The following is a 57,671-nucleotide window of genomic DNA, read 5'->3' on the forward strand; positions in this document are numbered from 1 at the left end:
CGGGCCGGGGGGCCGGCCCCCCCGCCCCCCCGGCGGGGCGGCGGGGCCTCAAGCCCCCCCGCCCCGCGACTGTGGCACAGGCCACACCAGTTGCGTCGCCCATCACCCCGGCGGCGCCGCCGGTACGGCGTGTCTCAGTGTTCGCCCTCCTGGCGCGGCTCGATGCCGAGGGCCGCGCAGGCCTCGTTGTAGAGGCGGACGACCTCGACGCGCACCTCGCGCCGCTCGGTCAGCTCGCGCTCCCAGGGGATCCGGACGTCGGTCTCGGCACCGTCGACCACCGCGACGAAGTCGGCGCCGAGGCCGTCGAGCCCGCTCATGCGCGCCGAGGTGGCGGTGTCCTTGCCGCCCAGGCCGCGCACGATCAGCAGGTTGTCGGCGGGGTGGTCGTCGTTCATGTGCTTGCTGATCGCGGCGACGACGTCCGGACCGAACGGGTTCGCGGTGCCCTGCGGGGAGGGGGTGGTGGTCATGGTCGCCTCCGAAGGCGGTCGGGCGGGTGGTCGGGTGCGGAACGGCGTACGGGCGAGGCGGCGCCGGGTGGTTCGGGGCCGTGCGAAGCGGTTCCCGGCCGTGCGAAGCGGGGCCGGCGACGCCGAGCTGTGCCGGGCGGGCGGGCCCCGGTCAGTGCGCCGCGCGGCGGCGTACGAAGACGAAGGTCCCGGCGCCGACGACGATGACGACGGCCGCCACGACGCCGACGACGATCCACACCGAGGAGTCGGAGTCGTCGTCCTTCTTGTCGGCGCCGGGAGCGGTCGAGGCGTCCGGTGCCGTCGAGGTCTGCGGCACGTTCGGCATGGCGCCGTCGATTCCGGTCGGCGCGGGGCCGGAGCTCGGCGCGCCCGCCGCGTCCGTGCCGGGTGCCGCGGGGCTCTCGGTGGCTCCGGGCGGGCCCGCGTTCTCCTGCGGACGGTTCGGCAGCGACGGGGCGACGCCGCCGGTGAAGCCGATCGCCGCGACGCCCTCCTGGCTGCGGTCCTTGCCGTTGCCGACCCAACTGGTCTGCAGCGCACACGGTGTCGCGAGGCAGTCGGTGACGCCGAACTTCGCGGCCGGCTTGTAGTCGGCCACGAATCCGCCGCTCGCGTCGGTGTCGACCAGCTTGAAGTTGACCACGTCACACGCGCGTCCGGCAGGCTGGGCCGGGTCGCATACGGTGAGGAAAAGCTTGATGCCCGGCTTGAAACCCTTGCCGGTGACCGTGATCACCTCGCCGGCCGGGTCCAGACCCGTGGTCTTGGTCGCCGACAGGCTGACGTTCTCCGCATGTGCGGTGCCGGCGCCGGCGAACAGCGCGAGCGGCAGGCCGAGGAGCATGCCGAGCAGCAATACGGGCAGGGACGCCGCACGGCGGCGGCGGGTTCGATGTGTGCTCACGCTGCTTAACTCCCAGGTCAACGGCCTGTACTCCGGCGTACGTTCGTTGTGGAGGTTAGGCTACCCTCATTGCCGTGGTGCACATCGCCGGGGCCGCCCCCGGAACCCCTTGGAGCCCAAGGATGCACCCTCCGACATCGTTCCGACAAGATGTCGGTAAGTTCTTGACGCCGGCATACGGGGCCGCACACACTGCGGTTCGGCAGCTTGTCGTACCGACGCCGCCAAGGGCCGTTCCAAGGGGACTCAACGATGACCACGACCGACACCGCCGAGACCGCCGAAGAGACGTTCTCCGCGACCATCCGCAAGCGATCCTGGGGAAGCCACCAAAGTGCCGAGGGCGAGGGCTTCCTCGACGTTCTGATGCGCGGCGGCCTCACCCGGGACGCCTACACCGCGATGGTCGCCCAGCACTACTGGGCGTACGAGGTCCTGGAGCAGGCTTCGGTCGTGATGCGCGGCGACGAGGTCGCGGCGCCGTTCTGCCCCGAGAGCCTGGACCGCATGGCGGCCCTCGAAGCCGACATGCTTTTCCTGGCCGACGAGGGCTGGCGCGAGAAGTACCCGGCCAACGCGGGCACCGAGCGGTACATCCAGCGCATACGGGAGAAGTGCTTCGACTGGCCCGGCGGCTATGTCGCGCACCACTACACCCGGTACCTCGGCGACATGTCCGGCGGCCAGCACATCGCCAAACTGATGCGCCGTCACTTCAGCCTCGAAGGCCACGAGGGCACCGAGTTCTACAACTTCGACGCGGTCGGCGACCTCGACGCGTTCAAGACCGGCTACCGCCGCGCGCTCGACGTCGCCCCGTGGGACGACGAGGAGAAGGAGCGCATCATCGAGGAGGTGCTGTACGCGTACGAGGTCAACAGCGCCGTACTGCGCGACCTCGGCGCCGAAATGGACCGGTGGCGCAAGGACGGCTGACCCGGCTGCGCCCGCGCATGCGCCGTGGGGTGGGATAGCGGAGCAGGCGGAGTAGTCCGGATGTCCCACCCCACAGCAGTTCGCCCGCAAGGAAGCACGGAAGCAAACAAGGAAGCACGGCACGGCGGCACAGCACCGCACGGCGGCAAGGCACAGCACCGCACAGCCGCACGGCACAGCGGGGCTGCACGGCATGGCACGGCAACTCAACAGGAGCAGACGATGGCCACCTACATCCTGCGGCGCGCGGTAGGCGTGCTCGTGGTGATGTTCGCCGTCGTCACCGGCATGTTCATGCTGCTGCACGCCTCACCCGTCTCGCCGGTCAACCAGCTCGCCCCGCAGGTCGCCGCCGACCCCGTGGCCCGCGCCGCCGTCGAACACCGCATGGGCCTGGACCGCCCCCTGGTCGTGCAGTACTTCGACTATCTCGGCGGCCTGGTGACCGGAGACTTCGGCACCTCGCTGTACGACGGCTCCTCCGTCGCCGACCAGATCGGCCGCGCGCTGCCCGTCTCGCTCGAACTCGGCCTCCTCGCCGCCCTGCTGGCCGTCGTCCCGGCCATCCTGCTCGGCACCTGGTCCGCGCTGCGCCAAGGCCGCGCGGTGGACCAGGCCACCCGCGTCGTCACCGTCGTCGCCATGTCCCTGCCGGGCTACTGGATCGCCGTCGTGATGCTCGTCATGGTCGACAACCCCGACTTCCTGCCCGGCGCGGGCGGCTTCGTCACCTTCTCCGAGGACCCCGCCCGCAACCTCCAGGTGCTGCTGCTGCCCGCGGTCGTGCTCGGCCTCGGCGCGTTCGCGATGATCACGCGCTCGCTGCGCGGCGGGCTGGTGGAGGCGTACACCTCCGACCACGTCGCCTTCGCCCGCGCGATGGGCTCGTCGCGCACCCAGGTGCTGCGCCGCGTGGCGCTGCGCGGGGCGGTGGTGCCGACGCTGACCGTCGCGGGCGTGCTGATCGGCGGCCTGCTGTCCGGGACCGTGCTGGTGGAGAGCGTCTTCCAGATCCCCGGCCTCGGGCAGATGATGGTCACCGCGTTCCAGCGCCAGGACTACCAGCTCGCGCTCGGCGGCTGCGTCGCCACCGCCGCGATCTTCCTGGTGCTCAACCTGGTCGTCGACCTCCTGTACCTCGTCGTGGACCCCCGCACGCGACAGGGGCTGGCCCGTGCCTGAGAGCAAGCCGGTGGAGCCTGTACGTCCGATACCGCCCGAGTCCGCGGTCCCGGCGGGTTCCGCGGGCGGCTCGGACGCCGTCGGTGCTACACCCCCGGCGCCGCCCGAGCCCGCGCCGTCCGGCCGGGCCCGTGCGCACGGACTGCGCAAGCACCTCGGGAACCTCGGCATCGCGGGCTGGACCGGGCTCGTCATGGTCGCCCTGTACCTGCTGGTCGCCACCGTGGGACGCCTGCACGGCAGCCCGACCGAGCTGGTCGCCCTCGGCCCCGAAGCGCCGTCCCCCGACCACCCCTTCGGCACCGACCACCTCGGCCGCGACCTCCTCGCGCGCACCGCCGAGGGTGCGTGGACGTCGCTGTGGATCTGCCTCACCTCGATCGGCTTCGCGCTCGCCGCCGGCACCGCGATCGGCGTGCTCGCCGGATACCGCTACGGCGGGCGCCTGGACGGGCTCCTCATGCGCACCGTCGAGACCGTGCAGGCCCTCCCGCAGTTCATCTTCGTGATGTTCGTCATCGGCCTCATGGGCACCGACGACATGCACTTCGGCCCGATCACGGTGACCAACGGCGTACGCGTCGCCCTCGCGATCGGCGTCGGCTTCATCCCGTACTTCGCCCGCGTCGCCCGCGCCGCGACGGTGGTGGAGCTGAGCGAAGACTACGTGGTGAACCTGCGTGGCCTCGGCGTGCCCCCGCGCGAGATCCTGTTCCGCGAGGTGCTGGTCAACGTCATGCCCCCGGTGCTCGGACAGGCGTTCCTCGCGATGGCCATCGCGGTCTTCGCCGAGGGCGGTCTGAGCTTCCTGGGGCTCGGCGTCCCACCCCCGCACGCGACACTGGGCAACCTGGTCGCGGACGCCGGCGGCCAGATCCTGGGCGACGCGTGGTGGTACGCCACGCTCCCCGGCGCGGTCCTGGTCCTCGGCATCCTCGGCTTCAACCTGCTCGGCGAGGCGTACGGGGAGCGGAACCGGAGCCCCCGTCTCGCACGTTCGAAGCGCGCAGGCACGAGCACGAGCGGCATCCCCGCCGCGTACGCGACAGAGGAGACGAAGTGACCCCCGGAGCGTGGAGGGCCCGTACGGCAACCGGCGGCACGGGCCGGACCGGCCAGACCGGCCCGAGCCGGCGCGGGTTCCTCGGCATGACCGCGGGTCTTGCCCTCGGCGGCACCGGCCTGCTGACCGCGTGCAGCTCCGCCGACTCCGGATCGCGTGTCGCCGACCGGCACAAGGACGGCATTCTGCGCATCGGCGTCGCGGCCGCGCCCAGCAGCCTCAACCCGCTCGACTCCGGCGCCGAGGTGACGCGCTGGATCGCCGAGCCGGTGATGGAGAGCCTGTACGCGTACGACGATCAGCTCAATTCCGTGCCGCTGCTCGCCGACGGCGAGCCGGAGGTCTCGCCGGACCAGCTCACCTGGACCGTGCGCCTCAAGAGCGGGATCGTGTGGCACAACGGCGAGCCGTTCACCGCCGACGACGTGGTGGCCACGCTCACGCACATGCTCGACATGTCGGCGGGCAGCGAGTGGATCACGTACATGCTCGGCTACGTCGCGTCGTTCGAGAAGGCCGACGAGCGGACCGTGCGCATCAGGCTCGCCAAGCCGTACGGCCTGCTCCGCTCGCACCTGACCAACCTGCCGGTCACGCACAAGGACTTCGTGTCGCGCAAGGACACGATGATGGGCACCGGCCCCTTCCGCCTGGACCGCTACGTCCCGGGGCAGAGCTTCACGATGTCCAGGTTCGACCGCTACCACGGCGGCCAGTACCGGGCGCCGTTCGCCGACATGCCGGCGGGCGCGGCCTTCACCGGCATCGAGTACACGGTCTTCACCGACGGCAACACGCGCGCGGTCAGCCTCAAGCAGGGCAAGGTCGACCTGATCACCGCACCCGCGCAGACCACCGTGCCGATCCTGGAGAAGGAGAAGGGCGTCGCGGTGGTCACCGCCGTCGCGCCCCTCGACGTGCTGACGTACGTCATGATCGAGCGCGAGCCTTTCGACGACCCGGAGTTCCGCAAGGCCATCGCCTACTCGATGGACCGCGACGGCGTGCTCCAGCGCGTGTACGGCGGCAAAGGCAAGCCCGGCCAGGGCCCCATCGGCCCCGGCGAGCTGGGCCACGACGCCGGGCTCGCGGTCTTCCCCGCGACCCCCGACCTGGCCAAGGCGCGCGAGCACCTGGACCGCGCCAAGACCACCAAGCGCTCCTTCACCATCACGATCGGCGCCAGCCAGACCATCCGCGACATCGCGCAGGTCCTGGTCGCCGGATGGGACAAGATCGGCGTCAAGGTCACCATCGAGCAGCTCGCGGGCGGCCCGTGGTCCAACAAATGGCTCTCGCGCGACTACGACATGCTCATGAACACCTTCATGTCGGGCTTCACCTCGGGGCCCGCGAACTACCTGACGCTCGCGCCCGCGTCCTCGACCAACGTGCTCGCGTGCGGGTACAAGAACCCGGTCGTGGACCAGGCGATCGACACCGTGTGGCAGACCACCGACCCCGCCGCCCGCACGGCCGCGCTCAAGGCGGTCGACCGCGCGCTCGCCGAGGACGCGGTGATCTTCCCGCCCGTCCATCCCGAGCTGATCGTGGCCCAGCGCCGCGAGCTGAGCCCGCTCAACACCGCGCAGCTGAAGGTCTGCCGCCTGTCGCCGCAGACCCTCCGCTTCACCGGCTGACCGACCGCCGGACCGGTACCCGGGATCCGGCCCGCACACTGGGAAGGAAAACCTCCGCCCACCCGCAAACGGACGGACACTCCATGGCCACGACTCTCGGATCGGGCACCAAGCCCGGCACGGCCGCCGCAGCCGCCCCGGACCCCGCCGCGGGCGGGGCGGACCCGGCGGCGCTGCTGCGCGTGCGCGGGCTGTCCGTGACGTACCCCTCCGCACGCGGACCGGTCACCGCGGTACGCGGGGCGTCGTTCGAGGTGCGGCCGGGGGAGGTCTTCGGCCTGGTGGGGGAGTCCGGCAGCGGCAAGAGCAGCGTGTGCACCGCGGTCATGGGCCTGCTGCCGGACGGCACGCGCCTGGAGGCCGACGGCATCGACTTCGAGGGCCTCGACCTCGCCCGGCTGCGCGAGCGGGACCTGCGGCGCGTACGCGGCCACCGCATAGCGCTGGTCCCGCAGCAGCCGATGACCTCCCTCTCGCCGACCACGCCCGTCGGCCGCCAGCTCCGCTGGTACCTCGGCGACCGGATGGACGACCCCGAACTGCGCGGCACGCTGGCGGCGATCGGCCTCGGCGCGGTCCTCGACCGCCCGCGCGACCTGCCCGGCGCGTTCTCCGGCGGGCAACTCCAGCGCCTCGTCATCGCCATCGCGGCGTTGTCGCACGAGCCGGCCCTGCTGCTCGCCGACGAGCCGACCACGACGCTCGACGCCACGGTCCAGGCGCAGGTCCTCAAGCTCCTGCTGACCCTGCGTGAGAACCTGGGCCTGGCCGTGTTGTACGTCTCGCACGACCTCGCCGTCGTCGCCCAGATCTGCGACCGCGTCGGTGTCATGTACGGCGGCCGCCTCGTCGAGACGGCGCCGGTCCACGAGATCTTCGCCAACCCCCGGCACCCCTATACCCGGGCGCTGGTCGCGGCGATGCCGTCCACCACGCAGGCCGACGAGCCGCTGCGCCCGATCCCCGGTACCGCGGAGGGGGCGAACCTGCTGCCCGGGTGCCCGTTCGCGCCCCGCTGCCCCAAGGCCACCGACATCTGCCGCACCGAGATGCCGGAGCCGGTCCGGTACGGCGACGCCTCGGCCTCCTGCCACTGGCCCTCCGACGGTGGTGCCAAGTGACCGACCGCGAACCACTCCTGACGGCTCGTCACCTCCGTCGCCACTTCACTCTGCCGCGCACGCTCGGCAAGCGCGGCCCCGGTGACCGGGTGCACGCCGTCGAGGACGTCTCGTTCGACGTCGCGGCGGGGGAGATCCTCGCGATCGTCGGGGAGTCCGGCTGCGGCAAGTCGACCGTGGCGCGCATGCTCGCGGGGCTCAGCGAACCGACGGCCGGGACGGTCGAGTTGGACGGCCGCGAACTGCCCGTGCACCGGGACGGCAAGGACCAGCGGCTCGTGCAACTCGTGACGCAGAATCCGCGCGCCGCGTTCAACCGGCGCCGGGGCATCCGGCACGCGCTGCACCAGCCGCTGCGGGTGCACGGGCTGGCCGTGGACAAGACGGAACGCGAGCGCCTGGCGCTGGAGACGGTGCGCCGGGTGGGCCTGTCCGACGAGCACCTGGACCGCATGCCGCGCGACCTGAGCGGCGGCGAGCTCGCGCGCATGGTGCTGGCCCGCGCGCTGCTGGTCGGGCCGCGCGTCCTGGTGCTGGACGAGCCGACCGCGAGCCTCGACGCGAGCGTCAAGGCGACGGTGGTGAACCTGCTGCTGCGGCTGCGCGACGAACTGGGCCTGGCGATCGTCGTCATCACACACGAGATCGACATCGCCCGGCGCCTCGCGGACCGGGCCGCGGTGATGTACCTGGGGCGGATCGCCGAGATCGGCACGGCGTCGCATGTGCTGCACACGCCGGCGCACCCGTACGCGCGCATGCTGCTGGCCAGTGTGCCGGAGCCGGACCGGGGTCGGACCGGGCCGGCGCGGTCGGACGACGCGGTGTCCGGGGCGGTGGGGGAGGTGCCGTCGGCGGTGGCGCCGCCGCCGGGATGCGCGTACCACCCGCGCTGCCCGCTGGCGACGCAGGAGTGCCGGACGGAGGTGCCGGTGCCGCGGCTGCTGGCCGGTGCCGAGGTGGCGTGCCACCACGCCGAGGAGGCCGAGGTCGCCCGCTGACGCGGTCGGCGGCCGACGGCCGAGCGGGTCGGCGGCTGATCCGGGCGAAGGCCGAGTAGGTCGACGGCCGGACGGGTCGACGGCCGAGCCGGTCAGCGGTTGAGGCGGCGTCCCGTCACGAGCTCCGGCTCGATGCGGAAGACGATGCCCTGCTCCGCCCACGGGATGGGCAGCCGGCGCGAGAGCCGGTCGATCTCGGCGGCGTCGTCGACGCGTACCGCGTTCCCGGTCGCGGTGACCGACCAGCCGCTCCGCCGCTCCATGTCGCACTCGTCGGCCTGGAAGGCGACGACGGACCTGTGCAGCGCCGAGGCGAGGTTGCGGTCCCCGATGACGCGGAAGACGATCGCCGTGGCTGCGGGGTTTGCCGAGGTCGCGGGGTCTGCCTGGTCCGCCTGGTCCGCTGCGTCCGCGGGGGCCTCGGGGCCGGCGGCCGGACCGGCGTCGCGGCCGCCTTCGACGAAGAAGTGCACCGGGCGGATCGCGGGCAGCGCGCCCTCGGTGAAGACGACACGGCCCACCGGCACGCCGGCCATCAGACGGAGCGCCTCGGCGGCCGTCAGCTCTTCGAGCCCGGGTGCGGGTGTCGTGGTCATGTGTACCAGGATGGCCGCGCCCCGCAGCGGTGTTCAGGGGCTAAGGTCCCGCTTTGCCCGGTGGATCGGTCCAGAGTCGGTGGGACCCGGTCGGTGCGGTTGTCGGCGTGCCGTCGGCACGGCTGCCCGACTTGCTCCGAGTAGTCGCCGACTTTGTGTCGAGAACCACACTCGCCCGTTACGTCAACAAAACGATTCCTATTTCGCCAATTGATCGCCCGGCGGAATTAGCGGAATCGCAACCTCCGGTTGGTCCGAACGCCGGACAAGCCTCGGAAAATCGGGGCTCCCGATGAAACCGCGCCCCTTGATCCGGCGTCCTGACAGCCAAGGGGGTGACAGGCGCCCGCGCCCGAGGATAGCGGGTTCCGTGGCCATGGATAACGGCGGGGTTTCGTCGCGGGAAAGTCGCGGATGCGGGCTGACACGCGTCATCCCGGTGCTTGATCGGCACATCGGTGATCAGGCAAGCTGAACCGTCAGACCGACCGGGACAAGCCGAGTTCCTGGCCAACTGTCGTGTTGGAATCGAAGCCGGGGCGCGATCCGCTGCTCCCGGGACAACGGTTCCCAGCAGTCCAGGGAGAGAGATGGAGCGCAATTCCGGCGGTCAGGCAGGTCCCGATGACACCGGAGGCGACGCTGCGGGAGTCGGCACCGGGGAACTACCGGACCGCGCGGTCGTCGACCCCGCGGTGGTCATGGCCCAGGCCAAGGACGAGAACTTCCCGGTCGCCTCGCGCGTGCTGCGTCCCGAGCACCGGCGCCACCTGCTCGCGGTGTACGGCTTCGCCCGGCTCGTCGACGACATCGGCGACGAGGCGACCGGCGACCGGCTCGCCCAACTCGACGAGGTCGAGAAGGACGTGCGCCGGATCTACGACGGCGCCGCGCCGCGCCTCGAAGTGCTGCGCCCGCTGCGTGCCACGGTCGCCCAGACGCGCATGCCGGCGGACCCGCTCGTCGCGCTGATCGACGCGAACCGGCAGGACCAGCGGGTGCGCCGCTACGAGACGTACGCCGACCTGGTCGACTACTGCAAGCTGTCCGCCGACCCCGTCGGGCGCATAGTCCTGTACGTGTTCGGCCGGGCCAACGAGCAGCGGTTCGTCTGGTCCGACCAGATCTGCACCGCATTGCAGATCGTCGAGCACCTCCAGGACGTCGCCGAGGACCTCGGCAAGGACCGCATCTACCTGCCGACGGAGGACATGGCCCGGTTCGGGGTCGCCGAAGCCGACCTGACGGCCGGGTCCGCGGGCCCCCACCTGCGAAAACTGGTTGCGTTCGAGGCGGGGCGCGCGGCTAACCTGCTCCGCGCCGGTGCGCCCTTGATCGATTCGCTGCGCGGACGGGAGCGGCTGGCGGTCGCGGGATTCGCCGCCGGCGGACGCGCCGCACTCGCGGCGATCGCCGCCGTGGACCACGACGTGCTGGGGCATCGTCCCCGGCCGGGAAAGGCCGGCCTGCTGCGGGAACTCGTCCGCGTGCTGGCCCGGAAACGGTGAGGAGCCACATGGACGTCGACGCGTCGTACGCGTACTGCGAGCGGCTGACCCGCAATCAGGCGCGGAACTTCTACTACGGCATCCGGTTGCTGCCCGAACCGAAGCGCCTCGCGCTCAGCGCGGTGTACGCCTTCGCCCGCGAGGTCGACGACATCGGCGACGGCGACCTGCCGCTGGAGACCAAGGTCGCCGAGCTGGGCCGGATGCGCGCGCAGCTGGAGGACCTGGCCGCCTACCGCGACCCGGTCTGCACCGCGCTCGCGGACGCCGCGCACCGCTACCCCATCCCGCTGTCCGCGCTCGACGAGCTCATCGACGGCGTCGAGATGGACCTCAAGGAGACGCAGTACCAGACCTTCGAGGAACTGACCGTGTACTGCCGCTGCGTGGCGGGCGCGGTCGGACGCCTGTCGCTCGGCATCTTCGGCTCGACGGACCCCGAGCGCGCGCCGGAGCTGGCCGACACGCTCGGCATCGCGCTCCAGGTGACCAACATCCTCCGGGACATCAAGGAGGACAAGGACAACGGGCGGGTCTACCTGCCGCGCGAGGACCTCGCGAAGTTCGGCCTGGAGGACGCCTGGGAGCCGGAGGGCGCCTTCGTGCCCGGGGCGGCGTTCGACGACCTGGTGCGCTTCGAGGGCGAGCGGGCCCGGCGCCTGTTCGACGAGGGCCTGCGCCTGCTGCCGCTGCTCGACCGGCGCAGCGCCGCCTCCGCCGGTGCGATGGCCGGAATCTACCGCCGCCTGCTGACCCGCATCGTCGCCGAACCGTCGGTCGTGCTCACCGGCCGCCAGTCGCTCCCCGGTTGGGAGAAGGCCGAGATCGCGGTGCGCGGGCTGTCCGGACTGCCGGTCGGCGAACGCTCGGCGTTCACGGCCGTACCGCAGAACGTCGCGCGTGTGACGCGGTCCACGGAAAAATTCCTCATGCGGGGAACACGTTCCGGCGAAAAACACTTCAAGGGGGAGTAGGCCAAGTGATCTTCTGGGTACGTGAGGGCTCATGACACGTCGTCTGATCGTGGTGGGGGGAGGACTCGCCGGCATCACCGCCGCACTCACCGCGGCTGATGCGGGCGCGTCCGTGACGTTGCTGGAGGGGCGTCCGCGCCTCGGCGGTGCGACGTTCTCCTTCCGCCGTGGCGGACGGTGGCTCGACAACGGGCAGCACGTGTTCCTGCGCTGCTGCACCGAGTACCGGTGGTTCCTCGACCGCATCGGATCGACGGGCGACACGGTCCTGCAGGACCGGCTCGACGTACCCGTCCTCACCCCCTGGGGCACGACCGGGCGGCTGCGCCGCAGCGCGCTGCCCTCGCCCCTGCACCTGTCCGCCGCACTGTCCCGCTACCCGTTCCTGACCCTCGCGGGCCGGGCCCGGGTCGGGGTCGCGGCGCTCGCGCTCAAGCGCCTCGACCCCGAGGACCCGCGCCTCGACGAGGTCACCTTCGGCAGCTGGCTCGACCGGTTCGGCGTCACGGCCCGCGAACGCGCCGCGATGTGGGACCTGGTCGGCGTCGCCACCATCAACCTGACGGCCGAGCACGCCTCGCTCGCCGTCGCCACCAAGGTCTTCCGCACCGGGTTGCTCGACACCAACGACGGCGCCGACATCGGCTGGAGCAAAGTGCCGCTCCAGAAGCTGCACGGCGACGCCGCACAGCGCGCGCTCGAGGACGCGAAGGTGGACGTACGCCTCCGCTCCCGGGTCGCGGCCGTCGAGCCGCTGCCCGGCGGCGGCTTCACCGTCGACTCCGACGGCGGCACCCTACACGCCGACGGCGTCGTCATCGCCGTACCGCACGAGGACGCCGCGCGGCTGCTCCCCGCCGGCGCCCTGCTCCTCGACGACCGGCCGGCCGACCCCACCGTCCTTGCCGGACTGGGGAGTTCGCCGATCGTCAACCTGCATGTGGTCTACGACCGACCGGTGTTCACCGAGGACTTCGCGGCCGGCCTCGGCAGTCCCGTGCAGTGGGTCTTCGACCGCAGCGACAACCTCGGACTCGAACGCGGCCGGTACCTCGCGGTGTCGTTGTCCGCCGCCGAGGACGAGATCGATTTGACGCAGCATCAACTCCGGGACCGGTTCCTGCCCGCGCTCGAAAGGCTGATTCCCGCCACGCGTTCGGCGCGTGTCGAGGAGTTCGTCGTGACCAAGGAGCGCACCGCGACCTTCCGAGCCGCACCCGGCTCGGCCCGACTGCGACCGTACGCGCGCACCGCCCTGCCCGGACTCGCACTCGCCGGCTCGTGGACCGCCACCGGGTGGCCCGCGACCATGGAGTCGGCTGTCCGAAGCGGCCTGGCCGCGGCCCACGTCACCCTGCCCAGCCTGGACTTGGATCCCGGGCGTGTACTGCCGACGACTCCATCTGGTGCCTTCCCGGAGAGGACGACGACACCGTGACCGTAGCCGACAGCTCACTCGCCCCCGTTGTACTTGACCGCGCCCGCGAGGCCACGCAGCCCGCGCTCCGCACCGCCGTCGCCCGCCTCGAACCGCCGCTCGCCCGGGTCTCCGCCTACCACATGGGATGGGCCGACACCGAGGGCCGCCCGGTCCCGGGCAACGGCGGCAAGGCGCTGCGCCCCGCGCTCGCGCTGCTGTCCGCCGAGGCCGTCGGGGCGCCCACCCGGGCCGGTGTCCCCGGTGCGGTCGCCGTCGAACTCGTCCACAACTTCTCGCTCCTGCACGACGACCTCATGGACGGCGACGAGGAGCGGCGGCACCGGCCCACCGCCTGGAAGGCCTTCGGCCCCGGCCTCGCGGTCCTGGCCGGCGACGGGCTGCTCGTGCTCGCCGAGCAGGTGCTGATGGAGTCGTCCGGCCAGGGCGACCGCGCCGCCAAGCTGCTCACCGACGCGACCGCCGCACTGATCGACGGACAGTCCCAGGACCTCTCGTTCGAGACGCGCATGGACGTCACGGTCGAGGAGTGCCTGTCGATGGCCGGCAACAAGACCGGTGCGCTGCTCGCCTGCGCGAGCGCCATCGGTGCCGCGCTCGCCGGCGCCGAGCAGGAGACCGTGGATCGGCTGTACGCGTTCGGCCACCACCTCGGCATCGCCTTCCAGGCCGTCGACGACCTGCTCGGCATCTGGGGCCGCCCCGAGGTGACCGGCAAGCCCGCCTGGAACGACCTGCGCCAGCGCAAGAAGTCCGTCCCGGTCGTCGCCGCGCTCACCTCCGGGGGCGCCGCGGCGGACCGGCTGGCCGACCTCTACACCACCCCCGGTGACCTGACGGAGGATCAGTTGGCCTTGGCCGCAAGGCTCGTGGAGGAGGCGGGGGGCCGCGTCCGAACCGAGGTGGAGGCGCAGCGACACCTGGAGCTCGCGCTCGGCAGCCTCGACGGACTCGGCATCCCGGAGGTGACGCGTACCGACCTGGCGGCCCTGGCGGCATTCACTACGACTCGGGAGTTGTGAAGATGACGGTGACGGTCCAGACCGGTTCCACCGACGCGCCGGAGCGGGCGAAGGACACGCTCGACCGCGCCGTGGCCCACCTGCTCTCGCTGCAGGACGAGACGGGCTGGTGGAAGGGCGAGCTGGAGACCAACGTCACGATGGACGCCGAGGACCTCCTGTTCCGGGAGTTCCTCGGCATCCGCACCGCCGAGCAGACCGAGCAGTCGGCCCGGTGGATCCGTGCGAACCAGCGGGAGGACGGCACGTGGGCGTCCTTCCGGGGCGGTCCCGCGGAGCTGTCCACGACGATCGAGGCGTACGTCGCCCTCAAGCTCGCCGGGGACTCCGTCGACGCCGACCACATGCGGCGCGCCGCCGCGTACATCCGCGAGCAGGGCGGCATCGCGCACAGCCGGGTCTTCACGCGCTTCTGGCTGGCCTTCTTCGGCTGGTGGTCCTGGGACGAACTCCCGGTGATGCCGCCCGAGTTGATCTACCTGCCCAAGTGGTTCCCGCTCAACGTCTACGACTTCGCGTGCTGGGCGCGGCAGACGATCGTCCCGCTCACCATCGTGAGTTCGCTGCGCCCGGTCCGGCCCGCGCCGTTCGGCCTCGACGAACTGGAGCCGACCGGGCCGGTGGCCGCCAAGCCGGTGGCCGACGACCCGTGGTCGCGGTTCTTCCGCGCCCTCGACCGGGTCCTGCACGTCTACTCCAAGCGCCCGGTGATGCCGGTGCGCCGGCACGCGATCCGCCGCGCCAAGCAGTGGATCATCGAGCGCCAGGAGGCGGACGGCGGCTGGGGCGGTATCCAGCCGCCGTGGGTGTACTCGCTCATCGCGCTGCACCTGACCGGCATGCCGCTCAACCACCCGGTCGTGGCGCAGGGCATCAAGGGCCTCGACGGGTTCACCATCTGGGAGGACACCGACGAGGGCACGGTGCGGCGCTTCGAGGCCTGCCAGTCCCCGGTGTGGGACACCGGCCTCTCGCTCGTCGCGCTGCGCGACGCCGGGCTCGCCGCGGACCACCCGCAGGTCGTCAAGGCCGCGGGCTGGCTGCTGGACGAGGAGATCCGCGAGTACGGCGACTGGGCGGTCCGCCGTCCCGGTCTCGAACCGGGCGGCTGGGCCTTCGAGTTCGCCAACGACTACTACCCGGACACGGACGACACCGCCGAGGTCGTGATGGCCCTGCGGTACACCGCCCACCCCGACACCGAGCGCATGCGCGAGGTGCTGGGCCGTGCCGAGGTGTGGACCGCCGGAATGCGCAGCAAGGACGGCGCGTGGGGCGCGTTCGACGCGGACAACACCGCCGGGCTGCCGCTCAAGCTGCCGTTCTGTGACTTCGGCGCGGTCACCGACCCGCCGTCGGCGGACGTCACCGCGCACATCGTCGAGATGTTCGCGGAGTCCGGCCCGGAGTACCGCGACCAGGTCGTCGAGGGCGTGCGCTGGCTGCTGCGCAACCAGGAGGCGGACGGCTCGTGGTTCGGCCGCTGGGGCGCGAACTACATCTACGGCACCGGCGCCACCGTCCCGGCCCTCGTGCTCGCGGGCGTCGACCCGCGGCACAGCGCGATCCGCCGCGCGGTCCGCTGGCTCAACGGGATCCAGAACCCGGACGGCGGCTGGGGCGAGGACCTGCGCTCGTACGTCGACCCCGCGTGGTCCGGCAAGGGCGACTCCACCGCGTCGCAGACCGCGTGGGCGCTGCTGGCGCTCCTCGCGGCCGGCGAGAGCGGTGCCGCGGTCGAACGCGGAATCCGCTGGCTGACGGAGCATCAGAACGAGGAAGGCGGCTGGGACGAACCGCAGTTCACCGGCACCGGCTTCCCCGGCGACTTCTACATCAAGTACCACATGTACCGGATCGTGTTCCCCATCATGGCGCTCGGACGGTACGTGAAGGCGGCGGGCTGAGCCGTGGCACGGAACGCCGACGGAGGCCGCGGACACACCGGCGGTGCGCCCGCGGCCCAGGCCGCCGAAGAGGCGGCGCAGGCCGTCGAGGACGGCCCCGCGCGGCCCCTTCTCGTCGCCCCCCTGCGCATCGAGCGCCGCGCCCTGGTGCGCGGCGGCGCCGGGACCGTGCTGCGGTCCGGCATGGGCGAGGCCAAGTCGCTCGCCTGTGCCGAGTCCCTGACCGGCGCCCCCGCGGTGGCCGTGGCGGGCATGGGCGCGGGCATGGAGGGGCTGCGGCCCGGCGACATCGTGGTGGCCACCGAAGTGCGCGGCCCCGACGGCGAGGTGCGGCCGTGCCCCTGGGCCGACTCCCTCGTGAAGGCCCTGCGCCCGCTGCCCGTCCCGGTGTACGCCGGACCGGTCGCGACCGTGCGCAAGCTGGTCCGCCCGGCCGAACGCGGCCCGCTCGCCGAGGCCGGGGTCGTCGCGGCCGACATGGAGTCCTTCTTCCTGCTCACCGAGTGGTGGACGCGGCCCGGCCCGGAGCGGCCCTGGGCCGTGGTGCGCGTGGTCAGCGACTCGCCGAAGCACGAACTGCTGCGGCCGGGCATCGTGCGCAACGGCCTGACCGCGTACCGGTCACTGAAAGCCGCCGCGCGCACACTCTCCGAGTGGCTCGACGCGGCCGCGGGCCCGGATTCCGGCCCGTTCCCGACGGCCGGGGCACGCGAGGGGGCAGACTTGGGCGTGGGACGCGGCACGGCGGATGAACAGGACGGTGGCGGATGACGTTCGATCTCGGTGAGACGCTGGCGGAGTACGAGGGGCGCGGCTTCGAGCTGACCGCCAAGCACCTCAATCCGCAGCTGCCGCGCGTGCTCCAGACCATCGGCTTCCACCGCGACTACGTGCGCGCCGAGGGCCCGTACCTCTACGACGAGACGGGGGGCGAGTACCTCGACTTCCTGTCCGGCTTCGGCACGTACGGCGTCGGCCGGCACCACCCCGTGGTCCGCAAGGCGATGCAGGACGTCATCGCCCTCGACCTGCCGGACATCGTGCACTTCGCGACGCCGCCGCTGGCCGCCGCGCTCGCCGACCGCCTGCTGCGCACGACGCCGCACCTGGACCGGGTGTACTTCTGCAACAGCGGCACCGAGGCGGTCGAGGCGGCGCTGAAGTTCGCGCGCTTCGCCACCGGGCGCAAGCGCATCGTGTACGTCGACCACGCGTTCCACGGTTTGACCACCGGCTCGCTGTCGGTCAACGGGGCCAAGGAGTTCCGCAAGGGCTTCGAGCCGCTGCTGCCGGACTCCGCGGTGCCGCTCGGCGACCTCGACGCGCTGGAGCGCGAGCTGAAGCGCGGCGACGTCGCGGCGTTCATCGTCGAGCCGATCCAGGGCAAGGGCGTGCTGATCCCGCCGCCCGGGTACCTGGCGGCCGCCCAGAAGCTGCTGCGGCAGCACGGCGCGCTGCTGATCGCCGACGAGGTGCAGGTCGGCATGGGCCGCACCGGCAAGTTCTGGGCGTACGAGTGGGAGCCCGGCGTCGAGCCGGACATCGTCACGGTGGCCAAGGCGCTGTCCGGCGGGTACGTCCCGATCGGCGCCACGCTGACCAAGGACTGGATCTTCAAGAAGGTCTACTCGACCATGGACCGCGTCCTGGTCCACGACTGCACCTTCGGCGGCAACAACCAGGCCATGGCGGCCGGCCTCGCGACCCTCGCGGTCATCGAGGACGAGGACCTGACCGGCAACTGCCTGCGCATGGGCGACGCCTTCCAGTCCGCGCTGCGCCCGCTGCAGGAGAAGTACGAGCTGTTCGCCGACGTCCGCGGGCGCGGGCTGATCGTCGGCCTGGAGTTCGGCAAACCGAAGTCCCTGAAGCTGCGCGCCGGTTGGTCGACCCTGAAGGCGGCGCGCACCGGGCTGTTCGCGCAGATGGTCGTCGTCCCGCTGTTCCAGCGGCATCGCATGCTCACGCAGGTGGCCGGCGACCACATGGACGTCATCAAGCTGCTGCCGCCGTACGTGATCGGGCAGCACGACGTCGACAACTTCACCGCGGCCTTCGTGGACGTCATGGACGACGCGCACAAGGGCACCGGCCTCATGTGGGACTTCGGCCGCACCCTCATCAAGCAGGCGTTGACGAAGTAGCCGCGCAGGCCCCCCGGTCACCGTGTCGGTGACCTGCACGTCGACCTGCACCAGGCCGGGGGAGGCCACGCCGTCGCACGCCGTCGAAGACCACGGCGGCCATGTCCCGTCCGCACGGCGGCATCAGCAGACGTGCCCCGGGAAGACGGGGATCCCGGCAGCCGAGCGCATGGCGGGTGCCCTCGTGTTGCCGACGGCCAACTAGGGCCGGTTTGCGGGCGGAGTCCCACCCGACCGACCCGGGCGAAGACGTCGTCCTTGCCGGTGCCGACGCGCGCCCCACCCGCCCCTGCCCCGCGAGGAGTTCGACGAGCACGTCGGCCGCGCGGTCGGCGCGCGGGTTGTCCACCGGCACGGCGAACTCGGGCCGCGGCGGCGCGGCAGGGTGGCCGGCCCCGCCGGCAGCGTGACGCGCAGTTCCGGGTCGCCGCCGGAGGGTGCCTCGGCGTGCTCCACGTCGCTGTCCGCCGGCCCCGGCGTCTCCGTCGAGCCCCTCCTGCGGCGCCGTCCAGGTACGCGTCGACCAGGACGCGGCAGGCCCTCCGTAGAAGTTTCCGGACGGTTCCGTACGGCGAATAGGTTGACAGAGTCAATCAACTAAGTAGCATGAAGCGGGTAGCCGCAGAGGCCTGGAAAGCCAGGCCCGACAAGGAGGTTCGCGCGTGCCAGGTTTCCCGTCCGATGTCGGCGCAGTGGACTTGATGATCGGATTCCCGAGCGCGCAGGCCCGCAGCCACTACGACTTCCTGAAGCCGCAGCTGCGCGACGCCGAGAGCGCCGGCATGGAGTTCCCGGCCGAGTACATGTTCAAGGGCGTGCCCAACCACCTGGACGAGGGCGTCGACCCCGTCGGGGTGACGCTCGCGCAGATGGACGCCTGCGGTGTCGCCGTCGGCCTGGTCGGCATGGGCGAGACCGCGCAGCGTGCGGTCAAGGAGCACCCCGACCGGTTCCGGCTCAGCCTGGAGGTCGACCCGAACGACATCACCGCCACCGTGCGGCGGATCCGGGAGGCGCACGAGGAGCACCGCATCGCCGCCGTCACGACCTTCCCGGCGGGCTGCAACCCGCAGGTCCCGGTCAGCGACCGCCGGTACTACCCCGTCTACCAGACGTGCATCGACCTGGATATCCCGATCATCTCGAACGCCGGGATCCCCGGGCCGCGCGTACCGGCCGCATGCCAGGACGTGATGCACTTCGACCAGGTCTGCTACGACTTCCCCGAGCTGCGCATCGTGATGCGGCACGGCGCGGAGCCGTGGGAGGACCTCGCCGTCAAGCTCATGCTCAAGTGGCCCGGCCTCTACTACATGACCTCGGCCTTCGCCCCCAAGTACTACCCGAAGGCCATCGTCGACTACGCCAACACCCGCGGCGCCGACAAGATCATGTACGCCGGCTACTACCCCATGGGCCTGTCCCTGGAGCGCATCTTCCGCGAGCTGCCCGACGTGCCCTTCAAGGCCGAGGTGTGGCCCAAGTTCCTGCGCGACAACGCGACCCGCGTCTTCAAGCTCTAGAGCCTTCGGAAGCTTCGCAGGACCCGGAAGCTTCGCAGGCCCCGCGGACCCCGGATCCCTCCGAGGCTCCGGAGGACCGCGACGCCCCCGCACACGCACGCATCCCCACGAGACCAGAAAGGCCGCGCGATGAGTGACCGCTACACCATCATCTCCGCCGACGGCCATGCCGGCGCCAACATGGAGACGTACCGCGAATACCTCGACGCCGCATGGGTCGAGGAGTTCGACGCCTGGCGCGACAAGTACCGCAACCCGTTCCGCGACCTCCAGGCCGACGGACGCACCCGCAACTGGGACGACGAGCGCCGGGTGCGCGAGATGGCGGCTGACGGCGTCGTCGCCGAGGTCGTCTTCCCCAACACCGTGCCGCCGTTCTTCCCGACCGGCCAGCTCGTCGCCCGGCCGCCCACGGAGCGCTCGTACGCCCGCCGCCTCGCCGGCATCCGCGCGCACAACCGCTGGCTCGCCGACTGGTGCGGCGGCGAGCACCGGCACCGCCGGGCCGGCCTCGCCCAGGTCTTCCTCAACAACATCGACGACGCGGTCGCCGAGGCGAAGTGGGCCAAGGAGCAGGGACTCGCCGGGATCCTCATCCCGACCACCCCGCCCGACGCGGCCGGCATCACGCCGATCTACGCCCCGGACTGGGACCGCCTGTGGGAGGTCTGCCAGGACCTCGACCTCGTCGTGGTCAACCACGGCGGATCCGGCTCGCCGGACTACGGGCCGTACCCCGCCTCGAAGTTCCTGTGGATCGCGGAGGCCGCGACGTTCTTCCGCAGGCCGCTCACCCACATGCTGGTCTCCGGCGCCTTCGAGCGGTTCCCGCGCCTGAAGTTCGTCATCACCGAGCAGGGCGCCTCGTGGATCCCGCCGCTGCTGCGCCAACTCGACGCGTACCACGAGCAGATGGGCTCCGGCCGCATCGGCGAGCTGAAGTACGACGAGGGGGACCGGCTGCCGCTCAAGCCGAGCGAGTACTTCGCCCGCAACGTGTGGGTCGGGGTCAGCTTCCCGAGCCCTGTCGAGGCCGAGTCGCGCCACGAGCTGGGGGTCGACCGCTTCCTGTGGGGCAGCGACTACCCGCACGACGAGGGCACCTACCCCTACACCCGCGAGTCGCTGCGCCGCTCGTTCCCCGGGGTGGACCCCGCCGACCTGCGCCGCATGCTCGCGGGCAACGCGGCCGGGGTCTACGGGTTCGACCTGGACGTGCTCGACGGCTACGCCGCGGAGTGCGGGCCGACCCACGCCGAGATCGCGGAACCGCTCGAGACCGTGCCGTCCGACAGCAACAGCCCGGCGTTCACCCGCCCCTGAGGAGGCATCACATGTCCGACAAGCGGTTCGCCGGGCGGCGCGCACTGGTCACCGGCGCCAGCCGGGGCATCGGTGCCGCGGTCGCCCGGCGCCTCGCGGCCGAGGGCGCCGACGTCGCCATCACGGCCCGCAGCCTGGACACGGCGTCCAAACTCGCCGGCACGCTCGCCGAGGTCGGCGCGCTGCTCCGGGCGTACGGCGGCAAAGTCGCACTGATCGGCGCGGACCTGTCCGACGAAGCCGACCGGGACCGCATCGTCCCCGAGGCCGAGCAGGCCCTCGGTGGACCGCTCGACATCCTGGTCAACAACGCCGCCATGGGCGTGTACGCGCCGCCGTCCGACTACCCGCTGCGCCGCGCCCGTCTGCACTTCGAGGTGAACGTCATCGCGCCGCTGCACCTCGCCCAGGCTGCGATCCCGGGTATGCGGGAACGCGGCGAGGGCTGGATCGTCAACCTCTCCAGCGCCACCGCACGGCCGTGGGCGGGGCCGCCGTACACCCTCGGCGGAACCGGGACCGGGACGACCGTCTACGGCTCCTCCAAGGCCGCGCTCAACCGGCTCACCAACGGCCTCGCCGCCGACCTGTACGGCAGCGGGATCCGGGTCAACACGGTCGAGCCGCGCGCCGCGGTGATGAGCGAGGGGGCCCGCGAGCTGGTCGGGCACATCGTGCGCGAGGACCAGATCGAGTCGATGGACGAGATGGTGGAGGGCGTCGTCGCGCTGTGCGACTGCGCGCCGGAGCGGACCGGTCGCGTCGAGGTGAGCCTCGACGTCATCGCCGAGCTGGGGCTCACCGTGCGGCGGCTCGACGGCGCTCCGTGAGCCGGTGCGGCGGCTCGCGGCCCGAGTCGGTCCGGCGGCTCTGTCCGAGGTCAGAGGCGATGTGGTGATCCCGACCCGCCGATTCCATTGCAAAGTCAAACACTGATTGCATACGCTCCGGGACATGTCGACGGATCAGCGCAACGAAGAGTTCATCGAGCCCAGCCCCGAGGAGATCGTGGCCTTCACGAAGGAACACGTGAAGGGCATGGAGGGCTCGGACGACGACGAATGGTGGAACGTCGCGGGCATGCTGCACGTGCTCATCCAGACGGTGGGCCGCAAGACCGGCAACGTGCACAAGGTCGCGCTGCCCTACTGGGTGGACAAGAACGGCCACCGCGTCGTGGTCGCCTCGTTCGCCGGGGCGGACAAGAACCCGTCGTGGTTCGTCAACCTCGCGGACAAGAAGGCCAACCCCACGATCCTGGTCCGGGTCCAGGGTGCGACGTACTGGAGCGAGGCGGAGGTCCTGGACGGTGACGACTACACCGACACCTGGGCCGGCCTGACCGCCGACCGCGCCTACTACAACAACTACCAGAGCCGCTGCGAGCGCCGGATCCCGCTGGTCCGCCTCCCGGAGAGCAACCTCGTCGCGAAGCGCGGCTGACCTCCGCCGCACCGCTCCACCACGGCCCGGCCCCGACTCCCGGGGGCCGGGCCGCCCGCGTTCCGGCAACCTTCCCGCGGCGGCTCCTGCGGACTGCCGCGGGCCTCCCGACGGCATCACGTGGGGGACTTGCCTCAAGTACGTGCGACCCCGCCCGGCAGCTCCCGCCTCTGGCCTACCATCCGAGCAGCGGCCACCGGGGAGCGGCCGCTGCTCGCGTCGGAGGTGGGGACCTGTGACGAGTGGGGGAAGCGGCGGCAAGTGGGCCGTGTTCGGGGCGGTCGTGGGCACGGTGGCCGCATTGGTGGGCATTCTGCAGTTCGCCCTGGGGGTGGTCGACCTGGGCGGAGGCAGCGGTGACGGCGGCACGTCGGCGCGGGCGGAGAGCGTCGGAACGCAGACGCCGGGAGGCGACGCCGGCGGCGGTGGCGATCCGGTCGAAGCGGATGAGGTGGAACCGGGCCGGGACGGCGGCGGGGACGAGGTCACCCCCTCGACGTCGTCGGTGGCCGACCGGTGCCTCGTCGGCCGGTGGAAGGCCGCGGCGTTTCCCACCACGGAGATGCTGCCGGACGGCACACTGCGGCAGCTGACGGTGACGGGGTACGCGTACGTCAACTACGCGCCCGACGGCACGGGCAGCTTCGAACTCGACCTGGCCACCGACTACTTCGACCGCGGCAAGAAGGTCAGCCTGCGGGACTCGGGCATCGCCCGCTTCGCGTACACCACCCGCAACGGCCGGATCACGTACGCCGACGACAGCAGCACGGTCACGAGGACCACGCGGGAGAACGGGGTCGTGGTCTCGACGAAGGAGATGGACCCGATCCCCGACGGCGGGGACTACACCTGCACGTCCAAGACGCTGACGCGGCAGGTCAACGGCGCACTCAACCTCTGGAACCGGCAGTAGCCCGGATCGCCGCCGCCCGGGCTCCACGGTGACGCCCGTGGGCGGCGGCCGCCGACGTGGGCTACGTTGAGCGCGGTGCTCCGGCGTTCGAGCCGCGACGAAGGGGGAACGCATGCCGCACTGGGCCGTGTTCGACTACGGCGAGGTCCTCTGCCACGCCTCCGCGGTGCTTCCGGACATGGCCGCTTCGGTCGGGGTCGGAACGGCGGAGTTCGAGGCCGGGTACTGGGCGGTGCGGGACGCGTACGACCGCGGCATGCCGGACGACGCCTACTGGACCGAGGTGGGCCGCCGCGCGGGATTCGCCGTCGACGCCCGCCGCGTCGCGGAGTTGACCGAAGCCGACGTCGCAGGCTGGCTGGAAGCGGACCCCGAGTCGATCGCGCTGATCGCCGAACTGTCCTCGCAGGGCGTGCCGTTGGCGCTGCTGTCCAACGCCCCCGCGTCGTGCGGGAAAGCCTTTGCGGCCCAGCCTTGGGCGAAGTACTTCCGGCACCTCGTGGTGTCCGCCGACCACGCGACGGCGAAGCCCGACGCGGAGATGTGGCGCGTGCTCGCCGAGCGGCTGGGGGCCCGTACCTCCGACTGCCGGTTCCTCGACGACCGCGAGGACAACGTGGCCGGGGCGACCGCCGCCGGACTGGTGGCGCACCGCTGGACCGGTGTCACACCGGCCCGCGCCTGGCTGGTGGAGCAGGGCGTGCTCCGCGCCTGACGCGGCATCGAGCGCGCAGACCAGGCGGGGCCGGTAAAGGCAAGGTCGGACCAGACCGGGCAAGGCCGGTTGACGCCACGTCAGTTGCCCGGCTTGGTGGCGAGGAACGTGTTCGTCACGTGGCTCACGTCGGCCGGGTCTGGCTGGTCCGCGAGCAGTCCGCGCAAGCGGTCGAGCACATCCGCACGCTCCTCGGGCCGCATCGCGTTGATGTAGCTGATCGTGGCGACCCGCGCCAACCGCTGTTCGCGGGTGAGGCGTTCGATCCAGGCGAACTCCCGCGACCGGACCGGTCCGAAGTGCCCGGAAGCGCCGATGTCCGCCGCGAAGTCGTGGCGCACGTCGTACGGCTGCGTCTTCGTCGACGCGATGGCCTTGCTCACCGCGGCGTCGAACTCGGTCGCCTCGTCGCGCTCGTTCCACAGCAGCGCGAGGCCGCCGCCGGCGCGCAGCACGCGGGCGATCTCGCGCAGCGCCGCCGGTCCGTCGAACCAGTGGAACGCCTGCGCGACGACGACGGCGTCGAAGGACCCGGCGGGGAACGGGATCTCCTCGGCGGTCCCGTCGACGACCGCAACGCCCGGCACCGTCTCCGCGCACACCGCCCGCATCGCCTCGGACGGCTCCACCGCCGAGACGTCGGCGCCCAGTTCCACCAGACGTGCCGTCATGTGCCCGGTGCCCGAGGCGAGATCGAGGACGCGGACACCCGGCCCGAGCCCCAGAGCGTCGCCCAGGTACGCCATCACCTCGGGCCGGTACGACGGACGCTCCCGGTGGTACCGGTCCGCGCCCGAGCCGAATCCCCGGCGTGCCACGTCATCCACAGCCATGCCGGGCATTCTGCCGCTCTTACCCGGGGCGGGACACCGCCCGGGCCCGGTTCATGTGTAGAGCGGGGCCAGGGACGTGGACACGAAGCGGCGGGCGGCGCGCATTTCGCCGATCGGGTCGGGCACCATGTCGAGTTCCAGGAGGGTGGGCGCGGTGAAGCCGATCTCGCGCATGAGGCGGGCCCAGGCGAACCAGTCGACGACGCCGCTGCCCAACGGGCAGAAGTACGGCTGGTGCGCGACGAAGATCTTCTCGTCGATCTCCACGTCCATGGGCGCGGGGCCCAAGGCGTCCTTCCAGTGCGCCAGCACGATGCGCTCGCGGTGCCGGGAGACCACCTCCACGGGGTCGGCGCCGGAGAGCGTCAGGTGGGCGGTGTCGGGGCAGAGGCCGACGTACATCGGGTCGGTGAGGAGCATGAACAGGTCGACGTCGCGGCCCGTGCACAGCACCGAGTGGGCTTCGGTGTGCAGCGCGAGCCGGACGCCCTGACGCAGCGTCACGTCGCCGATCTCGTTGAGCAGCGCCGCCAGCGGCTCGGCGGCGGCCATGTCGACGAACACCGCGGGTTGGGCACCGACCGTACGCCGCAAGGGCAGTCCCGCCACCAGCACACTGCCGCCGGCGCGGTGCAGGAAGTCGGCGTACTCCCCGGCCGCGCGGAGGATGTCGCGGCGGCCTTCGGGGGTCCGCCACTCGTGGCGGTCGATGTCCGCGAAGAAGCCGCTGACGAGGGTGAGTTCACGCTGCGCCAGGGCCTCGGCGAAGCCTTCGGGGGAGCCGTACGCCGCGACTGCGGACCGCCAGTCGCCCGGCGGAAAGGTCAGTTCGATGCCCGGGACGCCCGCCTCGCGCAGTGCGTCGAGGCAGCGCTCCCAGAACCACCGCGGCTCGGCGACGGTCTTGGCGACGAGCGCGTCGTAGCTGTCCAGGCCCCAGAACTCGGGGTGGTAGAAGGTGATCAGGTCGACCGCGTACAAGGGTTCGTGCCGGGACTCGGGCGCGGGGGTGGGGCCGGTGGCGGGGGAGGGATCGGGCACGGTCGGTTCCTCTCGGTCGGGTGTCGCGTGGGTGCGGCGCCGGTTGCGCCGCGAGTCGGGGGCGCGTCCACATGCTCTGCTTGCTCGATTCAGCGAAGGGCCTCCGGGCGCTCGCACGTCGTCGTCATGGCCAGCGGCGCCTTCGCCGCACCCGACGCCGTGACGGCGCCGAGAACTTCAAGGACGTGCAGCGCGAGGGACGCGGAAGCGCGGTGCGGACCGCCGCGCAGCGAGGCCGCGAGGTCGGCGACGCCGGGCCCACGCAGCAGCTGGTGTTCGAGGGAGTCGGCCGGCCCCTGAACCGGCAGCACCGGCGGGCACACCGCCCATGCGTCGTCGCCATGCAGCCGCACCTTGACATCGCCGTCGTACGTGTTGGGGTCCGGGACGGCGAGAGTGCCGTGCGTGCCGTAGATCTCGATGAAGGGCAGTTGGTGGTCCCAGATGTCGAAACTCAGGGCCATCGTGGCGAGTACGCCCGACGCGAAGGTCAGCACGGCCGCCGCGTGCGTGTCGACCTCGACGTCGATCGACTCCACGAGGCGCCCGGGTGCGGTGACGGTACGCACCGCGGCGCCGACACGCGTCCGGCCGTACACCTCCGCCATCGGCCCGAGGCAGTTCACCAACTGCGTCACGTAGTACGGGCCGAGGTCCAGGATCGGGCCACCGCCGGGCTTGAAGAGGAAGGTGGGGTCCGGGTGCCAGGTCTCGGCGCGGCTGTGCGTCACGAACGCGGTGGCGCCGACCGGGTCGCCGATCACCCCCGCGTCGATCACCGCGCGGGCGGTCTGGCCTGCGCTGCCGAGGAACGTGTCCGGCGCGCCGCCGAGGGCCAGGCCCGATTCCCTTGCCAGCACGAGCTGTTCGCGCGCGATGGCGAGGTCGGTGGTGATCGGCTTCTCGACGTACACGTGCTTCCCGGCGCGCAGCGCGGCGTCGGTGACGGCCGCGTGCGCGGTCGGCGGCGTGATGTTGACGACGATCTCGACGGCGGGGTCGGCGAGCAGGTCCTCCAGGGTGCCGTACGGCGTTCCCGGGCCGACGAGTTCGGCACCGCGCCGGGCCCGGTCGGCATCGACGTCGGCGACGCGGACGACGCGCAGTTCCGGGAAGCGCGCGAGGCCGCGCACATAGCGCTCGAAGATGTTGCCGCAGCCGACGATGCCTGTGCCTGTGCCGGTGGCGTGTGCGTTGCTCACTGGTCCCCTCCCGGGCTTCGGTGGAAGGGAAGCTATTCGCGCGACAAGTTACGTACAAGACCACGCGTACTTATTTCGGACATGGACAAAAGTGCGAGTGCCGCCTGCGACTGCCCGGCGGGATGGCATGGGGGAGCGCGCAGGATTGGGGGCGCGCAGGGTGCAACGCGAGAGCGTGCACGCGGAGTCACCATAGGCGACGGGGTGTTCACCCCGAGTCTGGAGAACGACCGCATGACCGTAAGCGCGCTTGTACATCCCCGTCGTCGACTGCGCCGGCTTGTCGCCACGACCGTGATGGCGTCCGCCGTCGCGGTCGGCGGTGCGCTCCCGGCGGCCGCGGACGAAGCGGCGGAATCCGCCGCCCAGCGCTGGACGCCCGCCAAGCTCCCCGCCGGTGCCGCCAGCCTCACCGGCGTCACCAAGCCCGACGCCGCCACGACCTGGGTCGCGGGCTTCCGCCTCGTCGACGAGGGCGGCGGCCTCGACTTCCAGCCGGTGGTCTACGAGAAGAACGGCGGCGGCCGCTGGACCGAGATCCCCACCGCTCCCGGCGAGAGCGGCCGGATCAACGCCATCGCGTCCACCTCGAAGAAGGACGCATGGGTCGTCGGCGACCAGAAGGGCTACGACCCCGGCGGACCCATCATGGCCCAGCACTGGAACGGGCGTTCGTGGAAGTCCGTGGACGTGCCGACCGCACCCGACTCGACGGGCGGCGGCCTGCTGAGTGTGTCCGCGGTCGGCCCGAACAACGTGTGGGCGGCGGGGTGGACGCAGATCCAGGACAGTGTGACGCCGGACCCCGACGACGGCCCCCCGCAGATCGAGACGCACAGTGAAGGCATCGTGGCGCACTGGGACGGAAGGAGCTGGAAGAACGTCCGGGTGCCGCAGCCGTACCCCTCATGGGCGTTGAACTCCATCAGCGCGTCCGGGCCGAACGACGTATGGGCGGTCGGCAGCGGCTACGGCGACGACGACCAGCCCGTCGCGCTGCACTACAACGGGTCGAAGTGGTCGGTGCTGCCGACACCCCCGCACGGCGGCGAGTACGGCGAGTTCAACTCGGTCGTGGCCAAGTCCCCGACCGACGTGTGGGCGGTGGGCCGCGTACTCCTCGACGACAAGGACCGCGGACACGCCCTCGTCATGCACTGGGACGGCAAGGCGTGGACGAAGGTGGCCACTCCGGAGACGGCCGGCCCGATGTACGGCGCGGCCCCGGCACCGGGCGGCATCGTCGCGGCGGGGAAGACGAACGACCGGGTGAACGGCTACGCCCTGCGCGTCGTCGGGAACCGGGCCACCTCGCTCGGCATCCCCACGGACCTCCCCGAGGGCAGGACCTACGCGCCGTGGGCGGTCGCCACGGACCCGAAGACCGGCAAGGCCACAATCGTCGGCGTGATCGAGAACCCGCAGGGGTACCCCGACCCGATGGTGCTGACCGGCCGCATCTGAGCCGTTCGGCGGCGGCGCGGTGGCCCGGCCTCGACGAAACGGCGGCCGGGCACCGCGCCGCGCGCCCCGCACGTCGGGCCGCACGTCGCGCCCCGCACGTCGGGCCCCGCTGGTCGCGCCCCGCGCGTCGGGCAGGGCGCGGCAGCGCGCCGGCTCCATGACAAGCTGGGGCCATGGGTTTGTTCACTGTCGACGAGGCACGCGAAGTGCTCGCCGAGCTGCTCCCGGTCCTCGACGAGATCGTCACGCTGCGCGGCCGCGCGGCGGAGTTGTCCGCCGACCTAGCGTCGGGGGCCGGACCGACGCCGGACGGCGGCCTGCCCGAGCTCAAGGGCATGCACGCGCGGCTGGACGAGCTGATGACCCGGGTGCAGGAGACCGGCGCCGAACTCAAGGGGTTCGCGCCGCTGCTCGTCGACTTCCCGTCCGACCTCGCCGACGGGACCCCGGTCCACCTGTGCTGGCTGGAGGGTGACCGGGAACTGGCCTGGTACCACCGTCAAGACCTCGGCTTCCCGGGCCGTCGACCGCTGGCCTGACCGGCGTCCGGCATCTGGCGTCGGCATCTGGCGGGCGACCGCCGCCGACGTCACCCGGGCGAGGCAACTCGGCGTTCCCCCATGCGGATCAACGACTTGATCCGATCTCTGTCGCGGCAACAGAGTGGACCCATGAGCTTCATCCCTACCGTCGACCTCGCGGCCTGGCGCACCGGGGACCCGGCCGTACGCCGTGACATCGCCGAGTCCGTCGACGGCGCGCTGCGCACCGCCGGTTTCCTGCAGGCGACCGGGCACGGCGTCGCCCTGGAGGAGCGCGCGGCGATCCGCCGGGCGGCACGCGGGTTCTTCCACCTGCCCGCCGAGGCCAAGCAGGCGTACGCCGTCAAGGTGGGGGACCGCGGCTGGCTGGGACCCGGTGCGGAGGCCAACGCTTATGCGGAGGGCGGCGAGAGCCCGCCCGACATGAAGGAGTCGTTCTCCTTCGTCTCCGACGAGCCGACCGGTGACCCGGCGGTGGACGCCGAGTGGTTCCGCCCCAACGTCTGGCCGGACGAAGTCCCGGAGCTGCGCGCACCGGTGGAGTCGTACCTGCGCCGGATGCGGACGTTGTCCGACCGAATCCTGGAGCTCCTGGGCACGGTGCTCCGCGATGACTCGGGCTTCTTCACCCGGCACACCAAGCACCCGACGTGGGGCTTCAACATCAACTGGTATCCGGGAACCGGACGCGTCGGGCCCGCGGCGCCGGGACAGTTCCGCATCGGCCCGCACACCGACTTCGGCACGGTCACGGTGCTCGACCGGGAGCCGGGGGCCGGGGGACTGCAGGTCTACACGGACGAACACGGTTGGCAGGACGCGCCGTACGATCCGTCGGCGTTCACCGTCAACGTGGGCGACCTCATGGCCCGCTGGACCGACGGCCGCTGGCGCTCGGGCCGCCACCGCGTGCTGCCGCCGCCGGAGCACGCCCCCGACGAGGAACTCATGTCGCTGGTCTACTTCTACGACTGCGACCCGGGGACCGACGTACGCGGCATCGACTCACACGCGTACCTGCGCTCCCAACTGACCGCCATCACAGCAGACTGACCGACCCCCCCACGCTCCCCGGCCCCCGGCCCGTCGCCTTCCCACTCCTGCTTGCGCCTTCTCCCTTCCCCGGTGTTACGTGTGTTCGAGTGTGCTGGCGCTACGTTGTTTCGGGTGGTTGGGGGGCGTGCCCGGCACCTTGGGGTGGCGGCGGACGTTCCCGAGATGTGGAAGGGGCGGGAGGAGGGGGCGGGTTGGGAGCGTTGTGACCCGTGCGTTGTGACGCTTGCATCGTGACTCACCCGCTTGCCGCGGTGCCGCAGGCTTCTGGCAGAGTTCGCCCGGGGCGTGGTCAGGTCAGGGGGCTGTGGTGGGGAGAGTTTGGGGTGCGAAGGGCGGGGCGGGCGACTTCTGGGCGTCCTTCGAACTCGCCGAGCGGCTCGAGGATGACCGCCGGTTCGCGGAACTTCTGGCGCTGACCGACCAGTTGCTGGCGCACGGAGCGGCCTGGACACCGGCGCTCGGCGAGCACATGGGCCGTGTGCACCGGTACCGGCTGGTCTCCCTCGGCGAGTTGGGCCGTGGGCCCGAGGCATGGGCGCACTTCGGCGTCGTGCTCTCGCAGTTCCTCGCCGCGCCGCAGGCCGGGGACTCCGTACGGGTGCTGCGCCAGACCATGGGCGACGTTCTGCTGCGCCTGGGCCACGACGGGCCGGCCCAGGAGCTGTTCGCCCTGGCCCTCGCAGACTCTCGGGCGAACGCCTCGCCCGCGGACACCGTGGAGCTGGAGTCGACGATCGCGGCAATCGAGGTCAACGCGGGGCGCTACGCGGAGGCCGATCGGCGTCTGGACGCCTTGACGTCGCGGCTGGCCATCATGCAGATCGCCGAGGAACAACGCGCCCGGCTGCGTGCCCTCGTGCTTTGGATGCAGGTTGTCGTCCGCAACGGGCAGGAACGGTTCCGCGAGGCCGAGCAGGTCGGCGTCGCGGCGGTGGCCGCGTGCGTCGCGCACGAAGGCCCGGGCGGCGACGTCGGCCGCAACGCGCGCATCGCCCGGGCCCGTGCGCTGGTGGGGCTCGGACGCGCCTACGAGGCCGAGACGGAATGCCGCCTCGTCCTCGACCACGAGATCGACGTCGACGAACCCGCGTACGCCGGCCAGTTGTGCGTACTGCGCACCGTGCTCGGCCGCGCGTTCACCGTGCAGCGCCGCCACGATCAGGCGGTGGCGGACCTGGAAGCGGCCGTGGCCGACGGATGCCGGTCGCTGGGGGCCGGCGACCCGCTCACGCTCGACGCGGTCCTCGCCCTCGTGGCCGCGCGTCGCGCCCGGGGCGGGGCCGACGACGCGGGCGAGGTGCTGCGGTTGCTGGAGACGGCCGTACGCGAGGGCGAGGCCGGGCCGGACTCCGGCCACCCGCTCGTGGGAGCCGCGCGCGAGCGGTTTGGGGAGGCGAAGTTCCGCCCCGAGGCCGAAGCCGCCGGGAGGGCACCGGTGCGGCCGTGGAGGGCCCGCGTGCAGCCGGGCCTGCGCCCGTGCTGGAACTGCGGCGGCACGATCTGGCACGACCACAGGTAGCCGAACTGTGCCGAGCGTTCCGGGTGCGTCGGGCGCTTGCCGTCGGTGTCGATGTCGGCAACCGGTACGAAGTGTTGCGTGCCGCGAGCGCGGGCTCGTAACATCCCGACTCTTGGTATGTATCTGGAGGTCCGGGTGACCCGTACGCGTGATGTGATCGTCGTCGGGGCGCGGGTGGCGGGGGCGTCGACGGCCATGCTGCTCGCCCGCCGGGGCCTGGACGTCCTCCTCGTCGACCGGGCCGCGTTCCCGAGCGACACCATCTCGTCGCACCAAGTCCAGTTGCCGGGAGTCGCGTTGCTGAACCGGTGGGGCCTGCTCGACGCGATTTGCGAGGCCGGCACGCCGCCGACGCGGCGGGTCCGCTTCGACGCCGACGGTACCGTCCTGACCGGCGTGTTCCCCGAGCACGACGGTGTCGACGCTCTCTACAGTCCGCGGCGAACCCTGCTCGACCGGCTCCTGCTCGACGCTGCGCGGGCCGCCGGCGCCGAAGTACGCGAGCGCACCCGCGTCGACGAACTCCTTTGGGACGAAGGACGGGTGGTCGGCCTACGGCTGCGCGGGCGCGACGGCCGGCACGTGGACGAACGGGCCCGGTTCGTGGTCGGCGCCGACGGCAAGCACTCCTCCGTCGCCGCGGCGGTGCACGCGCCGGTCTACCGGGAGCGCCCGGTAAGCGCGTTCGCCTGCTACGGCTACTGGTCGGGCCTGGAGATGACGCACGGAGAGCTGTACCAGCGCCCGGGCTGTTCCGTCGCGGTGTTCCCCACCAACGACGACCTGACGATGGTCTACATGTCCGCCCCGCTCCGCGGCTTCGACGCCTTCCGCACCGATATCGAGCGGAACTACCTTGCCATAACAGCCCGTTGTGGAGACCTCGGTGACCGCCTCGCATCCGCGTCCCGCGTCGAGCGGCTGCGCACCACACCCGATCAGCCGAACCGCTTCCGCAAGCCCTACGGCCCCGGGTGGGCCCTGGTCGGCGACGCGGGCGTCGTCATGGACTCCGTGTCCGCGCAGGGCATCAGCAACGCGCTGCGCGACGCGGCGAATCTGTCCGAGGCGTTGGTCGGCGAACTCGACGGGCGCACCGCGCTCCCCGCGTACCAGACGCAGCGCGACCGATCGCTGACCGCGATGTACGACTTCACCGTGGCCATGGCCGCGCACTCCCAGGGGTGGCCGGAACGGTTGTTCCTGCGGACGGTCGCCCGGCGCCCGGACGAAGTCCCCAGGCTGCTCGCCGCGTTCGCCGGAGTCACGAGGCCGGACGAGTTCTTCGGCCCGCGGACGCTGCTCCAGATGCTGCTTCGGCCGCGCCGACGGGACACGGGCAGGCGTGCGGGCGGGGATACGGACGGGCTTGCGGCCGCGGAAGGTCCGGGAGCTACTCCGTCAGCCGGCGCTTCTGGACCTTGCCCATGGCGTTACGGGGGAGGTCCTCGCGCAGGAGCACCCGGCGGGGCCGCTTGTGGACCGACAGCGAGCGGGCGACGAAGTCCGCCAGTTCGGGGCCGGTGACGCCGTCCGCGACGACGAAGGCGACGATCTCCTGGCCCAGATCAGCGTGCGGGAGACCGACGACGGCGGCCTCGCGCACCGCCGGGTGGGCGAGCAGGGCCCCTTCGACCTCGCCCGCACCGACGCGGTAGCCACCGCTCTTGATGAGGTCGGTCGACGCCCGGCCCACGATGCGGTGCCATCCGTCCGGTGCCACGACCGCCACGTCACCGGTGCGGAACCAGCCGTCGGGGGTGAGGGATTCGGCCGTCGCGTCGGGGCGGTTGAGATAGCCGTCGAACAACGTGGCGCCCCGCACCTGGAGTTCGCCGACCGTCTCGCCGTCGTGCGGAACGGGGGTGCCGTCGTCGCCGACGAGGCGGGTCGCCACGCCGTCGACCGGGGTGCCGACCCAACCCGCCCGCCGTTCGTCGTCGGCACGGGTGCTGACGGTGATCAGCGTCTCGGTCATGCCGTACCGCTCGACGGCGCGGTGGCCGGTCAGCTCGGCGAGACGCGCGAATATCGGTACGGCAAGCGGCGCGCTGCCCGAGACGAGCAGCCGTGCCGATGCCAACTCCCGTGCTGCCGCCGGGTCTTCCGCGACCCGCGACCAGACCGTGGGGACGCCGAAGTAGAGCGAACCGCGGGCCTTCGCGTACGCGGCGGGCGTCGGACGACCGGTGTGCACCAGCCGCGAGCCGGTGCGCAACGCGCCCAGCACGCCGAGCACGAGGCCGTGGACGTGGAACAGCGGCAGCCCGTGCACGAGAACGTCGTCTGGCGTCCATGCCCACGCGGAGGCCAAGGCGTCGAGGTCGGCGGCGAGCGCGGCGTGCGACAGGAGGACGCCCTTGGGCGCGCCGGTCGTACCGCTGGTGTAGAGGGTGAGCGCGACGGAGCCGGGGCCGGGCTCGGGGAACGTCGCCGCCGAGCGCCGGGTGAGGTCGACGGGGACGACCGGGAGCCCGAGGTCGTCGGCCGCCCACGCGCCCGTGCCACCGGGTTCGAGGAGCAGCGCAGCGCCCGAGTCGCCCAGAATGTGGCGGCGTTCCAGCGGCCCCGAGTCGGGCGGCACCGGGACGACCGGTACTCCGGCCACCAGTCCGGCGAGCGTCGCCGCGACGGTGCCGAGGGACGCTGTCGCGCGCACCGCCACCGCGGAGGCACCCGAGATCCGGTCGGCCATTGCGGTCGCCGCGCCGAACAGGTCCGCACGGCTCATCGCGATCCCGTCGACGACCACCGCGTCCGGGCGGTCGGGCACGGCGGCGGAGACGGGGACAAGCGGCGGCACAGCGGACCTCCGAGAACAGGGCGCCCGGCAGAAGACGGGCAGCGGGGCATTACCGGCCGATGCTAATGGACGCCGAACGAGCCCCCGAGGAGCCGAGGTACGAGGAACCCACGGATTGACGGTCCGAGGGGTGGAGCCCCAGGGCCCTGGGGCTGAGCCCCGGCCCCGGACCTGAACCCCAGAGCCCCGGACCGGAGCCCCGGCCCTGAGCCCCAAGGCCCGGGGCTGAGGACCTGACCCCCGGGAGCCGTGGGACGGAGCCCGAAACAGCTGCGGCGCCGAACGACTGAGCCCCGGCGACCTGCGCACGCCCTGGTTCCTGCGAGCCGAGTCGGCACGAAGCGACTCCCCCTGGTTGCCCGCCCGGAGCTGCCCCCCGAGCAACCTGGAGTCGCCCCCAGCCGAGCCCCCGCGACCTGCCTCCTCGTCTCCACACCCGCACCCGCCGGTCCGCGCCAGGGATCCGCCCCGCGGGTCGGCGGAGTCCGCCCGGCGATGGGAATTTCGTTTCGTCCCGGCGGGCCGCCGTGGTTGGCTTGCGCCGTAACGATCATTGGTCGATGCTGCGCTGACGCATCGTCAAAACTGCGGCGACGCCGCGTATTCGGGGGATTTCATGGGGCAACGTGCCGTGCGCGCGACCGCGGCCGCGGTGACTGTCGTGACGGTGGTGACCGCGCTGGCCGGGTGCGGGCGGCTGGAGACGCGGCGCCATGCGTTTCCCGATTCCCTGTACGAGCCGACGCCGTCGACGGGCGCCTCCGCCACGCCGTCCGCCACCCCGAGCGCGGCCGCCGGGACGGGGAACCCGCCCGCCGCCACCGCACCTCGGGCCACCACCCCCGGCACCGGAACCGGCGCGCCGGGGGAGCCGTACGCCGACCTGACCGCCGCGCAGCTGCTGCAGAAGGCGGAGGAGGCCGCGGCGGAGGTGCGGACGGTCCGTGTCGTCGCCGCGTTCTTCGAGGACGGTGAGCAGTCCTCCCTCGACCTCCGCTACGACCTGGACACCGCGGACGTCGTGGGCTCGATCGAGGCGGAGGGCCATACAGTCGAGATCCTCCGCCGCGGGGACGACTCCTGGTTCAAGGCGGAGGCGGCGTACTGGCGCGCGTCGGGCGCTCCGGCGGATACCGCGCGGCAGATCGGCGGCAAGTACCTGCACGTTTCGTCGGACCACAAGGCGTTCGGCGAATTCGAGCAGCTGGCGGGCATCGCCGATCCCGGCTCGGTCCTGGAAGCGCTCACCAAGCCCCGCCGGCAGGCGCCGGTGGCCGCCGCGGGCGGGACGCAGATACCGGTGGCCGGTTACACCGGCGGCCGGTTACACCGGCGGCGACCCGACGACGGTGTACCTCTCGGTCGAGCTCGGGCTGGTCCCGGTCCGCGTCGTCGACCCGGGATCGGGGAGCGCGGTCGACTACCGCGAGATCGACAAGCCGCTGGTCGTGCCGACCCCGCCGTCGAGCCAGGTCGTCGACATCGAGGAACTCTCGGCCGACGTACGGCTCCCCACGGCGTAGCCCGCGCCTGTCCCGGCCGTCCCGAACCGCACCGCGCGCAAAACGAGGGGTACACCCAATACGCCGCGCGGACGCCCGGCGTACCGTGAAGCGCAAAGGCGGATCGGCCGTGTTGCCGGACGGCGGAACCGCCGCGCGGGCGCGCCCGTCCAAGGGGCCGCACGGGGGCAGGGACAACCGAGGGGACGGGACACAAGGTGCGTCGCATCGCCAGCATAGGAGTGGTGGGGGTTCTTCTCTCGGCGGCGTTGACCGCGTGCGGCCAGGTCGACGGCGCGGCGCGGTCGATCAAGGACGCCGCGAGCCCGTCGCCGAGCTCGGGCGGACCGACGACGGCGCCGCCGTCGAAGTCCGCGTCGCCGTCGCCGACGAAGACCACCCGCAAGCCGACCACGAGCCGTCCGCCGACGTCGGCCTCGCCGACGCGCGGTCCGGTCACGTCCGCCGAGGTGCCGAACCTGTCGGTGGGCGAGCTGATATCCCTCGCCCGTACCGCCGCCCGTACGGTCAAGACCGTGCACGTGCGCGCGACGATCAAGCTCGACGGCACCAAGAAGATGCTGATCGACGTCTACGTCGACCGGGAGACCGAGAACTTCACGGGCAGCGCGAGCACCGACAAGTACGTGCTCCAGATCGTGCGCAAGGGCGACGCCGTCTGGTTCAAGGGCGACGAGCAGTACTGGGTGGTCGAGGGCAAGGGCCAGTTCAGCGCCGCCGACGCCAAGACGCTGGCGACCAAGTGGTTCCGCACCAGCGACACCGACTCCTCGGTGTCCGGCATCGTCACGGGTGTGCTCGGCGCGTCGAACCCCGAGTACGTGTTGGAGCACCTGAACTCCAGCTCCACCAAGCTGCCGCTCCAGCAGTTCGAGGGCTGGACGGTCATCCCGATCAGCGCCAGTACCGGCACCGGCTACCTGAACGCCGCGCTCCCGGTCTACCCGATCCGGCTCATCACCAACGGTCCCGAGCCGGAGGCGGACAACTACGACAAGTTCAACGAGCCGGTCAACATAGCCGAACCGCCGGCGTCCGAGGTCGTGGACCTGCCGAAGTCGTAGCGCGCTCCCGACCGGCTCGCGCTCCCGACCGGCCCGCCTACCGTGCGAGGCCTCGCGCGAGCCGCGCGAGGTCCTCGGCACGGTCCTCAGGGCGGCGTCCCGGGCAGCTGGTGCACATCGGCTGCCCGGGCGCCCGGTACAGCAGGCAGCAGGACGTGCGGTGCACGAAGCGCGTGCGGCCGAAGTCGACGTAGCGGGGGCGGGGGACCGGCAGGCCCGCGGCTTGCGCGGCGGCCGCGACCAGCGGGGCCGCGAGTGCGGTGGCCGCCTCCGGCTCGCCGCCCGTCGTCCCGGCCCGCAGCAGTACGCCCGCCACCGTGTCGACGGCGATCGCCCAGGCCGCTCGCGGGCGTACCGGGGCCGCGTCGGCCAGCGCGCCCACGTAGGCCGCGATGCCGAGGCCGAGAGCGGCGCCGGCCTCGGACGGTGTGCCGCCGACCGCCGCCGTCGAGCGGGCGCCGGACGGGAGGCCGTCGCGCCGTACGAAGAGCACGGTGGCCTCGGGGCGCGGGTCCACGGCCCGGCCGGTCACCGCGTACGTCGCCAGCGCCGGGGTCAGCAGCACCGTGCTCGCCGAGTACCACCACAGGATCGCCGCCACGCGCGCATCACCAGTGCGGTAGCGGCGGCCCGATTCGGCGAGGCGGGCGCCGAGCCACGCGGGGTCGAGGACGGCGGTCGCGGGGACGACGGCGTCGCCGGGGCCGGGTGCCAGCTGAGCGCGGTACTCCGGGCAGCGGTCGGTCAGCGTGTTCTGGATCCGCTCGGCGTCAGGGGACGGCGGCCCGGGTTCGTTCGTGGACACGGCCCTGACGGTACCGCCCGCGCGGTGCCCGAACGCGATCGAAAATCTTCCGTCAGGACACTCTTCGGGCGAGCGGAAATGTGATCAACTGACCGGATGTCACTATGCGTTCACAAACTGGGCCGACTCGCTGACGGGCCGTGACAATTGTGATCAACTCTGACATATGCCTGTAACAGTCGGGTCGTACCCTGCGGGAATGGGCAGCGGCAGCGCTGGTGCGACTCGCTCGGTCACCGTCGGCGTCGAGGAGGAATTCCACCTCGTCGGGCTCGACACCAGACATCTTGTGCCCGGCGCTCGTGAAGTGCTGGAGCGGCTGCCCGGGAAGGGCTTCACCGCGGAGCTCCAGCAGTCGGTGGTCGAGACCAACAGCAGTCCGCACTGCGGACTCGCAGAACTGCGCGAGGAACTGGTCCGCTCCCGGCGCGAACTCGCGGACGCCGCCGAGCGGTCGGGGCTCGCGATCGTCGCCGCCGGGACCGTGCCGCTGGCCCGCCTGGAGGAGATCTCGGTAACCCCCGACGCGCGCTACCTGAACATGGTGGACGCGTACCAGCGGGTCGCGCACGAACAGCTCATCTGCGGCGCGCAGGTCCATGTCGGGGTGGACGACCGTGACTTGGCGGTGGCGGCGCTGCCCTGGCTGTCCCCCTGGCTGCCGGTTCTTCTCGCGGTGTCCGCGAGTTCGCCGTACTGGCTCGGCTCCGACACCGGCTACGCGTCCTGGCGTACGAGCGTGTGGCAGCGCTGGCCCACCACCGGGCCCGCCGGCTCCTTCGGATCAGCCGCCGAGTACGACGAGATGGTCGAGGGCCTGCTGCGCTCCGGCGTCATCAGCGACCCCGGGATGGTCTATTACGACGTGCGCCCCTCCCGGCACGTCCCGACCCTCGAACTGCGCATCACCGACGCCTGCCCCAACGTCGACGACGTGGTGCTCATCGCGGGGCTGTTCCGTGCGCTGGTGCTGCGCGGCTGCGCGTACGCCACCGAGGGCCGCGAGCCCCCGCGCATGCGCGACGAGTGGCTGCGCGCCGCGACCTGGCGGGCCGCGCGCTCCGGCCTGGAAGGCGAACTCGTCGACCCCGTCTCGCTGTCCGCCGCGCCCGCACCCGACGTCGTACGCGGCCTCCTGCACACCGCCCGCCCGCAACTGGAGGAACTCGGCGACTGGGACGGCCTGGTCTCCGCCGTCGACACCGTGCTCGGGCACGGGAGTTCGGCCGCCCGGCAGCGCGCCGCGACCCGGCGCGGCGGATCGCTCGCCGACGCCGTCGACCTCGTCGTCGCGCAGACCCGCACCAGCCCCGTCTGGCCGCTCGGCGGCACCGTCCCCGCGCTGCGCACCCCCGGGATCTTCGAGGGCTACACCGCGCCGGTGGACGAGGCGCTGGACCCGCAAGGCCGGGTGCGACCCCAATACGCGGCACCCGTCGCCGCCCTCACCCGGCTCGGCGCCGCACGGCTGCGCGTCCGCGCCCGGGCCCGCGACGAACGCCAGCGCCTCGACGGCACCCTGTGCAGACCCGAGGGCGCCGATGAACCCCGCCTGTTCCCCTACGACTTGCTCCCGCGGTTGATCCCCGGCGAGGACTGGGCGCTGCTGCGCGGCGGGCTCGCCCAGCGGGTCGCCGCACTGGAGGCGTTCCTGCACGACGTGCACGGCGAACGCCTCGTCGTCCGCGATCGCATCGTCCCCGCCTGGGTCGTGGAGGACGCCCCCGGCCTGCGCGACACCGGCGCCCGGCTGCCCGCCGACACCGTGCGCATCACCCTGGCCGGAATCGACCTGGTCCGGGACGGCTCGGGGGACTGGATGGTCCTGGAGGACAACCTCAACATGCCCTCGGGCATCGCCTACGCCCTGGCCGCCCGCCGCCTCTCCGCTGAAATCCTCCCCGAACTCCAGCCCGGGGAACGCATACTGACGGTCGATCAGGTGCCGTCGCTGCTCAAGAGCGCGCTCGTCGCAGCGGCTCCGAGACGGTCCGAGCGGGACCCGGTCGTCGCCGTGCTCAGCGAAGGCCCGGACAGCCCCGCGTGGTTCGAGCACCGGCTCCTCGCCGACGAGATGGGCGTGCCCGTCGTCACCCCCGCCGAGCTGCGACTGGTCGACAACCGCGTGGTGGTGATGGGCGGGCGGTACGGCGCGTACCCCGTCGACGTCCTCTACCGCCGCGTCGACGAGGACCGACTCGTCTCCGCACTCGGCGCCGACCGCCGGCCGCTCGGCCCCGGCCTGCTGGACGCCGTCCGCGCCGGACGGGCCGCCGTCGCCAACGCCCTGGGCAACGGTGTCGCCGACGACAAGGTCCTGTACGCGTTCGTGCCGCGCCTGATCGAGTACTACCTCGGCGAGCGCCCCCTCCTCCGGTCCGTGCGCACGTACGCCTGCGGCGACCCCGACGAGTGCGCCCACGTCCTCGACCATCTCGAAGAGCTGGTGGTCAAACCGGTCGACGGCTTCGGCGGCGAAGGCGTCGTCATCGGCCCGGACGCCACCGAGCAGGAACTGAAGCAGGCGCGCGCGGACATCGTGGCGGCCCCGCGCCGCTGGGTCGCCCAGGAGACCGTCGCGCTGTCCACGCACCCCACCTTCACCGGCGAGCGCTTCGAGCCCCGAGCCGTCGACCTGCGGGCGTTCGTCTGCCAGTCCGGCGGCCCCACCGTCCTCCCCGTCGCCCTCACCCGGTCGGCGCCGCGCCGCAGCCTGCTCGTCCACTCGCTGCGCGGCGGCGGGGCCAAGGACACCTGGATCATGCGGTGACCAAGCTCACAGCCCCTCCGACACCCCGTGAGGGAACGGCGTTCCCGCTGGTCAGCCCTGTTGTTCCGTAGTCACGCACGGTGCCCGGCATATGGGACCGACCTGCGGGGGACCAGTACACGTGTCCTATGGTTCGGGGCATTCCGACCGGAATCCCCGGGCGACCGGGCAAGGAGGGTAGGTAGCTCGTGATCCGCAAGTTGCTGGTGGCCAACCGCGGTGAGATCGCCGTGCGGGCGCTGCGTGCCGCAACCGAGCTGGACATCACCACGGTGGCCGTCTACGCGTACGAGGACCGTCACTCGCTGCACCGCCAGAAAGCCGACGAGAGCTACGAGATCGGGGAGCGCGGCCACCCGCTTCGCGCGTACCTGGACGTGGACACCATCGTCGGCGCCGCGCTCGCGTGCGGCGCGGACGCGATCTACCCCGGCTACGGGTTCCTGTCCGAGAACCCCCTCCTTGCCGAGGCGTGCGAGGCCAACGGCATCCAGTTCGTCGGCCCCAACGCCGCGGTCCTGTCCCTCGCGGGCAACAAGGTCCGCGCGCTGGAGGCGGCCAAGAGCGCCGGCCTGCCGACGCTGCGCACCGCCGACCCGCGGGACGACATCGACGGGCTGCTCACCGCCGCCGACGAGATCGGCTTCCCGATCTTCGTCAAGGCCGCGGCCGGCGGCGGCGGGCGCGGCCTGCGCCGCGTCGACCGGCGCGAGGACCTGCGCTCCGCGATCGAGACCGCGATGCGCGAGGCGCAGACCGCGTTCGGCGACCCGACGGTGTTCCTGGAGGAAGCCGTCGTACGCCCGCGCCACATCGAGGTGCAGGTGCTCGCCGACGCCGACGGCAGCGTCGTCCACCTCTTCGAGCGCGACTGCTCGGTCCAGCGCCGCCACCAGAAGGTCGTCGAGATCGCCCCGGCGCCGCACCTGGACCCCGACATCCGCGCGCGCATGTGCGCGGACGCCGTGCGCTTCGCCGAGACGATCGGCTACCGCAACGCGGGCACCGTGGAGTTCCTGCTCGACGAGCGCGGCCGGTACGTCTTCATCGAGATGAACCCCCGCATCCAGGTCGAGCACACCGTCACCGAAGAGGTGACCGGCGTCGACCTCGTGCAGGCGCAGCTGCGCATCGCCTCCGGCGCCACGCACGCCGACCTCGGGCTCGCCCAGGAGACGATCCGGGTGCAGGGCGCGGCGCTGCAGTGCCGCATCACCACCGAGGACCCGGCGCACGAGTTCCGGCCCGACACCGGGACCGTGTCCGCGTACCGCTCGCCCGGCGGCGCGGGCGTGCGCCTGGACGGCGGCACGTTCACCGGCGCAGAGGTGCTGCCCTACTTCGACTCGATGCTGGTCAAACTGACCTGCCGCGGCCGGACCTTCGCCGACGCGGTGGCCCGCGCCCGGCGCGCGGTCGCCGAGTTCCGCATCCGCGGCGTCGCCACCAACATCCCGTTCCTCCAGGCGGTCCTGGACGACGCGGAGTTCCGTGACGGCCGCGTCACCACGTCGTTCATCGACGACCGTCCGGACATGGTCCGGGCCCGTGCCGGCGCCGACCGCGGTACGCGCCTGCTCGCGTACCTCGCCGACGTCACCGTGAACCGGCCGCACGGCCCGGCGCGCGCCCTCGCGGTGCCGCGCACCAAGCTGCCGCGGCTCCCGGAGGGCGACGCCCCGGCGGGCGGCCGCCAGAAGCTCCTGGAGCTGGGCGCCGCCGGGTTCGCGCAGGCGCTGCGCGCGCAGACGGCGCTCGCGGTGACCGACACGACGTTCCGCGACGCGCACCAGTCGCTGCTGGCGACCCGGGTACGGACGTTCGACCTCGCCGCGGCGGCCCCGCACATCGCGCGCCTGACGCCGCAGCTGCTGAGCGTCGAGGCGTGGGGCGGGGCGACGTACGACGTCGCGCTGCGCTTCCTGACCGAGGACCCGTGGGAGCGGCTGGCCACGCTGCGCGAGGCGATGCCGAACCTCAACATCCAGATGCTGTTGCGCGGCCGCAACACCGTCGGGTACACGCCGTACCCGGACAAGGTGTGCGTGAAGTTCGTCGAGGAGGCCGCGGCCACCGGCATCGACATCTTCCGCATCTTCGACGCGCTCAACGACATCGAGGCCATGCGGCCCGCGATCGAGGCGACGCTCGGCACGCACGCCGTGGCCGAGGGGACGCTCTGCTACACGGGCGACCTGGCGAACCCGGGCGAGACCCTCTACACGCTCGACTACTACCTGCGGCTCGCCGAGCAGCTGGTCGAGGCCGGCGTGCACGTGCTGTGCGTCAAGGACATGGCGGGCCTGCTGCGCGCCCCGGCCGCGCGCACGCTGGTGACGGCCCTGCGCGAGCGGTTCGACCTGCCGGTCCACCTGCACACGCACGACACCGCCGGCGGGCAGCTGGCGACGTACCTCGCCGCGATCGAGGCGGGCGTCGACGCGATCGACGGCGCGTCGGCCGCGCTGGCCGGCACCACCAGCCAGCCGCCGCTGTCCGCGATCGTCGCGGCCACCGACCACACCGAGCGCGCGACCGGGCTGTCCCTGGACGCGCTGTGCGACCTGGAGCCCTACTGGGCCGCGGTCCGCGAGGTGTACGCGCCGTTCGAGTCCGGGCTGCCGGCGCCGACCGGCCGCGTGTACCGCCACGAGATCCCGGGCGGCCAGCTGTCCAACCTGCGGCAGCAGGCCATTGCGCTGGGCCTCGGGCACAAGTTCGAGGAGATCGAGGACGCGTACGCCGCCTCGAACCGGATCCTCGGCAACATCGTCAAGGTCACCCCGTCGTCCAAGGTCGTCGGCGACCTCGCGCTGCACCTGAGCGCGGTCGGCGCGGACCCGGCGAAGTTCGAGGACGACCCGGCGGCTTTCGACATCCCGGACAGCGTCATCGGGTTCCTGCAGGGCGAACTGGGCACGCCGCCCGGCGGCTGGCCGGAGCCGTTCCGCACCCGGGCCCTCGCGGGCCGCAGCACGACCGTGTCGCGGACCGTCGCGCTCACCGAGGAGCAGGACGCGGCGCTCGACGGGGACGACGTACGCGGCACCCTCAACCGGCTGCTGTTCCCCGGCCCGGCGCGCGACTTCGAGGAGGCGCGCCGGCTGTACGGCGACGTCTCGGTGGTCCCGACCCCGGCCTTCCTGCACGGCCTCAAGCCGGGCGAGGAGCTGACCGTCGAGCTGTCGCCCGGCGTCGCGCTCTACCTCGCGGTGGAGGCGATCGGCGAAGCGGACGAGCGCGGCTTCCGCACCGTCTACTGCCGCATGAACGGCCAGCCCCGCGTCCTGTCGGTGCGCGACCGCTCGGTCAAGCCGGCGCGGCCGGAGAGCGAGCGGGCCAACCCGGAGAACCCGGCGCACGTCGCCGCGCCGTTCAGCGGTGTCGTCACGCTCCAGGTGGCGGTCGGGGACGCGGTCGAGGTCGGCCAGACGGTCGCCACGATCGAGGCGATGAAGATGGAGGCGTCGATCACGGCGTCGGCGTCCGGCACGGTCGAGCGGCTCGCGATCGACTCGGTGGCGTCCGTCGAGGCGGGCGACCTGCTGGTGGTCGTCGGCTGAGGCGGGAGGGCGACCCGGGCGGTACTCACCGGTTGCCTGAAATTTGATAAATGTGACATACATCGCCGCGCGGTGGTGTTTGTCCGGCAGGGTCCTCGACTCCGCCGGGCGGACACCCCCGCGCGGTGTCGTTTTGGGGCCGGTCGGGGTCTGGGTTGGGCCGAACGGACGGCGTCTCATCAGTTTTTCCGACGCTCTTTGCGCGCGTTTACGCCCGTAGAGGGGCGTTTTGTGGTGTTTTGGATGCTTCCGTAACCCGTCGGGCCTCTTGCCCTTACGTGTCCGGCGTCACAGACTCAGTGTCCGCTCGGGGTTTCGGTGTCTGTCCGTCCGGTTTGGGAGACCTGTATGGCTGTGCGCCTCGAGTACGACGCCGCCGTGGCCCGGGGCAAACGCCCGTCGGCCACGGCGACCGAGCCCGCGAGCGTGCCCGCTGCCGACCGCGCCGCCGACCCCGGCGGGCACTCCGCCGAGCCTCCCGCCGAGCTTCCCGAGCCCGGGAAGCCGCGCGGGACGCGCGCCGCCGCGCCCTCCGACGACGAGGAGCCGGCACCGGTCACGTCTGCGGTCAACATCGACGAACTGCTCGCATACCCGCAACTGCTCAACCACCTGCCCACACCGCTCGCCCGCGAGGCGGGCGACGCACTGCTCGCCCGCCTTGCCGCCCTGGAGGCCGGGACCGCCGAGCACAGCTACGTGCGCGGCCTGCTGGTCGAGCTCAACCTCCCGATGGTCCGGCACGCCGCGGGGCGCTACCGGCGCCGCGGCGAACCGGTCGAGGACATCGTGCAGGTGGGCACGATCGGCCTCATCAAGGCCATCGACCGCTACGAGGCCGATCGCGGAAGCAGCTTCATGGCCTACGCGATGCCGACCATCATCGGAGAGATCAAACGATTCTTCAGAGACACGTCGTGGTCCGTGCGGGTACCTCGCCGCCTGCGCGAACTGCGTACCGAACTCCTGCGCGCGACCGACGAGCTCACCGCGACCCTCGGCCGCACCCCCACTCCCCGGGAACTCGCCGAACGCATCGGCATCACCGAGGAGGAGGTGGTTGAGGGCCTCGACGCCTGCACGGTCTACACGGCCACGTCGCTCGACGAGACCGCGTACGGCGACGCCGAGGGGCAGGAGACCGTCGGCGACCGGCTCGGCGCCGAGGACCACGAACTCGACCTCGTCGAGTACCGCGAGGCCCTGCGCCCGCTGCTCGCCGAACTGCCCGGCCGCGAGCGCGCGATCCTCGTCATGCGCTTCTACGGCAACCTCACCCAGGCCCAGATCGGCGAGCGCGTCGGCATCTCCCAGATGCACGTCTCCCGCCTGCTGGCCCGCACCCTCGCGTCACTGCGCGAACGCCTGATGGTCCCGAGCTGACGGCGCCGACTCGCACGAGAGCACGAAGGGGCGGTGCGGCCACCATGTGGCCGCACCGCCCCTTCGGCGTGATGTGGATACTCCGCGCGCCGGGCGGATGGTGCGTGGACGACTGTGCGGCGGTCGGCCTAGGTTCCTGGCGCCGGACCGCACGACCGGCGCGTCCCGCCGCAGGTCCGGCCGAAATCGCTCGCATCCACAAGCGTTCGGAAGGGACAGACCATGGGCCTTTCGGGAATCCGCCGGCACAAGGCGGCGGCGTCCGGAACCGCATTACTGCTCGCCTTGGGCGCCGCGGCGGCACTGCCGTCCTTCGACGCGGCGGCGGACGGCACCGCCGCCGCGGGCACCACGTACTACGTCGACGCCTCCGCCGGCTCGGACAGCCAAGCGGGAACCTCCGCCGCCACGGCCTGGCGCACCCTCGGCAAGGTCTCCGCAGCCGCGCTGCGGCCGGGCGACACCGTCCTGTTCAAGCGCGGCGAGGAGTGGAACGGCACGCTCGCGCTGTCCCGCAGCGGGACCGCGGGCCAGCCGCTCACCGTCGGCGCGTACGGCACCGGCGAACGGCCGGTCGTCGGCGGCGGCGCGAACTGCGTGTGGCTGACCGGCTCGTACTGGACCGTCCGGGACCTGCGGCTGACCGGCTGCGACTGGGCCGGCGTCGAGATCGAGAAGGGCCACCACAACACGCTGGAGGCCATCCGCGCGGACGACAACGTCGTCGGGGTGTCCATCGCCGACACCGCGCACCACAACACCGTGCGCGGCTCCGAGCTGATCGACAACAACAAGATGAGCGTCGACGACCCGGGCGGCGACGACGACTCCGGCGCGTTCGGCGTGCTGCTCAACGGCGACGACAACCTCATCACCGGCAACACGATCGCCGGGAGCTACGCGACGAGCCACGACTACGGGTACGACGGCGCCGCGGTCGAGATCTACGACGGCGACCGCAACCGCATCGAGTACAACGTCACGCGCGACAACGAGACCTTCACCGAGCTCGGGCACGACACCGACAAGACGGCCGACGGCAACGTGTTCGCGTACAACGTCGTCACCTCCAAGTACGAGCGCGGCAGCTTCCTGGTCACGCGCGGCCCCGACACCGGCCTCGGCCCGGTGCGTGGCACGCTCGTGGTGAACAACTCGGTGTACCTGCCGGGCGCGGAGTCGCAGGGCTGGGTGTGCCACGGCGGCTGCGACACGGACATCCTCAAGCTGCGCAACAACGTCATCGCCGTCGGCTGGAAGAGCGGGTACGAGGACGGCGTGGGCGCCGACGAGGACACCGGCGTCTACGACGGCTCGCAGCACCAGTTCGACGCGGGCCCCGACTCGGTGTTCGCGGACCCGCGCTTCACCGGCCCCGACGACCTGCGGGTGCGGGCCGGCAGCCCGGCGATCGGGCGCGGCGAGCCGACCGGCTACACGGTCGACATCACCGGGGCGCCGGTCCCGGAGGAGGGTGCGACGGCCGGGGCGTACGAGTACCGGCCGTGAGCAGGGCGTACTGCTCCTGAGTGGTGTGTGCGGTCCGGGAGTCCGGGCGATTCGTGCATACGGTTCCTGATCCGGCGTCAGCCGGCCGAGGCCGTGGCGCCGGCCGCGTCGTGTGCGGGGCGCGGCGCGGCCGGTGCCACCGCTCCGATTTCCGGTGCCGCCTTGCGCGCCGGGATCAGCAGTGTGACCAGGGTGGCCGCGACCGCCGCGGCGCAGCCGACCCACAGGCTGGTCCGGAAGGCGTCGAGGGACGGGATCGCCCGGCCGCCCAGGGACACGGTCATGCTGGCGAGGACCATGCTGATCACCGCCGCCGAACTGGAGGTGCCGATCGAGCGCATCAGGGTGTTGAGCCCGGTCGCCGCGCCGGTCTGCTGCGGCGGGATGGCCTGCATGATGAGCGCCGGCATCGCCGAGTACGCGAGCGCGCAGCCGGCCGCGGACACCGACGCCGCGACGACGATCTTCCACACCGCGTCCAGCATCGCCAGCGAGAGCAGGTAGCCGAGCGCCGTGATTGCGCTGCCGACCAAAAGCGAGACCTTGGGCCCCTTGGCCGCCGACAGCTTCGCGGACAGCGGGGACACGAACATCATCACGAGGCCCGCCGGGGCCATCACAAGACCGGTGACCACCATCGACTTGCCGAGGCCGAAGCCGGTCTCCTCGGGCAGCATGAGGATCTGCGGGAAGACGAGGGACTGCGCGTACATCGCGAAGCCGATCACGATGGACGCCAGGTTGGTGAAGAGCACCTGCGGCTTGGCGTTGACGCGGAGGTCGACCAAGGGCGCGGTGGTGCGCAGTTCGCCGAAGCCCCACAGCGGGAGGATGACCAGCGCCGCGAGGAAGAGTCCGAGCGTACGTCCGCTGCTCCAGCCCCAGTCGGCGCCCTTGGAGATGGCCAGCAGCAGCGAGACGAGGCCCGCGGACAGGCCGAGGGTGCCGATGAAGTCGAAGGGCGCGGGGGTGCGTACCGGCGACTCGGGCACGAGGAGCAGGACCAGGGCGATGTCGACGACACCGAGGGCGGCGGCACCCCAGAAGAGCATGTGCCAGTCCGCGTTCTGCGCGACCAGCGCGGCGACCGGCAGGCCGACCGCGCCGCCGATGCCGAGCGTCGCGCTCATCAGCGCGACCGAGGGGCCGAGGCGGGCCGGCGGCAGTTCGTCGCGCATCAGGCTCATGCCGAGCGCGATGACCCCGAACGAGGCGCCCTGGAGGATGCGGCCCGCGATCATCGGCAGGATCGAGTCGCTCAGCCCGCAGATCACCGAGCCGGTGGTGAGCATGCCGAGGCACAGCGCGAGGATGCGGCGCTTGCCGTACATGTCGCCCAGGCGTCCCATCACCGGGGTGCACACCGCGCCGGAGAGCAGGGTCGCGGTCACCACCCACGAGGCGTTGGAGGCCGAGGTGTCCAGGAGCCGGGGGAGTTCGGTGAGCAGGGGGACGACGAGTGTCTGCATCAGCGAGACGACGATGCCGCAGAAGGCCAGGACCGTGACGATGACCCCGGGGCTGCGACGTGCGCCGCCGGGGCCGGGGTGGATCGCGTCTACGGGTGGTGCGGCGTTCATGTGCCCTCCGAAGCTCCCCGCCCCGAATCGGCGGGTGGTTCCGTATGCACGATACACATATTGTGTATCGTGCATACTCTGGGGGCGCCAACAAGTGGAAAATGCCCGGAACCTCGTGACACGGACGGGCGTTCCGGCAGTAAGCGACCCGAGGGAGGACGACGTGTTGGACCACCTGCTGGCCCGCATCGAGCGTGAGTGCATGCTCCTGGCCCGGCATCAGGTGATGGTCAACCGCAATGTCGAGGGGCAGCCGCTCGAACGGTCGGCGTACCTGCTCATCAGCCGGCTCGAAGCCGAGGGGCCGATGTCGATCGGCCAACTCGCGGACGCCTTCAAGCTCGACACCTCCACCGTGAACCGCCAGGTGGCCGCGCTGCTGCGCGGCGGCCTCGCGGAGCGCATCGTGGACCCCGACGGCGGGCTCGCGCGCAAGCTGCGGGCGACCGAGGAGGGCAGGCGCCGCCTCGCGGCCGACCGGGAACGCTACTGCCGCGGCATCGAACGCGTCCTCGGCGACTGGAGCCCGGAGGAACGCCGCGAACTCCTCGACGTACTGACCCGCTTCAACCGCTCCATCGAAGACGCCCAGGACACCGCCTGGCCCCGCCCCGACCTGGCCACCGGCGCCCGCACCGCGGATTAGCCCGCGCCGCTTGCCACGCGCGGCGGGGGACTCCGCAATTCAAGGTGACTGGGCAGTCGCGCTTTCCATGAACTCCCCGATGACCTCCGTCAGGGGGGAGAGGGCTTCTGCCGGCGGCTTCCCCGTGTCGATGCCGATCACTTCAATCGTTCCGTAGGCGCGCCCCGACGCGGCCACTTGCAACGTCCGCCGCGACGGGCCCGACGCGCAAGGGTGGACGATCACGGCCATGGGCGCCGAAGGGGGCGCATACCCGCCGATGTACGTGAGCATCTGGTGCCGTCGCACGGGGTGTTCGTTCTTGTTGCGTTGGTCAGGTCGGCTCGGTCGGCGGACGGTCCTTCTCGCTGATGTCCGAGGCCTTGTTTTTCTCCGCTTCACTCGTGCCCTGGCCGTCGTTGTCGGCCTGCTTGTCGGCGCCGGAGTCGGTGTCCTCGGTTTCGTTGGTGTCCTGGCTGTGGGTTGGTGGGTTCGGGGACTTGTCGGGCGGGTGGGTGGTTGTGGCGTTTGCGGGTTCGGGCGGTGCCGGTTGCTCGGGGTCTGTCTGGGGCCTTGCCTCTGACGTTGCGTCAGGCCCCGCTTCCGGCGCCGTCTCGGATGGCCGGGGCGGAACTGCGGGGGATTCGGGGGTGGTTGCTTCGGGGGTGGGGTCTTCGTCGTCGTCCCACTCTTCGTCGTCCCAGAGTTCGTCCTCTTCGGCCGCCGCGGCGGCGCGGGCCGCGCGGAAGCGGGCGGCGCCGACCACGACCGCGCCGCCGAGGAGCATCGCCACCCCCGCGGTGAGAATGGCCTGTTCGTTGCCCGACGCGCCGGTGTCCGCGAGGACCGGCGGCGGGTCCTCTTGGAGGCCGGGTACCGCGCGTACGGTCACGGGTGCCGCGATGGCGATGACCCCGGCCGCTATGGCGACGGCCGCGGCGCGGCGGAGCGTCTTCGATGACGTGTTCTGCTGCATGCAGTCGCTCTTCTGTCCGATCCCCGACCAACTGTCAGCGACCTTCCTAGCAGTCGGGCGGCCGGAACGGGGAGTCAGGTGGCCACGGGGCGCCTCCGCGCAGGTTCGCGCGCGGTGGATTGCGGTGAGTGGGATGACTTGCCCGGCGCGCGCTCCGTACGAGAAAGTGACGGCCCCCACACCGGAGGCGACCATGACCGACGACCGTGCCGCCGACGCCGGGGGTCCGTACGGCCACGGCCCGGACCCCCGCCGGTACCCCGGTCGGGCACCCGGGCAGGGGCCCGGGCCGGGCGGGCCGGGGCAAGGTCCGCGGCAGGTCCCCGGGCAGGGTCCTGGACAGGTCCCCGGGCAGGGGCCCGGACCGACACCGGGTCGAGCTCCGGGGCGGATTCCAGGGCAGGGGCCCGGGGCCGGGCAGTATCCCGCGCAGGTGTCGGGGCAGGGGTACACACGCGGGGTCGGCTACGGTCCCGACGGCATGTCGAGCGGACGCGTCGCAGGCCCGCCCGCGGGGCGGCAGCAGCCCGCCTCACCGCCGCGATCGGCCCCCGGCGACGAGCCGCGTCCGGCGACGCACCGCGAGGGGGATCGCGACGCTACGCCGGGCGGGGGAACCGACGTACCGTCCGGCCGCCGGGCCGCGCGCGGCGGCCGCGAGGGCGGCGGACAAGGCGGACATGGGGGGCATGGCGATCGCGGAAGTCATGGAGGTCACGGCGGCCACTCGCACGCCCACTCGCACGGTCCGGCCATCCCCGCGTCCAAGCGGGTACGCCGACTGCTGGCGCTGATCCTGGTCCCCTTCGCGGCCGTGGTCGCGCTCGGCATGTTCGTGCTGTGGCCCGACCAGGACACCAAGTCCCATCGCGCGGACCAGGGGAAGGTCGCAACGGCGTACGGCGAAGTGACGTCGACCGCGGCCGTGTCGTGCGACCCCGCGGTGTCCGGCGCCGATGGCTCCGGTCCACCGGCCGGGGCTGCTCCGCCGGGTGCCTCTCCCGCGGAGGACCCGGCGGCGGCCGAAGGCGGTCTGCCCGGCGAAGGCGCGGGGCCCGCTTCGGGATCGGCACCCGCCGACGGCTCCGCCGCGGACACCGACCGGGGCTGCACCTCCGTGGCCGTCGACGTCACCAAGGGGCCGGGGCGCGGTACGACGGTCCGTCAACTCATCAGTCCCGGCGCCGGGTTGGCGGGCCTGAAGGTCGGTGACGAGGTCGTGCTCGACTACGCGGCCGACGCCCCGCCCGAAGCCCAGTGGACCATCGTCGACTTCCAGCGGGACAAGCCGATGCTGTGGCTCGCCGCCATCTTCGCCGTCGCCGTCGTCGCCATAGGCCGACTGCGCGGCCTGATGGCGCTCGTCGGCCTCGCCGGCAGCTTCGCCGTCCTGGTGTGGTTCGTCCTTCCCGCGATACTGCAAGGGAGTTCGCCGCTCCCGGTGGCCGTCGTCGGAGCGTCCGCGATCATGCTCGTGACGCTGTATCTCTGCCACGGATTCAGCGCGCGCACCTCCATCGCGGTCCTGGGAACCCTGGCCAGCCTGGCCCTGATCGGTGTGCTCGGCGAGGTGTTCATCGGCCTGACGCGGCTCACCGGGATGGCGTCCGAGGAGGCGTCGATGGTCCGGGCGCTGCACGCGGAGGTCGACGTACGCGGCCTGCTGCTCGCCGGCGTCGTCATCGGATCGCTGGGCGTGCTCGACGATGTGACGGTCACTCAGACATCTGCGGTGTGGGAGCTGAAGCACGCCAACCCGGCGCTACGAGCCCGCGATCTCTACCGCGCGGGGGTGCGCATCGGGCGCGACCACATTGCCTCGACCGTCAACACCCTTGTCCTCGCGTACGCGGGCGCCTCGCTGCCGCTGCTGCTCCTTTTCTCCGGATCCGACCTAGGCACCCAGGACGTGGTGACGAGCGAGATCGTCGCGGAGGAAGTGGTGCGTACTCTCGTCGGCAGCATCGGCCTGGTCGCATCCGTCCCGGTGACCACGGCACTTGCCGCGTTCGTCGCGTCCCGCGAGCAGGTGCCCGCGACTTCCGGCCACCACGGGCACGCCGCGCCGAAGCGCCACCGCCGCAAGCAGAAGGCGTCCGCCTGACCGTCCGTCGCAAGATCGAACTCGGGCCCGCGTGTCAACCGGAAACCGAACCGAGCGATGAAGTTTTCACAGCCGTAACACGGCGTCGAAAGGCTGTCCGCGCGGGGGCGATTCGTGGGCGCGGATCCCGGAGTCGCGCAACCGGACGAGAGGACCGCGATGGGTGCGATGGCGACGCAGGCCGCTCCGGGATGGGAACGCCAAATCGACGATGTGCCCGCCGCGTTGGCGGTATCGGGCACATTGTGTGTGGTCGCCTGCCAAAGCGGGCCCGCACATCTTCTCGACGCCGCCACAGGGCAGTTGCTGGCCCGGCTCGTCCTGCCCGGCGGGGCGCGGCGCGTACGGTTCTCGCCGGACGGCAGCGTGGTGGCGCTCGCGGGCCCGCGCGGGTACGCGCTGTGGCGCGTCGCCGACGGCGCGGTGATGACGCGTACGACCGACACCCCGGCGGAGTTCGCGTGGTCGGACGACAACCTGTGCGCGGTCGCGTGCGGCGGCACGGTACGCATCTTCGAGGCCGACCGCGGGCTCGAGCAGTGGCGGCCGGTCGACGGCGCGGTGACCGTCGACGACGTGACGTGGTTCGACCGGGGCAACACGGTCGCGGTGGCGCTCGGCGGCGAGGTGCACGCGTTCTCGCCGCGCGGACGCGTCGCGGCGTGGTCGTACCCGTCGCCGGTCCGGGTGCTCGCGGGCGGCACGGACGGTGCCTGGCTCTGCGCGGCGGGCGACGGCCCCGGCGTCTACATCCGCGGCATCGGCGGCACCCACGAGGACCTTCCGACGCAGGGCCCCGGGCTCATCGACGGGCTGTCCGTGGACGGTACGGGCCAGTGGCTCGCGGCCGAGGTGGACGCCGGCCTGACGGTGTGGGACCTCGCCGCCCGCGGCGGCCGGGTACGCCCGCGCCCGCGGCGCCTGGAGGCGCGCGTGGCCATGGGCGTGGCCGCGTGGCGCCCGGCCCGGGGCGCGGTCATCGCGACCGGCGGGCTCGACGGCGCCCTCTCGCTGTGGGACGTCAGGGCCGGCTCGGCGCGGCGTACCGCGACCCCGGTCGCCCGCCGCTTTGCGGGCGCGCCGGTGACGGCGTTGGCGTGGCTGCAGTCGGACGTCCTCGTCCACGCGGACCGCTCGGGCCGCGTCACCGCCCAACACCTCGCCGAACTCGCGGGCCGCTGACCACCTCGGGTCACCTTGGCCGGTGACCGCCCCGGTCACGCGCGCACAACGTCGCCGACGACTGTCGGCACCCGAATCGTGACTGGGCGTCACTTCGCTGTTCCGCAAGGAATCGTGCCGTTTCCGTCAGGTGATCCTTGACCCCGGCGGGGGTGTGCCCATCAATGGGGTGGGGACGCGGGCGCGCGTACGGTGCGCGAGTCCCGTCCCACCGGGATGACCTGCGCCACGGCACACCTGGGGGTGTGTCCGGTAGGTTGCCTAGGCAATGTGACGGTGGGTCAGATCCGGTCGGCCCCCCGCGGTCCGCGTGGCGTGCCGTACCGCCCGAAACGGCGGCGGACGCGGTGGCGAAAAGATGAGGTGGGCGATGTTCGGCAGGAAGAAGGCGGCCTCGGTGGGCAAGGCGGCCGACGGCACGGGCAAGGACGTCGCGGCGCTGGTGCTGCGTGCCACCCTCGGCCCGATGCTCTTCGCGCACGGCTACAACAAGGTCGCCGGCCCCGGCGGCCTCAAGGGCACCACGGGCTGGTTCGAGGCGCTCGGCCTCAAGCCCGCCGAGGTGCACGCCAAGATGGCCGCCGGCACCGAGATGGCCGCCGGTGTCGGCCTCACGCTCGGCATCGCGAACCCGCTGCCCGCGGCCGCGACGGTGGGCCTGATGTCCGTGGCGGCGCGTACCGACCACCGCGGCAAGGGCTACTTCGTCTTCAAGGGCGGCTGGGAGTACTGCGCGGTCGTCGGCGGCGCGGCGGTCGCGCTCGCGGGCCTCGGCAACGGCAAGTACTCGGTCGACCGGCTCTTCGGCCGGGACTCGTCGGGCGCCAAGCCCGCGCTGGTCGCCGCGGGCCTCGGCATCGCCAACGCCGCGCTGCTGCTGAAGCTCTGCTACAAGCCCGAGCAGAAGGACGAGAAGCCGGACGAGACGGTCTGACGCGTCCTCAACTCCGCATGCGGGGGCGGCGCCCGCCGGTCGATGCACCCGAACCGGCGGGCGCCGCCCCCGTTGTCCGCTCGGGCGACTACGTTTGGGAGCACACCAAGTCGCCCGGCCGGACCGCCGTCCGTGGACCGGGCCGACGGCCGTACCAATGCGTGGAGGTTGTGCTGTGCAGACGTTGCCCGAGTCGTGGCGCCCGGTGCTCGCGGAGGAACTGACCGCGGACTACTACGCCGCACTCACCGCGTTCGTCGACGCCGAGCGCGCGGCACACCAGGTCTTCCCGCCCGAGGCCGAGGTGTTCTCCGCCCTGGAGGCGACCGCCTACGACGACGTGAAGGTCCTCATCGTCGGGCAGGACCCGTACCACGACGACAACCAGGCGCACGGCATGTGCTTCTCGGTGCGCCCCGGGATCAAGGTCCCGCCGTCGCTGCGCAACATCTACAAGGAACTGGGCACCGACCTGGGCCTGACCGTTCCGAACAACGGCTACCTGATGCCGTGGGCCGAGCAGGGCGTGCTGCTGCTCAACACCGTGCTGACGGTACGCGCGCACGAGGCCGCCTCGCACAAGGGCCAGGGCTGGGAGCGCTTCACCGACGCCGTCATCAAGTCGGTGAACGACCGTGAGAAGCCTGTGGTGTTCGTGTTGTGGGGTGCGCACGCCCGCAAGAAGGCCGCGCTCATCGACACCGGGCGCCACGTCATCGTCGAGGGCGCGCACCCGTCGCCGCTGTCCGCGAAGAAGTTCTTCGGCAGCAAGCCGTTCTCGCAGATCGACGCGGCCCTGGAGAAGATGGGCCACGACAAGATCGACTGGCAGATTCCGAACATCGAGCAGTAGCCGGTTCGTTCGCCCCTTCGCGGCGTGCGTGCCGGGCCGACCCGTCGGCATTCGGTCGCATCCGGTCGTGGAGGGGCGTTTCCCGAAGCGGCGACCCCGGTCCGCCGGGGTGGACGCCGCCGGGAACGATCGACTTGCGACCAGTTCCGAAGAACGACGAAAAACCGTCTTGTAGTGCCGAATTACGACGCCGCGGTGTGCGAAGCTGTGGGGCTCAGCCGACCGAGTCCGAGCACCTCACTGGCGGTCCCCGTGGCATCACCCGTCGTTCAGCCGTCCGCACCCCTCGACCTGACCACGGGCTACGTCGCGCACCGCGCCCTGCGCGAGGAGTTGGCGCGCCTCACCGTCGCCACCCGCGAGGTCAACCCCGCCGACATCCGGCAGTCCAGGGCCGTCGAGGACCACCTCGCCCTGGTGCTGCGCTTCCTCGCCGCGCACCACCGCGAAGAGGACGCGTTCGTCTACCCGCGCGTGCGTGCCCGGCTGCGGGTCCCCGCGGCAGGGCGGGTGTTCGTCGCACTGGAAGGCGACCACGACTCCCTGGACACCCTCATGCGCCGGGCCGGCGACGTCCGGGTCCCGCTGCGCGAGCGTTCCCCGGTCGTCGGCCGACTGCACGACCTGGTGGCCCGCCACACCTACCAGGAGGAACGCGAGATGTTCCCCCTGATGCGCCGGCACGTCGGCAACCACGAGCAACGCCGCCTGCTGCGGCGTACGTTGCGGACGTGGGGCCGCGACATGCCGGCGTTCGTCGCCCTGTACCTCCACCACGCCGACCCGGTCGAGCGCATCCGCATCCTGCGGGTGGCCCCGACCGGGGCGGGCGTGATGTGGCACCTGTCGTGGCGCCGCAGGTACGCCCGCCGCCGCGCCGAGGCGTACGGCCTGGTCTAGGTCGCGGGCCGGACCGGCGGAGCCGGGGAGCCGGACCGGGCCGGCCCGGACCGAGCGAGCCCGGGTGCGATCCCGGGCAGGGCCCGTCGGCTGATCAGGCCGGGATGATGCGTACCGGCATGTCCTTAACGCCGTTGAGGAAGTTCGACCGCATCCGCCGTGCCGGGCCGGTGAGTTCGACGCGCTCGATCTTCCGCGCCAGCGTCTTGAACATGATCTCGAGTTCCAGCTTGGCCAGGTGGCGGCCCAGGCAGAAGTGCGGACCGCCGCCGCCGAAGCCGAGCATCGGGTTGGGGTCGCGGCCGATGTCGAAGGTGTGTGGGTCGGCGAAGACGTCCTCGTCGTGGTTCGCCGAGCTGTAGTACACGATCACCTTGTCGCCGACCGAGATCTTCTGGCCGCCGAGTTCCGTGTCCTGCACGGCGGTTCGCCGGAACGCGTTGACGGGGGAGACCCAGCGCACGATCTCGTCGGCGGCGGTCGGCGCCAGGCCGTCCGGGTCCTCGCGCAACCGGGCCCACTGCTCCGGGTGTTCGATCAGCGCGAGCATGCCGCCGGATATCGCGTTGCGGGTGGTCTCGTTCCCGGCGACCGCGAGCAGCATGAAGAAGAGGTCGAACTCCAGCGCGGTGAGCTCGTTCCCGTCGCGGTCCGGCTGCACCAGCTTGGAGACGATGTCGTCGACCGGGCACGCGCGCTTCTCGGCGCCGAGCTGGTCGGCGTACTGGAACATCTCCATCTGCACCGCCTGGCCGGCCTCCAGGCCCTCGCCGAGGTCGGGGTCCTCCGCGCCGACGAGCTTGTTGGACCAGTGGAAGAGCTGGTGCCGGTGCTCTTGCGGGACGCCCATCAGGTCGGCGATCACCACGAGCGGCAGCTCGGCGGAGGCCATCGTGACGAAGTCGCCCTCGCCCTGCGCGACCGCCTCGTCGACGATGCGCTCGCACGCCTCCTCGACCTTGCCCCCCAGGGTCAGCGTGGTGCGCGGCGTGAAGCCGCGGTTGACGATGTTGCGCAGCCGGGAGTGCTCCGGCGGATCCATGTTGAGCATCATCAGGCGCTGCGTGTCGAGCGCGTCGCCCACGGGTTCCTGGAGCAGGGACAGCCGTTCGTGGGACGAGAAGATCTCCGGGTTGCGGGACACCGTCACGACGTCGGCGTGCCGCGTCACCGCCCAGAAGCCTTCGGGGACTTCGGGGTCGGGGTGGCGGTGGACGGGCGACTCGCGGCGCAGCGTCGCGAAGGCGGCGTGCGGGATGCCGTCCTCGTAGGCGTCGGCGGAGTAGACGTCGAGGTCGGCGACGTCGGATGCGGCGGGTGCGGGGTGGGGCACGGCGGACCTCTCAGGACGGAAAAGGTACGGGCGGTGCGCGAGGTGGTACGGCTCGTTGGAGCGGTGCCCGGAGCATGCCACGAGGCCTGCGCACGGGGAAGACAGATTCCCTGACGGTCCGGGCGTACGGGTGATCTGTCCGGGACACGCCGTCGCCGGGTGCGCCGCACATCGAGGGAAAGATGACGCTTTGCTACTTTATAGACACTTTCGGTAGTCGTTCCGATGCTGTGCCGCAAGCGCCACAAGCGCCCCAGGCATGGGTCAAGCCACCA

At 72.1% G+C, this 57,671-nt stretch carries 46 protein-coding genes and 1 pseudogene; 36 read left to right on the top strand and 11 right to left on the bottom strand.

What is annotated here, in order from left to right; translation table 11 throughout:
* Positions 1 to 134: 134 nt before the first annotated feature.
* Together ACWD12_RS23595 and ACWD12_RS23600 are read right to left on the bottom strand one after the other, a co-directional pair.
* Positions 135 to 473 (bottom strand): DUF2470 domain-containing protein, encoded by a 339-nt coding sequence (locus ACWD12_RS23595; RefSeq protein WP_450101186.1) that lies wholly within the window; start codon positions 471 to 473, stop codon positions 135 to 137.
* A gap of 151 nt (positions 474 to 624) precedes the next feature.
* Positions 625 to 1,380, bottom strand: a complete 756-nt coding sequence (locus tag ACWD12_RS23600; protein ID WP_450101187.1) for a neocarzinostatin apoprotein domain-containing protein — start codon at positions 1,378 to 1,380, stop codon at positions 625 to 627.
* A 252-nt stretch (positions 1,381 to 1,632) separates the two neighbouring features.
* Here ACWD12_RS23600 and ACWD12_RS23605 point away from each other — a divergent pair, with 252 nt between their 5' ends.
* From ACWD12_RS23605 to ACWD12_RS23630, 6 genes are all read left to right on the top strand, one after another.
* The gene (locus tag ACWD12_RS23605) at positions 1,633 to 2,316 is read left to right on the top strand and encodes a biliverdin-producing heme oxygenase (protein ID WP_450101188.1); all 684 of its coding nucleotides are present in this window, start codon (positions 1,633 to 1,635) and stop codon (positions 2,314 to 2,316) included.
* Between the two features lie 222 nt (positions 2,317 to 2,538).
* A complete protein-coding gene (locus ACWD12_RS23610) occupies positions 2,539 to 3,498 on the top strand; it encodes an ABC transporter permease (protein WP_450101189.1) in 960 nt (319 codons plus the stop codon).
* Positions 3,491 to 4,561: an ABC transporter permease gene (locus ACWD12_RS23615; protein WP_450101190.1), complete on the top strand. Its 1,071-nt coding sequence runs from the start codon at positions 3,491 to 3,493 to the stop codon at positions 4,559 to 4,561. The genes ACWD12_RS23610 and ACWD12_RS23615 overlap by 8 nt, the downstream gene beginning before the upstream one ends.
* Complete coding sequence (locus ACWD12_RS23620) at positions 4,558 to 6,201, top strand: ABC transporter substrate-binding protein (protein WP_450101191.1); 1,644 nt, start codon at positions 4,558 to 4,560, stop codon at positions 6,199 to 6,201. Before ACWD12_RS23615 ends, ACWD12_RS23620 begins: the two co-directional genes overlap by 4 nt.
* An 83-nt stretch (positions 6,202 to 6,284) precedes the next feature.
* Positions 6,285 to 7,322: an ABC transporter ATP-binding protein gene (locus tag ACWD12_RS23625; RefSeq protein WP_450101192.1), complete on the top strand. Its 1,038-nt coding sequence runs from the start codon at positions 6,285 to 6,287 to the stop codon at positions 7,320 to 7,322.
* Positions 7,319 to 8,323 carry an oligopeptide/dipeptide ABC transporter ATP-binding protein gene (locus tag ACWD12_RS23630; protein WP_450101193.1) on the top strand — a complete coding sequence of 335 codons (1,005 nt, stop codon included), beginning with the start codon at positions 7,319 to 7,321 and terminating at the stop codon, positions 8,321 to 8,323. Before ACWD12_RS23625 ends, ACWD12_RS23630 begins: the two co-directional genes overlap by 4 nt.
* A 92-nt stretch (positions 8,324 to 8,415) precedes the next feature.
* On the opposite strand, the gene ACWD12_RS23635 is transcribed toward ACWD12_RS23630, so the two are convergent.
* On the bottom strand, positions 8,416 to 8,919 hold the full coding sequence (locus tag ACWD12_RS23635; protein ID WP_450101194.1) for a pyridoxamine 5'-phosphate oxidase family protein: 504 nt from the start codon (positions 8,917 to 8,919) through the stop codon (positions 8,416 to 8,418).
* 701 nt (positions 8,920 to 9,620) lie between these two features.
* On the opposite strand from ACWD12_RS23635, the gene hpnC reads away from it, so the two are divergent.
* The 13 genes from hpnC (at position 9,621) to ACWD12_RS23700 (ending at position 23,832) form a co-directional block, all read left to right on the top strand.
* Positions 9,621 to 10,427 (top strand): squalene synthase HpnC, encoded by an 807-nt coding sequence (gene hpnC, locus ACWD12_RS23640; RefSeq protein ID WP_450101319.1) that lies wholly within the window; start codon positions 9,621 to 9,623, stop codon positions 10,425 to 10,427.
* A gap of 8 nt (positions 10,428 to 10,435) precedes the next feature.
* The gene (gene hpnD / locus ACWD12_RS23645) at positions 10,436 to 11,401 is read left to right on the top strand and encodes a presqualene diphosphate synthase HpnD (RefSeq protein ID WP_450101195.1); all 966 of its coding nucleotides are present in this window, start codon (positions 10,436 to 10,438) and stop codon (positions 11,399 to 11,401) included.
* Positions 11,402 to 11,432: 31 nt separating this feature from the next.
* Positions 11,433 to 12,839: a hydroxysqualene dehydroxylase HpnE gene (gene hpnE / locus ACWD12_RS23650; RefSeq protein WP_450101196.1), complete on the top strand. Its 1,407-nt coding sequence runs from the start codon at positions 11,433 to 11,435 to the stop codon at positions 12,837 to 12,839.
* On the top strand, positions 12,836 to 13,861 hold the full coding sequence (locus ACWD12_RS23655; protein ID WP_358355318.1) for a polyprenyl synthetase family protein: 1,026 nt from the start codon (positions 12,836 to 12,838) through the stop codon (positions 13,859 to 13,861). The genes hpnE and ACWD12_RS23655 overlap by 4 nt, the downstream gene beginning before the upstream one ends.
* 2 nt (positions 13,862 to 13,863) lie before the next feature.
* Positions 13,864 to 15,768, top strand: a complete 1,905-nt coding sequence (gene shc, locus ACWD12_RS23660) for a squalene--hopene cyclase (RefSeq protein ID WP_358355320.1) — start codon at positions 13,864 to 13,866, stop codon at positions 15,766 to 15,768.
* A gap of 3 nt (positions 15,769 to 15,771) precedes the next feature.
* Positions 15,772 to 16,539 carry a 1-hydroxy-2-methyl-2-butenyl 4-diphosphate reductase gene (locus ACWD12_RS23665; RefSeq protein WP_450101197.1) on the top strand — a complete coding sequence of 256 codons (768 nt, stop codon included), beginning with the start codon at positions 15,772 to 15,774 and terminating at the stop codon, positions 16,537 to 16,539.
* The gene (locus ACWD12_RS23670; RefSeq protein WP_450101198.1) at positions 16,536 to 17,912 is read left to right on the top strand and encodes an aspartate aminotransferase family protein; all 1,377 of its coding nucleotides are present in this window, start codon (positions 16,536 to 16,538) and stop codon (positions 17,910 to 17,912) included. The genes ACWD12_RS23665 and ACWD12_RS23670 overlap by 4 nt, the downstream gene beginning before the upstream one ends.
* A 662-nt stretch (positions 17,913 to 18,574) precedes the next feature.
* The gene (locus tag ACWD12_RS23675) at positions 18,575 to 19,435 is read left to right on the top strand and encodes an amidohydrolase family protein (protein WP_450101199.1); all 861 of its coding nucleotides are present in this window, start codon (positions 18,575 to 18,577) and stop codon (positions 19,433 to 19,435) included.
* Between the two features lie 129 nt (positions 19,436 to 19,564).
* Positions 19,565 to 20,758 carry an amidohydrolase family protein gene (locus ACWD12_RS23680; RefSeq protein WP_358355328.1) on the top strand — a complete coding sequence of 398 codons (1,194 nt, stop codon included), beginning with the start codon at positions 19,565 to 19,567 and terminating at the stop codon, positions 20,756 to 20,758.
* Between the two features lie 11 nt (positions 20,759 to 20,769).
* On the top strand, positions 20,770 to 21,588 hold the full coding sequence (locus tag ACWD12_RS23685; RefSeq protein WP_450101200.1) for an SDR family NAD(P)-dependent oxidoreductase: 819 nt from the start codon (positions 20,770 to 20,772) through the stop codon (positions 21,586 to 21,588).
* A gap of 124 nt (positions 21,589 to 21,712) precedes the next feature.
* The gene (locus tag ACWD12_RS23690) at positions 21,713 to 22,201 is read left to right on the top strand and encodes a nitroreductase/quinone reductase family protein (protein WP_450101201.1); all 489 of its coding nucleotides are present in this window, start codon (positions 21,713 to 21,715) and stop codon (positions 22,199 to 22,201) included.
* Between the two features lie 235 nt (positions 22,202 to 22,436).
* Positions 22,437 to 23,117 carry a hypothetical protein gene (locus tag ACWD12_RS23695; protein WP_450101202.1) on the top strand — a complete coding sequence of 227 codons (681 nt, stop codon included), beginning with the start codon at positions 22,437 to 22,439 and terminating at the stop codon, positions 23,115 to 23,117.
* A gap of 112 nt (positions 23,118 to 23,229) precedes the next feature.
* Positions 23,230 to 23,832, top strand: coding sequence for an HAD-IA family hydrolase (locus ACWD12_RS23700; RefSeq protein ID WP_450101203.1), 603 nt, complete (start codon positions 23,230 to 23,232; stop codon positions 23,830 to 23,832).
* 80 nt (positions 23,833 to 23,912) lie between these two features.
* Here the strand turns inward: ACWD12_RS23700 and ACWD12_RS23705 are convergent, their stop codons facing one another.
* From ACWD12_RS23705 to ACWD12_RS23715, 3 genes are all read right to left on the bottom strand, one after another.
* Positions 23,913 to 24,665, bottom strand: coding sequence for a class I SAM-dependent methyltransferase (locus tag ACWD12_RS23705; RefSeq protein ID WP_450101204.1), 753 nt, complete (start codon positions 24,663 to 24,665; stop codon positions 23,913 to 23,915).
* A gap of 51 nt (positions 24,666 to 24,716) precedes the next feature.
* Positions 24,717 to 25,706 (bottom strand): sugar phosphate isomerase/epimerase family protein, encoded by a 990-nt coding sequence (locus ACWD12_RS23710; RefSeq protein WP_450101205.1) that lies wholly within the window; start codon positions 25,704 to 25,706, stop codon positions 24,717 to 24,719.
* 89 nt (positions 25,707 to 25,795) lie between these two features.
* On the bottom strand, positions 25,796 to 26,908 hold the full coding sequence (locus tag ACWD12_RS23715) for a Gfo/Idh/MocA family protein (protein ID WP_450101206.1): 1,113 nt from the start codon (positions 26,906 to 26,908) through the stop codon (positions 25,796 to 25,798).
* 204 nt (positions 26,909 to 27,112) lie between these two features.
* On the opposite strand from ACWD12_RS23715, the gene ACWD12_RS23720 reads away from it, so the two are divergent.
* The 5 genes and pseudogenes from ACWD12_RS23720 to ACWD12_RS23740 all read left to right on the top strand — a co-directional run.
* Positions 27,113 to 28,372 (top strand): hypothetical protein, encoded by a 1,260-nt coding sequence (locus ACWD12_RS23720; protein ID WP_450101207.1) that lies wholly within the window; start codon positions 27,113 to 27,115, stop codon positions 28,370 to 28,372.
* A 173-nt stretch (positions 28,373 to 28,545) separates the two neighbouring features.
* On the top strand, positions 28,546 to 28,911 hold the full coding sequence (locus ACWD12_RS23725) for a DUF2203 domain-containing protein (protein ID WP_450101208.1): 366 nt from the start codon (positions 28,546 to 28,548) through the stop codon (positions 28,909 to 28,911).
* 132 nt (positions 28,912 to 29,043) lie between these two features.
* Positions 29,044 to 29,967: an isopenicillin N synthase family dioxygenase gene (locus ACWD12_RS23730; RefSeq protein WP_450101209.1), complete on the top strand. Its 924-nt coding sequence runs from the start codon at positions 29,044 to 29,046 to the stop codon at positions 29,965 to 29,967.
* Between the two features lie 310 nt (positions 29,968 to 30,277).
* Positions 30,278 to 31,489, top strand: a complete 1,212-nt coding sequence (locus ACWD12_RS23735; protein ID WP_450101210.1) for a hypothetical protein — start codon at positions 30,278 to 30,280, stop codon at positions 31,487 to 31,489.
* Between the two features lie 117 nt (positions 31,490 to 31,606).
* Positions 31,607 to 32,632: pseudogene (locus ACWD12_RS23740) on the top strand (FAD-dependent oxidoreductase); the annotation flags it as partial.
* Positions 32,633 to 32,882: 250 nt separating this feature from the next.
* On the opposite strand, the gene ACWD12_RS23745 reads toward ACWD12_RS23740, so the two are convergent.
* Positions 32,883 to 34,292 carry an acyl-CoA synthetase gene (locus tag ACWD12_RS23745; RefSeq protein WP_450101211.1) on the bottom strand — a complete coding sequence of 470 codons (1,410 nt, stop codon included), beginning with the start codon at positions 34,290 to 34,292 and terminating at the stop codon, positions 32,883 to 32,885.
* A 616-nt stretch (positions 34,293 to 34,908) separates the two neighbouring features.
* Here ACWD12_RS23745 and ACWD12_RS23750 point away from each other — a divergent pair.
* The gene (locus tag ACWD12_RS23750) at positions 34,909 to 35,904 is read left to right on the top strand and encodes a hypothetical protein (protein ID WP_450101212.1); all 996 of its coding nucleotides are present in this window, start codon (positions 34,909 to 34,911) and stop codon (positions 35,902 to 35,904) included.
* A 135-nt stretch (positions 35,905 to 36,039) separates the two neighbouring features.
* Positions 36,040 to 36,879 carry a hypothetical protein gene (locus tag ACWD12_RS23755; protein ID WP_358355353.1) on the top strand — a complete coding sequence of 280 codons (840 nt, stop codon included), beginning with the start codon at positions 36,040 to 36,042 and terminating at the stop codon, positions 36,877 to 36,879.
* Positions 36,880 to 36,916: 37 nt separating this feature from the next.
* Here the strand turns inward: ACWD12_RS23755 and ACWD12_RS23760 are convergent, their stop codons facing one another.
* Positions 36,917 to 37,684: a (2Fe-2S)-binding protein gene (locus tag ACWD12_RS23760; RefSeq protein ID WP_358355355.1), complete on the bottom strand. Its 768-nt coding sequence runs from the start codon at positions 37,682 to 37,684 to the stop codon at positions 36,917 to 36,919.
* Between the two features lie 199 nt (positions 37,685 to 37,883).
* On the opposite strand from ACWD12_RS23760, the gene ACWD12_RS23765 reads away from it, so the two are divergent.
* The 4 genes from ACWD12_RS23765 to ACWD12_RS23780 all read left to right on the top strand — a co-directional run bounded on the left by ACWD12_RS23765 (position 37,884) and on the right by ACWD12_RS23780 (position 46,909).
* Positions 37,884 to 40,454: a glutamate--cysteine ligase gene (locus tag ACWD12_RS23765; RefSeq protein WP_450101213.1), complete on the top strand. Its 2,571-nt coding sequence runs from the start codon at positions 37,884 to 37,886 to the stop codon at positions 40,452 to 40,454.
* A gap of 188 nt (positions 40,455 to 40,642) precedes the next feature.
* Entirely contained in the window at positions 40,643 to 44,017 is a 3,375-nt protein-coding gene (locus ACWD12_RS23770) for a pyruvate carboxylase (protein ID WP_450101214.1), read from the top strand.
* A gap of 348 nt (positions 44,018 to 44,365) precedes the next feature.
* Positions 44,366 to 45,400 carry an RNA polymerase sigma factor SigF gene (locus tag ACWD12_RS23775; protein WP_450101215.1) on the top strand — a complete coding sequence of 345 codons (1,035 nt, stop codon included), beginning with the start codon at positions 44,366 to 44,368 and terminating at the stop codon, positions 45,398 to 45,400.
* Between the two features lie 222 nt (positions 45,401 to 45,622).
* Positions 45,623 to 46,909, top strand: a complete 1,287-nt coding sequence (locus tag ACWD12_RS23780) for a right-handed parallel beta-helix repeat-containing protein (RefSeq protein ID WP_450101216.1) — start codon at positions 45,623 to 45,625, stop codon at positions 46,907 to 46,909.
* Between the two features lie 77 nt (positions 46,910 to 46,986).
* Here the strand turns inward: ACWD12_RS23780 and ACWD12_RS23785 are convergent, their stop codons facing one another.
* Positions 46,987 to 48,489: an MFS transporter gene (locus ACWD12_RS23785; protein ID WP_450101217.1), complete on the bottom strand. Its 1,503-nt coding sequence runs from the start codon at positions 48,487 to 48,489 to the stop codon at positions 46,987 to 46,989.
* 166 nt (positions 48,490 to 48,655) lie between these two features.
* Here ACWD12_RS23785 and ACWD12_RS23790 point away from each other — a divergent pair, with 166 nt between their 5' ends.
* The gene (locus ACWD12_RS23790) at positions 48,656 to 49,135 is read left to right on the top strand and encodes a MarR family winged helix-turn-helix transcriptional regulator (RefSeq protein WP_450101320.1); all 480 of its coding nucleotides are present in this window, start codon (positions 48,656 to 48,658) and stop codon (positions 49,133 to 49,135) included.
* Positions 49,136 to 49,448: 313 nt separating this feature from the next.
* On the opposite strand, the gene ACWD12_RS23795 is transcribed toward ACWD12_RS23790, so the two are convergent.
* Positions 49,449 to 50,090 carry a hypothetical protein gene (locus ACWD12_RS23795; protein ID WP_450101218.1) on the bottom strand — a complete coding sequence of 214 codons (642 nt, stop codon included), beginning with the start codon at positions 50,088 to 50,090 and terminating at the stop codon, positions 49,449 to 49,451.
* A gap of 481 nt (positions 50,091 to 50,571) precedes the next feature.
* On the opposite strand from ACWD12_RS23795, the gene ACWD12_RS23800 reads away from it, so the two are divergent.
* The 5 genes from ACWD12_RS23800 (at position 50,572) to ACWD12_RS23820 (ending at position 56,063) form a co-directional block, all read left to right on the top strand.
* On the top strand, positions 50,572 to 52,194 hold the full coding sequence (locus tag ACWD12_RS23800; protein WP_450101219.1) for a YibE/F family protein: 1,623 nt from the start codon (positions 50,572 to 50,574) through the stop codon (positions 52,192 to 52,194).
* A gap of 159 nt (positions 52,195 to 52,353) precedes the next feature.
* Positions 52,354 to 53,376 carry a WD40 repeat domain-containing protein gene (locus ACWD12_RS23805; RefSeq protein WP_450101220.1) on the top strand — a complete coding sequence of 341 codons (1,023 nt, stop codon included), beginning with the start codon at positions 52,354 to 52,356 and terminating at the stop codon, positions 53,374 to 53,376.
* A gap of 370 nt (positions 53,377 to 53,746) precedes the next feature.
* Positions 53,747 to 54,310 (top strand): DoxX family protein, encoded by a 564-nt coding sequence (locus ACWD12_RS23810; RefSeq protein WP_450101221.1) that lies wholly within the window; start codon positions 53,747 to 53,749, stop codon positions 54,308 to 54,310.
* Between the two features lie 157 nt (positions 54,311 to 54,467).
* Positions 54,468 to 55,163, top strand: a complete 696-nt coding sequence (locus tag ACWD12_RS23815; RefSeq protein WP_450101222.1) for a uracil-DNA glycosylase — start codon at positions 54,468 to 54,470, stop codon at positions 55,161 to 55,163.
* A 252-nt stretch (positions 55,164 to 55,415) separates the two neighbouring features.
* On the top strand, positions 55,416 to 56,063 hold the full coding sequence (locus ACWD12_RS23820; protein WP_450101223.1) for a hemerythrin domain-containing protein: 648 nt from the start codon (positions 55,416 to 55,418) through the stop codon (positions 56,061 to 56,063).
* Between the two features lie 94 nt (positions 56,064 to 56,157).
* Here ACWD12_RS23820 and ACWD12_RS23825 read toward each other — a convergent pair whose 3' ends face one another.
* Positions 56,158 to 57,396 carry a cytochrome P450 gene (locus tag ACWD12_RS23825; protein ID WP_450101224.1) on the bottom strand — a complete coding sequence of 413 codons (1,239 nt, stop codon included), beginning with the start codon at positions 57,394 to 57,396 and terminating at the stop codon, positions 56,158 to 56,160.
* Between the last annotated feature and the right edge of the window lie 275 nt (positions 57,397 to 57,671).

The organism is Streptodolium elevatio (genome assembly GCF_053592165.1).

What these genes read in the sequence shown, in the direction of transcription:
- ACWD12_RS23680 (WP_358355328.1), top strand. Translation starts at nt 19,565, where the DNA reads ATGAGTGACCGCTACACCATCATCTCCGCCGACGGCCATGCCGGCGCC.
- ACWD12_RS23805 (WP_450101220.1), top strand. Translation starts at nt 52,354, where the DNA reads ATGGGTGCGATGGCGACGCAGGCCGCTCCGGGATGGGAACGCCAAATC.
- hpnE (WP_450101196.1), top strand. Translation starts at nt 11,433, where the DNA reads ATGACACGTCGTCTGATCGTGGTGGGGGGAGGACTCGCCGGCATCACC.
- ACWD12_RS23780 (WP_450101216.1), top strand. Translation starts at nt 45,623, where the DNA reads ATGGGCCTTTCGGGAATCCGCCGGCACAAGGCGGCGGCGTCCGGAACC.
- ACWD12_RS23595 (WP_450101186.1), bottom strand. Translation starts at nt 473, where the DNA reads ATGACCACCACCCCCTCCCCGCAGGGCACCGCGAACCCGTTCGGTCCG.
- ACWD12_RS23730 (WP_450101209.1), top strand. Translation starts at nt 29,044, where the DNA reads ATGAGCTTCATCCCTACCGTCGACCTCGCGGCCTGGCGCACCGGGGAC.
- ACWD12_RS23670 (WP_450101198.1), top strand. Translation starts at nt 16,536, where the DNA reads ATGACGTTCGATCTCGGTGAGACGCTGGCGGAGTACGAGGGGCGCGGC.
- ACWD12_RS23725 (WP_450101208.1), top strand. Translation starts at nt 28,546, where the DNA reads ATGGGTTTGTTCACTGTCGACGAGGCACGCGAAGTGCTCGCCGAGCTG.
- ACWD12_RS23700 (WP_450101203.1), top strand. Translation starts at nt 23,230, where the DNA reads ATGCCGCACTGGGCCGTGTTCGACTACGGCGAGGTCCTCTGCCACGCC.
- ACWD12_RS23800 (WP_450101219.1), top strand. Translation starts at nt 50,572, where the DNA reads ATGTCGAGCGGACGCGTCGCAGGCCCGCCCGCGGGGCGGCAGCAGCCC.
- ACWD12_RS23635 (WP_450101194.1), bottom strand. Translation starts at nt 8,919, where the DNA reads ATGACCACGACACCCGCACCCGGGCTCGAAGAGCTGACGGCCGCCGAG.
- ACWD12_RS23750 (WP_450101212.1), top strand. Translation starts at nt 34,909, where the DNA reads ATGGGGCAACGTGCCGTGCGCGCGACCGCGGCCGCGGTGACTGTCGTG.
- ACWD12_RS23610 (WP_450101189.1), top strand. Translation starts at nt 2,539, where the DNA reads ATGGCCACCTACATCCTGCGGCGCGCGGTAGGCGTGCTCGTGGTGATG.
- ACWD12_RS23775 (WP_450101215.1), top strand. Translation starts at nt 44,366, where the DNA reads ATGGCTGTGCGCCTCGAGTACGACGCCGCCGTGGCCCGGGGCAAACGC.
- hpnC (WP_450101319.1), top strand. Translation starts at nt 9,621, where the DNA reads ATGGCCCAGGCCAAGGACGAGAACTTCCCGGTCGCCTCGCGCGTGCTG.
- ACWD12_RS23690 (WP_450101201.1), top strand. Translation starts at nt 21,713, where the DNA reads ATGTCGACGGATCAGCGCAACGAAGAGTTCATCGAGCCCAGCCCCGAG.
- ACWD12_RS23815 (WP_450101222.1), top strand. Translation starts at nt 54,468, where the DNA reads ATGCGTGGAGGTTGTGCTGTGCAGACGTTGCCCGAGTCGTGGCGCCCG.
- ACWD12_RS23765 (WP_450101213.1), top strand. Translation starts at nt 37,884, where the DNA reads ATGGGCAGCGGCAGCGCTGGTGCGACTCGCTCGGTCACCGTCGGCGTC.
- ACWD12_RS23785 (WP_450101217.1), bottom strand. Translation starts at nt 48,489, where the DNA reads ATGAACGCCGCACCACCCGTAGACGCGATCCACCCCGGCCCCGGCGGC.
- ACWD12_RS23685 (WP_450101200.1), top strand. Translation starts at nt 20,770, where the DNA reads ATGTCCGACAAGCGGTTCGCCGGGCGGCGCGCACTGGTCACCGGCGCC.
- ACWD12_RS23605 (WP_450101188.1), top strand. Translation starts at nt 1,633, where the DNA reads ATGACCACGACCGACACCGCCGAGACCGCCGAAGAGACGTTCTCCGCG.
- shc (WP_358355320.1), top strand. Translation starts at nt 13,864, where the DNA reads ATGACGGTGACGGTCCAGACCGGTTCCACCGACGCGCCGGAGCGGGCG.
- ACWD12_RS23795 (WP_450101218.1), bottom strand. Translation starts at nt 50,090, where the DNA reads ATGCAGCAGAACACGTCATCGAAGACGCTCCGCCGCGCCGCGGCCGTC.
- hpnD (WP_450101195.1), top strand. Translation starts at nt 10,436, where the DNA reads ATGGACGTCGACGCGTCGTACGCGTACTGCGAGCGGCTGACCCGCAAT.
- ACWD12_RS23625 (WP_450101192.1), top strand. Translation starts at nt 6,285, where the DNA reads ATGGCCACGACTCTCGGATCGGGCACCAAGCCCGGCACGGCCGCCGCA.
- ACWD12_RS23705 (WP_450101204.1), bottom strand. Translation starts at nt 24,665, where the DNA reads ATGGCTGTGGATGACGTGGCACGCCGGGGATTCGGCTCGGGCGCGGAC.
- ACWD12_RS23810 (WP_450101221.1), top strand. Translation starts at nt 53,747, where the DNA reads ATGTTCGGCAGGAAGAAGGCGGCCTCGGTGGGCAAGGCGGCCGACGGC.